Annotated in this window: 56 protein-coding genes (2 of these 56 cut by a window edge); 19 read left to right on the top strand and 37 right to left on the bottom strand. The window is 66.8% G+C overall.

Going from position 1 to position 55,511, the window contains the following annotated elements; all coding sequences use genetic code 11:
* The 4 genes in view from KKR91_RS07135 to KKR91_RS07120 are tightly spaced (at most 22 nt apart) and all read left to right on the top strand, a layout consistent with a single transcriptional unit that may run on beyond the window.
* Positions 1 to 858, top strand: the 3' end of a protein-coding gene (locus KKR91_RS07135) for a V-type ATP synthase subunit A (protein WP_210230999.1). Its footprint begins 963 nt before the window's first position; the window shows 858 of its 1,821 coding nt (coding positions 964-1,821); its start codon lies off the left edge, out of view; the stop codon is at positions 856 to 858.
* Entirely contained in the window at positions 848 to 2,257 is a 1,410-nt protein-coding gene (locus tag KKR91_RS07130) for a V-type ATP synthase subunit B (RefSeq protein ID WP_210230998.1), read from the top strand. The genes KKR91_RS07135 and KKR91_RS07130 overlap by 11 nt, the downstream gene beginning before the upstream one ends.
* Before the next feature lie 13 nt (positions 2,258 to 2,270).
* The gene (locus KKR91_RS07125) at positions 2,271 to 2,870 is read left to right on the top strand and encodes a V-type ATP synthase subunit D (protein ID WP_210230997.1); all 600 of its coding nucleotides are present in this window, start codon (positions 2,271 to 2,273) and stop codon (positions 2,868 to 2,870) included.
* A 22-nt stretch (positions 2,871 to 2,892) separates the two neighbouring features.
* A complete protein-coding gene (locus KKR91_RS07120; protein ID WP_210230996.1) occupies positions 2,893 to 3,339 on the top strand; it encodes a DUF2809 domain-containing protein in 447 nt (148 codons plus the stop codon).
* On the opposite strand, the gene KKR91_RS07115 is transcribed toward KKR91_RS07120, so the two are convergent.
* The 4 genes from KKR91_RS07115 to KKR91_RS07100 form a co-directional block, all read right to left on the bottom strand.
* On the bottom strand, positions 3,242 to 3,970 hold the full coding sequence (locus KKR91_RS07115; protein WP_337925355.1) for a cyclase family protein: 729 nt from the start codon (positions 3,968 to 3,970) through the stop codon (positions 3,242 to 3,244). The two genes, KKR91_RS07120 and KKR91_RS07115, sit on opposite strands and share 98 nt — an antisense overlap.
* Before the next feature lie 65 nt (positions 3,971 to 4,035).
* Positions 4,036 to 5,556 carry a purine-cytosine permease family protein gene (locus tag KKR91_RS07110; RefSeq protein WP_210230995.1) on the bottom strand — a complete coding sequence of 507 codons (1,521 nt, stop codon included), beginning with the start codon at positions 5,554 to 5,556 and terminating at the stop codon, positions 4,036 to 4,038.
* A 16-nt stretch (positions 5,557 to 5,572) separates the two neighbouring features.
* Positions 5,573 to 6,001 (bottom strand): YybH family protein, encoded by a 429-nt coding sequence (locus tag KKR91_RS07105; RefSeq protein WP_210230994.1) that lies wholly within the window; start codon positions 5,999 to 6,001, stop codon positions 5,573 to 5,575.
* A gap of 154 nt (positions 6,002 to 6,155) precedes the next feature.
* A complete protein-coding gene (locus KKR91_RS07100) occupies positions 6,156 to 7,322 on the bottom strand; it encodes an acetyl-CoA C-acetyltransferase (RefSeq protein WP_210230993.1) in 1,167 nt (388 codons plus the stop codon).
* A gap of 481 nt (positions 7,323 to 7,803) precedes the next feature.
* On the opposite strand from KKR91_RS07100, the gene KKR91_RS07095 reads away from it, so the two are divergent.
* Positions 7,804 to 9,384, top strand: a complete 1,581-nt coding sequence (locus tag KKR91_RS07095) for a peptide chain release factor 3 (protein ID WP_210231113.1) — start codon at positions 7,804 to 7,806, stop codon at positions 9,382 to 9,384.
* A gap of 9 nt (positions 9,385 to 9,393) precedes the next feature.
* Here KKR91_RS07095 and KKR91_RS07090 read toward each other — a convergent pair whose 3' ends face one another.
* The 3 genes from KKR91_RS07090 to KKR91_RS07080 all read right to left on the bottom strand — a co-directional run bounded on the left by KKR91_RS07090 (position 9,394) and on the right by KKR91_RS07080 (position 11,446).
* On the bottom strand, positions 9,394 to 9,657 hold the full coding sequence (locus KKR91_RS07090; protein ID WP_237686530.1) for a PLD nuclease N-terminal domain-containing protein: 264 nt from the start codon (positions 9,655 to 9,657) through the stop codon (positions 9,394 to 9,396).
* A gap of 107 nt (positions 9,658 to 9,764) precedes the next feature.
* Positions 9,765 to 10,244 carry a class F sortase gene (locus KKR91_RS07085; protein ID WP_210230992.1) on the bottom strand — a complete coding sequence of 160 codons (480 nt, stop codon included), beginning with the start codon at positions 10,242 to 10,244 and terminating at the stop codon, positions 9,765 to 9,767.
* Between the two features lie 167 nt (positions 10,245 to 10,411).
* Positions 10,412 to 11,446 carry an ice-binding family protein gene (locus KKR91_RS07080; protein WP_237687529.1) on the bottom strand — a complete coding sequence of 345 codons (1,035 nt, stop codon included), beginning with the start codon at positions 11,444 to 11,446 and terminating at the stop codon, positions 10,412 to 10,414.
* A gap of 397 nt (positions 11,447 to 11,843) precedes the next feature.
* Between KKR91_RS07080 and KKR91_RS07075 the strand changes: the two genes are divergently transcribed.
* The 5 genes from KKR91_RS07075 (at position 11,844) to KKR91_RS07055 (ending at position 17,594) form a co-directional block, all read left to right on the top strand.
* A complete protein-coding gene (locus KKR91_RS07075) occupies positions 11,844 to 13,235 on the top strand; it encodes a DUF6421 family protein (protein WP_237687528.1) in 1,392 nt (463 codons plus the stop codon).
* Positions 13,236 to 14,009 carry an SDR family oxidoreductase gene (locus KKR91_RS07070; RefSeq protein WP_210230991.1) on the top strand — a complete coding sequence of 258 codons (774 nt, stop codon included), beginning with the start codon at positions 13,236 to 13,238 and terminating at the stop codon, positions 14,007 to 14,009. It begins immediately after the preceding gene.
* A 100-nt stretch (positions 14,010 to 14,109) separates the two neighbouring features.
* A complete protein-coding gene (locus KKR91_RS07065) occupies positions 14,110 to 15,219 on the top strand; it encodes a threonine aldolase family protein (protein ID WP_237687527.1) in 1,110 nt (369 codons plus the stop codon).
* A gap of 241 nt (positions 15,220 to 15,460) precedes the next feature.
* On the top strand, positions 15,461 to 16,090 hold the full coding sequence (locus tag KKR91_RS07060) for a DUF3000 domain-containing protein (RefSeq protein WP_210231109.1): 630 nt from the start codon (positions 15,461 to 15,463) through the stop codon (positions 16,088 to 16,090).
* 208 nt (positions 16,091 to 16,298) lie between these two features.
* Positions 16,299 to 17,594, top strand: coding sequence for an HRDC domain-containing protein (locus KKR91_RS07055; RefSeq protein ID WP_210230990.1), 1,296 nt, complete (start codon positions 16,299 to 16,301; stop codon positions 17,592 to 17,594).
* Positions 17,595 to 17,685: 91 nt separating this feature from the next.
* Here KKR91_RS07055 and KKR91_RS07050 read toward each other — a convergent pair whose 3' ends face one another.
* The 3 genes from KKR91_RS07050 to KKR91_RS07040 all read right to left on the bottom strand — a co-directional run bounded on the left by KKR91_RS07050 (position 17,686) and on the right by KKR91_RS07040 (position 19,156).
* Positions 17,686 to 18,150, bottom strand: coding sequence for a DUF3592 domain-containing protein (locus KKR91_RS07050; RefSeq protein WP_210230989.1), 465 nt, complete (start codon positions 18,148 to 18,150; stop codon positions 17,686 to 17,688).
* A gap of 156 nt (positions 18,151 to 18,306) precedes the next feature.
* Positions 18,307 to 18,690, bottom strand: coding sequence for a hypothetical protein (locus KKR91_RS07045; RefSeq protein WP_210230988.1), 384 nt, complete (start codon positions 18,688 to 18,690; stop codon positions 18,307 to 18,309).
* The gene (locus KKR91_RS07040; RefSeq protein WP_210230987.1) at positions 18,683 to 19,156 is read right to left on the bottom strand and encodes a DUF2975 domain-containing protein; all 474 of its coding nucleotides are present in this window, start codon (positions 19,154 to 19,156) and stop codon (positions 18,683 to 18,685) included. Before KKR91_RS07040 ends, KKR91_RS07045 begins: the two co-directional genes overlap by 8 nt.
* Positions 19,157 to 19,274: 118 nt before the next feature.
* On the opposite strand from KKR91_RS07040, the gene KKR91_RS07035 reads away from it, so the two are divergent.
* Positions 19,275 to 19,715 carry a GNAT family N-acetyltransferase gene (locus KKR91_RS07035; protein ID WP_210230986.1) on the top strand — a complete coding sequence of 147 codons (441 nt, stop codon included), beginning with the start codon at positions 19,275 to 19,277 and terminating at the stop codon, positions 19,713 to 19,715.
* A gap of 167 nt (positions 19,716 to 19,882) precedes the next feature.
* Complete coding sequence (locus KKR91_RS07030; protein ID WP_210230985.1) at positions 19,883 to 20,320, top strand: SRPBCC domain-containing protein; 438 nt, start codon at positions 19,883 to 19,885, stop codon at positions 20,318 to 20,320.
* Positions 20,321 to 20,349: 29 nt separating this feature from the next.
* Here KKR91_RS07030 and KKR91_RS07025 read toward each other — a convergent pair whose 3' ends face one another.
* From KKR91_RS07025 to KKR91_RS07010, 4 genes are all read right to left on the bottom strand, one after another.
* Complete coding sequence (locus tag KKR91_RS07025) at positions 20,350 to 20,865, bottom strand: DinB family protein (RefSeq protein WP_210230984.1); 516 nt, start codon at positions 20,863 to 20,865, stop codon at positions 20,350 to 20,352.
* 85 nt (positions 20,866 to 20,950) lie between these two features.
* A complete protein-coding gene (gene uvrA / locus KKR91_RS07020; protein WP_210230983.1) occupies positions 20,951 to 23,500 on the bottom strand; it encodes an excinuclease ABC subunit UvrA in 2,550 nt (849 codons plus the stop codon).
* A gap of 121 nt (positions 23,501 to 23,621) precedes the next feature.
* Positions 23,622 to 24,065 (bottom strand): GNAT family N-acetyltransferase, encoded by a 444-nt coding sequence (locus KKR91_RS07015; protein WP_337925354.1) that lies wholly within the window; start codon positions 24,063 to 24,065, stop codon positions 23,622 to 23,624.
* A 51-nt stretch (positions 24,066 to 24,116) separates the two neighbouring features.
* Entirely contained in the window at positions 24,117 to 24,770 is a 654-nt protein-coding gene (locus tag KKR91_RS07010) for a hypothetical protein (RefSeq protein WP_210230982.1), read from the bottom strand.
* Between KKR91_RS07010 and KKR91_RS07005 the strand changes: the two genes are divergently transcribed.
* Positions 24,769 to 24,981 (top strand): hypothetical protein, encoded by a 213-nt coding sequence (locus KKR91_RS07005; protein ID WP_210230981.1) that lies wholly within the window; start codon positions 24,769 to 24,771, stop codon positions 24,979 to 24,981. The genes KKR91_RS07010 and KKR91_RS07005 overlap by 2 nt on opposite strands.
* 3 nt (positions 24,982 to 24,984) lie before the next feature.
* Here KKR91_RS07005 and KKR91_RS07000 read toward each other — a convergent pair whose 3' ends face one another.
* The 7 genes from KKR91_RS07000 to KKR91_RS06970 form a co-directional block, all read right to left on the bottom strand.
* The gene (locus KKR91_RS07000) at positions 24,985 to 25,548 is read right to left on the bottom strand and encodes a dihydrofolate reductase family protein (protein ID WP_210230980.1); all 564 of its coding nucleotides are present in this window, start codon (positions 25,546 to 25,548) and stop codon (positions 24,985 to 24,987) included.
* 136 nt (positions 25,549 to 25,684) lie between these two features.
* Positions 25,685 to 26,269, bottom strand: a complete 585-nt coding sequence (locus KKR91_RS06995; RefSeq protein WP_210230979.1) for a hypothetical protein — start codon at positions 26,267 to 26,269, stop codon at positions 25,685 to 25,687.
* A gap of 165 nt (positions 26,270 to 26,434) precedes the next feature.
* Positions 26,435 to 26,863 (bottom strand): VOC family protein, encoded by a 429-nt coding sequence (locus KKR91_RS06990; RefSeq protein WP_237687526.1) that lies wholly within the window; start codon positions 26,861 to 26,863, stop codon positions 26,435 to 26,437.
* Positions 26,864 to 26,984: 121 nt separating this feature from the next.
* Entirely contained in the window at positions 26,985 to 27,557 is a 573-nt protein-coding gene (locus tag KKR91_RS06985; RefSeq protein WP_210230978.1) for a TetR-like C-terminal domain-containing protein, read from the bottom strand.
* Complete coding sequence (locus tag KKR91_RS06980) at positions 27,550 to 28,386, bottom strand: alpha/beta fold hydrolase (protein WP_210230977.1); 837 nt, start codon at positions 28,384 to 28,386, stop codon at positions 27,550 to 27,552. Before KKR91_RS06980 ends, KKR91_RS06985 begins: the two co-directional genes overlap by 8 nt.
* Before the next feature lie 147 nt (positions 28,387 to 28,533).
* On the bottom strand, positions 28,534 to 29,574 hold the full coding sequence (locus KKR91_RS06975) for a hemolysin family protein (protein WP_210230976.1): 1,041 nt from the start codon (positions 29,572 to 29,574) through the stop codon (positions 28,534 to 28,536).
* Positions 29,571 to 30,920 carry a hemolysin family protein gene (locus KKR91_RS06970; protein WP_210230975.1) on the bottom strand — a complete coding sequence of 450 codons (1,350 nt, stop codon included), beginning with the start codon at positions 30,918 to 30,920 and terminating at the stop codon, positions 29,571 to 29,573. Before KKR91_RS06970 ends, KKR91_RS06975 begins: the two co-directional genes overlap by 4 nt.
* A gap of 295 nt (positions 30,921 to 31,215) precedes the next feature.
* On the opposite strand from KKR91_RS06970, the gene KKR91_RS06965 reads away from it, so the two are divergent.
* Both KKR91_RS06965 and KKR91_RS06960 read left to right on the top strand, forming a co-directional pair.
* The gene (locus KKR91_RS06965; RefSeq protein WP_237687525.1) at positions 31,216 to 32,463 is read left to right on the top strand and encodes a thiolase family protein; all 1,248 of its coding nucleotides are present in this window, start codon (positions 31,216 to 31,218) and stop codon (positions 32,461 to 32,463) included.
* Positions 32,463 to 34,604 carry a 3-hydroxyacyl-CoA dehydrogenase NAD-binding domain-containing protein gene (locus tag KKR91_RS06960; RefSeq protein ID WP_210230973.1) on the top strand — a complete coding sequence of 714 codons (2,142 nt, stop codon included), beginning with the start codon at positions 32,463 to 32,465 and terminating at the stop codon, positions 34,602 to 34,604. Before KKR91_RS06965 ends, KKR91_RS06960 begins: the two co-directional genes overlap by 1 nt.
* Positions 34,605 to 34,703: 99 nt before the next feature.
* Here KKR91_RS06960 and KKR91_RS06955 read toward each other — a convergent pair whose 3' ends face one another.
* The 7 genes from KKR91_RS06955 to KKR91_RS06925 form a co-directional block, all read right to left on the bottom strand.
* Positions 34,704 to 35,450: a class II glutamine amidotransferase gene (locus tag KKR91_RS06955; RefSeq protein ID WP_475558211.1), complete on the bottom strand. Its 747-nt coding sequence runs from the start codon at positions 35,448 to 35,450 to the stop codon at positions 34,704 to 34,706.
* A 511-nt stretch (positions 35,451 to 35,961) separates the two neighbouring features.
* Entirely contained in the window at positions 35,962 to 36,939 is a 978-nt protein-coding gene (locus KKR91_RS06950) for an aldo/keto reductase (RefSeq protein ID WP_210230971.1), read from the bottom strand.
* A gap of 56 nt (positions 36,940 to 36,995) precedes the next feature.
* Positions 36,996 to 37,313, bottom strand: coding sequence for a primase-like DNA-binding domain-containing protein (locus tag KKR91_RS06945; RefSeq protein ID WP_210230970.1), 318 nt, complete (start codon positions 37,311 to 37,313; stop codon positions 36,996 to 36,998).
* A gap of 81 nt (positions 37,314 to 37,394) precedes the next feature.
* The gene (locus KKR91_RS06940; protein WP_210230969.1) at positions 37,395 to 38,243 is read right to left on the bottom strand and encodes an SDR family oxidoreductase; all 849 of its coding nucleotides are present in this window, start codon (positions 38,241 to 38,243) and stop codon (positions 37,395 to 37,397) included.
* A gap of 48 nt (positions 38,244 to 38,291) precedes the next feature.
* Entirely contained in the window at positions 38,292 to 40,265 is a 1,974-nt protein-coding gene (dxs, locus tag KKR91_RS06935) for a 1-deoxy-D-xylulose-5-phosphate synthase (RefSeq protein ID WP_210230968.1), read from the bottom strand.
* Between the two features lie 173 nt (positions 40,266 to 40,438).
* Entirely contained in the window at positions 40,439 to 43,264 is a 2,826-nt protein-coding gene (locus tag KKR91_RS06930; protein ID WP_210230967.1) for an aconitate hydratase, read from the bottom strand.
* Between the two features lie 318 nt (positions 43,265 to 43,582).
* Positions 43,583 to 44,893 carry a class I SAM-dependent RNA methyltransferase gene (locus KKR91_RS06925; protein WP_210230966.1) on the bottom strand — a complete coding sequence of 437 codons (1,311 nt, stop codon included), beginning with the start codon at positions 44,891 to 44,893 and terminating at the stop codon, positions 43,583 to 43,585.
* Positions 44,894 to 45,030: 137 nt separating this feature from the next.
* Between KKR91_RS06925 and KKR91_RS06920 the strand changes: the two genes are divergently transcribed.
* Both KKR91_RS06920 and KKR91_RS06915 read left to right on the top strand, forming a co-directional pair.
* The gene (locus KKR91_RS06920; protein ID WP_210230965.1) at positions 45,031 to 45,705 is read left to right on the top strand and encodes a potassium channel family protein; all 675 of its coding nucleotides are present in this window, start codon (positions 45,031 to 45,033) and stop codon (positions 45,703 to 45,705) included.
* Positions 45,702 to 46,376 carry a potassium channel family protein gene (locus tag KKR91_RS06915; protein ID WP_210230964.1) on the top strand — a complete coding sequence of 225 codons (675 nt, stop codon included), beginning with the start codon at positions 45,702 to 45,704 and terminating at the stop codon, positions 46,374 to 46,376. The genes KKR91_RS06920 and KKR91_RS06915 overlap by 4 nt, the downstream gene beginning before the upstream one ends.
* A 214-nt stretch (positions 46,377 to 46,590) precedes the next feature.
* Here the strand turns inward: KKR91_RS06915 and KKR91_RS06910 are convergent, their stop codons facing one another.
* From KKR91_RS06910 to dut, 4 genes are read right to left on the bottom strand one after another with little or no spacing between them, the layout of a single operon-like run.
* Positions 46,591 to 47,394 carry a DUF3159 domain-containing protein gene (locus KKR91_RS06910; protein WP_210230963.1) on the bottom strand — a complete coding sequence of 268 codons (804 nt, stop codon included), beginning with the start codon at positions 47,392 to 47,394 and terminating at the stop codon, positions 46,591 to 46,593.
* Positions 47,391 to 47,750 (bottom strand): single stranded DNA-binding domain-containing protein, encoded by a 360-nt coding sequence (locus KKR91_RS06905; RefSeq protein ID WP_210230962.1) that lies wholly within the window; start codon positions 47,748 to 47,750, stop codon positions 47,391 to 47,393. The genes KKR91_RS06910 and KKR91_RS06905 overlap by 4 nt, the downstream gene beginning before the upstream one ends.
* A 3-nt stretch (positions 47,751 to 47,753) precedes the next feature.
* Positions 47,754 to 48,464 carry a DUF3710 domain-containing protein gene (locus KKR91_RS06900; protein ID WP_210230961.1) on the bottom strand — a complete coding sequence of 237 codons (711 nt, stop codon included), beginning with the start codon at positions 48,462 to 48,464 and terminating at the stop codon, positions 47,754 to 47,756.
* 60 nt (positions 48,465 to 48,524) lie between these two features.
* Complete coding sequence (gene dut / locus KKR91_RS06895; protein ID WP_210231106.1) at positions 48,525 to 48,974, bottom strand: dUTP diphosphatase; 450 nt, start codon at positions 48,972 to 48,974, stop codon at positions 48,525 to 48,527.
* Positions 48,975 to 49,191: 217 nt separating this feature from the next.
* Between dut and KKR91_RS06890 the strand changes: the two genes are divergently transcribed.
* Positions 49,192 to 49,656, top strand: coding sequence for a DUF3093 domain-containing protein (locus tag KKR91_RS06890; RefSeq protein ID WP_210230960.1), 465 nt, complete (start codon positions 49,192 to 49,194; stop codon positions 49,654 to 49,656).
* 23 nt (positions 49,657 to 49,679) lie between these two features.
* Here the strand turns inward: KKR91_RS06890 and KKR91_RS06885 are convergent, their stop codons facing one another.
* The gene (locus KKR91_RS06885; RefSeq protein ID WP_210230959.1) at positions 49,680 to 49,982 is read right to left on the bottom strand and encodes a DUF4193 domain-containing protein; all 303 of its coding nucleotides are present in this window, start codon (positions 49,980 to 49,982) and stop codon (positions 49,680 to 49,682) included.
* 311 nt (positions 49,983 to 50,293) lie between these two features.
* On the opposite strand from KKR91_RS06885, the gene sepH reads away from it, so the two are divergent.
* Positions 50,294 to 51,706, top strand: coding sequence for a septation protein SepH (sepH, locus tag KKR91_RS06880; RefSeq protein ID WP_210230958.1), 1,413 nt, complete (start codon positions 50,294 to 50,296; stop codon positions 51,704 to 51,706).
* A 77-nt stretch (positions 51,707 to 51,783) separates the two neighbouring features.
* Here sepH and KKR91_RS06875 read toward each other — a convergent pair whose 3' ends face one another.
* The 4 genes in view from KKR91_RS06875 to KKR91_RS06860 are tightly spaced (at most 60 nt apart) and all read right to left on the bottom strand, a layout consistent with a single transcriptional unit that may run on beyond the window.
* A complete protein-coding gene (locus KKR91_RS06875; RefSeq protein ID WP_210230957.1) occupies positions 51,784 to 52,536 on the bottom strand; it encodes a thymidine kinase in 753 nt (250 codons plus the stop codon).
* A gap of 3 nt (positions 52,537 to 52,539) precedes the next feature.
* On the bottom strand, positions 52,540 to 53,781 hold the full coding sequence (locus KKR91_RS06870) for an alkaline phosphatase family protein (RefSeq protein WP_210230956.1): 1,242 nt from the start codon (positions 53,779 to 53,781) through the stop codon (positions 52,540 to 52,542).
* 6 nt (positions 53,782 to 53,787) lie between these two features.
* The gene (locus KKR91_RS06865) at positions 53,788 to 54,459 is read right to left on the bottom strand and encodes a DUF5998 family protein (RefSeq protein WP_210230955.1); all 672 of its coding nucleotides are present in this window, start codon (positions 54,457 to 54,459) and stop codon (positions 53,788 to 53,790) included.
* Positions 54,460 to 54,519: 60 nt separating this feature from the next.
* A protein-coding gene (locus KKR91_RS06860) for a bifunctional acetate--CoA ligase family protein/GNAT family N-acetyltransferase (protein WP_210230954.1) crosses the window boundary here: on the bottom strand, positions 54,520 to 55,511 show its 3' end. Its footprint extends 1,705 nt past the window's final position; 992 of the gene's 2,697 nt are visible here — the last part of the coding sequence; the start codon falls outside the window, past its right edge; its stop codon occupies positions 54,520 to 54,522.

Here is a 55,511-nt window from a genome sequence, read left to right as displayed (position 1 = left end):
TTCCGCGACATGGGGTACGACGCCGTCGTCATTGCCGACTCCACCTCCCGCTGGGCCGAAGCGCTGCGCGAGTTTGCCAACCGCAACGGCGACCTCCCCGCTGAGGAGGGCTATCCGGCGTCCCTGGCCAGTGAGCTGGCGGCTTTCTACGAACGGGCGTCGCTGGTCCGCACCTTGGGCGGGGCGACGGCGTCGGTCACCGTGATCGGGGCTGTCTCCCCTCCCGGCGGCGACATGAGTGAACCGGTCACCACTGACACCCAGCGCTTTGTGCGCACCCTCTGGACGCTGGACCGGGATCTGGCCTATTCCCGGCACTACCCTGCGGTCAGCTGGCGCGGTTCCTTCTCCCGGGACGCCGACGCGCTCGGCCGGTGGCACGCCGGACACGGGGATCCGCTCTGGGCGCAGCGCCGTGCCTCTGCCTCCCTGCTGCTCTCCGAAGCGGACCGGCTCACCGCACTGGCCGAGATCATCGGCACTGCGTCCCTGCCGGGACATGAGCAGATGGTGCTGCTGGGCGGGCGGCTGGTGCGCGACGGCGTGCTGCTGCAGAACGCACTGAGCCCCAATGACGGGTACAGCTCGGCGGAAAAGGGTTCGGCCCTGCTGCAGATCGTGCTCGACGTGGTGGACGTGTGCCAGGCGCTGGTGGCCCGCGGGGTGCCGGCGGCCGACGTCGAACGCGTGGACTTCACCCGGATCCTGCGGCTGCGCGAGGACACCGGGCCCACCGATGCCGACGGCGTCCTGGCCCGCGGCCGCGACTTTATCCGCCAGCTGGAGCAGCTTCACGGGTCAGGGCCCGATGAGAACCACGGGGACGGCCCCGGGAACGGAGACACGCGTGAGCAGTAATGACGGCACCACCCCGGTGGGCCACAGCGGTGTCCGCGAACTGCGCGGGCCCCTGCTGGTCCTGGGCGAGGCCGACGGCGTGGGCTGGGACGAGTTCGCCACCGTCGGTATCGCCGGGCAGCCGGACCGGCACGGACTGGTGCTGGAGGTCGACGGTGACGAAGTCACCCTGCAGGTCCTGGAAGGCACCGAGGGGTTGTCGCTGGGCGGCATCGAGGTCCGGTTCCAAGGCCGGCCACTGGCGGTGCCCACGGGTACGGGCTGGCTCGGGCGGGTCTGCAACGGCCGCGGCGAACCGCTCGACGGCGGCCCTCCCGTCAGCGCCGAGACTGCGGCACCGGTGGGCGGCTGGCCGCTGAATCCCGTGTACCGCGAACCGCCGCAGGATCCGGTCATCACCGGAGTCTCCGCCGTCGACGCCCTGACCACCCTGGTCCGCGGACAGAAGCTGCCCATCTTCTCCGTCCCTGGCCTGCCGCACCTGACCCTGGCCACGCAGATCGCCGCGCAGGCCACCACCACCTCGGGACGGTCCTTCCGGGTGGTCTTCGCCGCCATGGGCATGACCCACGCGGATATTGCCTTTGTCCGGGACCAGCTGGAGGAGCGCTCCGCCGCCGGTGAACTGGTGCTGCTGCTCAATGCCGCCGGGGATCCGGTGATCGAACGCATCCTGACCCCGCGGATTGCCCTGACCGTCGCGGAGTCCCTTGCCTACGACTCAGGCTCGGACGTGCTGGTGGTCATGTCGGACATGACCACCTACGCCGAGGCCGTGCGCGAAGTATCGGCCGCGCGGCGGGAGATACCTGCCCGCCGCGGTTACCCCGGCTACCTCTACAGCGATCTGGCCGAACTGTACGAGCGCTGCGGCCGGGTGCGCGGCCGCGAAGGATCCGTGACGATCGTGCCGGTGCTGACCATGCCCGCCGGGGACATCACCCATCCCGTGCCGGACCTGACCGGATACATCACCGAGGGACAGGTGGTCCTGGATCCCGACGTCGACGCCCGCGGCATCTATCCGCCGGTGGACGTGCTCTCCTCCCTGTCACGGCTGATGCGCAGCGGCGCCGGGAAGGGCCGCACCCGGGAGGACCACCTGGACGTTGCGGCGCAGATCCTCTCCGGGATGGCCCGTGCCCGGTCAGCCGCCGAGCTGGCCGAGCTGGTGGGCACTGCGGCGCTGAGCGAGACGGACAACGCGTATATCGAGTTCCGGACCGTGGTGGAGCGGGATCTGCTCAACCAGGGCCGGGACGAACTGCGGACCTTCGATGAAACCATGGACCGGGCTTGGCAGGCCCTCGCGCTGCTGCCGCGGCGGGAACTGACCATGCTCTCCGAGGAGTTCCTGGACAAGTACCTGCCCGGTCCGATCGGCGGGGCCAGGTTGTGAGCGGGTTTCAGCTGTGAGCGGGTTTCGCAGCGGCGGCAGCCGGGCCGAAAAGGCTGATGTTGAGCGCCGCCTGGCCACCGCCACCCGCGGAGCCGAGCTGCTGGACCGCAAGCAGCGGATCCTGCGGCTGGCCATCGACGGGCTGCAGGAAGAGGCCGACGCCGCCCGGCTGGCCTGGGAGCAGGCCGCCGCCGAGGCGGCAGTGTGGTTGAAACGGGCGGCCGGCCTGGACGGTGAGGACAGGATCGCCCAGTCCGCACCGGCCGAACCGGCAGCGGTGCAGGTGCGGTGGGGTGGCGCCATGGGGATCTCCTACCCCGAGGGGTCCGAATGTCTGTTGCCCGCACAATCCCCGGGCGGCGGAAGCTCAGCCCTGGCTTTCGCGGCGGCCTCACACCGGGCCGCGCTGGAAGCCGCGGTTGCGGCTGCGAGCGCCGGGCGGGCCCTGCAGCTGGTGTCAGCCGAACTGGCATCCACCCGCACCCGGCAGCGGGCCGTCGAAAACCGGTGGATCCCCAACCTGCAGGATCAGCTGGGCAGAATTGAACGCAAGGTGGCCGAGCAGGAACTGGAGGAGAGCCTGCGGCTGCGCTGGTCTGCGGGGATCATTTAAGCGCCTGGGGTAGCCTGCGTTCATGTCTGCCGTGCATCCCCTGAAACCCGTGCCCGCTCCCCGGGAGCTGTTGCCTCACGAGGTGCTGCTCCGCCGCGCCGCCCTGGCCTGCGGTGCCGTGGCCGTCGTGGCCGCAGGACTCTGGGCGCGCACCGGGCTGGCTGGCACAGCCGGCGACGCGGCCGGCGGGATCCTTTACGCCGTCCTGCTCTACCTGCTGCTGGCCTTCGCGGCACCCCGGGCGCGGAGCCTTACGATCGCCGCAGCCGCCGTCGTGCTCTGTGGCGTGATCGAGCTGTTTCAGCTGACGCCGTGGCCGGCCCGGTGGGCCGAACTGTGGCCGCCGCTGCGGCTGGTCTTGGGCACCACCTTCAATCCCTGGGACCTGCCCGCCTATGCGGCAGGCGGCTTCGCGGCGGGGCTCGCGGACCATCTGCTGCGGCGGGTCGGCGCGAGCCGGCGCCGGTGACGAAACGTCCGTGAGTCCATGAGTCCGTGGGCTCGTCAGAGCTGAATGCGGCAGCGCGGACCGGCGAACCGTCCACTCCCGACAGGCGCAGCGGCAGGGCGGAGAACAGCGGGTCCGGCCAGGTCACGGCGCCCAGGTTGGTCAGGTTTTCGACGATCCCGCCGCCGGCTCCCAGGAACACGTCGTGGAACCGAAGCTGCGGAATCCCGCTGGACCCGGGCAGCGGCGTCGGATCCGGATTAAGCGTGTCCACCCCGACCAGCCGGACTCCGGCCGCGACCAGGCGTTCGGCGATCTCGGGATGGAACGAGGGGTGCCGCAGGTAGCGGGGCGTGTTGAAGTACCTCGACCAGCCGGTGGAGAACAGCACAATCGTGCCGGGCATCAGCCCGTCCAATCCTGGTGCAACGTCCTGCCAGCGGATGACCGTCAGGTCGGCCAGATCCCCACCGGCTGACACACATGCAGGCCCCACGATCCGGGCCGGACCCGCCAGCTGCTCCAGCGGCAGTTCATCCACCGCCGCCCCGCCCGGAACCGTGTGCAGCGGTGCATCCAGGTGGGTTCCGGTGTGGCTGCCCAAATGCAGTTCGGCTACTTTTTGAGCCGTCCGCCTCAACCGTGGCGGCATTGCTGATGGCCACCTCCGGATCCCCCGGGAACACCTGCATGCCGGTTGCCACGGGATGGCTGAGGTCAACTGCCCGAATGCGCACCCGTTGCCGGCTCACCGGGGTTCGGCTCTGCCTTCCGGGCGTCGTTCTGGTCATCGTTCTGGGTATCGCTCAGGTGCCGGGACACGGGCCGGCCGGACACGGTCTTCCCTGCCGCGGCGCACCAGCCGGCATACACGGCGAAGCTGACCACGAAGGTCGGGATAGTGGCCCCCACTGGGCTGGTCACCGCGTAGGTCAGCAGCAGCGACACCGCCGCACCCAGCAGCCAGGTCACCAGCGCCGGAATGTTGAAGCCGGACCGGAACCAGTAGCGGCCGCCGCGGGCCCTCAGGATGTCGGAGTCGTAGGAGGCTTTGTTCACCAGGTAGTAGTCGGCGATCATCACGGCGAACACCGGGATGAACAGGGAGCCGATCACGGTGAGGAAGGAGGTGAAACTGTCCAGCAGCCCCAGCCAGGTGGAGCCGAGAATCGAGACGGCACCGAGGATCAGGGCGGTGGGCAGGAACCGGATCTTCCGGGACGGGACCATGTTCACCACGGAGGAAACCATGCCGTAAACGACCATGGTGTTGGTGGCCATCACGGAGAGGAAAATGACGACGGCCAGCGGTGCGCCGAAGATCCCCACGATGACCGCCGGCTCGAACCCGACTGCTTCGCCGCCGTCGAGCACTACATAGCCGATGGCAGTGGCGCCGAGCACCATCGCCAGCACGGTGGAGAGCAGGTAGCCGGTGGCCGAGCCGACCACGCCGGCGGTCTGCGTGCGGGCGAGCCGGTTGAACTCGGCCGAGAGCACGGTCCAGGAAATCGCGGTGGCAATAACGACGTCGAGCACGGTGATCGCCGACCAGCCGGCGCTGGGATCGGCCGGGATGGCGGTGAAGTCGGCCAGTGGGAAGGTGGAGAAGGAGACCGTGAAGATGTAGCCCATGATGGCCAGGATCACCAGGGCCAGCCAGGGCTCCACCCGGGCGATACCCTTGTGGCCGAAGATGGCCAGTGCGACGACGAGCAGCTGGCAGAGCACCGAGAACAGGATCGGGTTGGAGAACCCGGTGGCGCGTTGAACCAGGAAGTCGACCGTGACACCGGCGAGCATGGCCTGCACCCAGCTCCAGCCCATCAGGATGACCACGTTTGCTGCCACGGCAACGAACGAGCCGCGCAGCCCGAACGCGCCCTTGGTCAGCGACATGGTGGGCAGCCCGGTCCGGGTGCCGATGTTGCCGATGAGTACCAGGACGGTTCCGCCGATGACGGTGCCCAGGATGATCATGCCCACTGCGGTCAACCAGGTGACGCCGGGAACGAAGAGCGTGCCGGTGAGCAGGGTGGTGACCACCAGGTTGGCGGCGAGCCAGATCATGCCGATCCGGCCGGTGCCCAGGGTCCCCCGGAGCGGGCCGTAGCCTTCGGAGTTCCCGTCCAGCCGGTGGTTCAGGCGGGTCCACGCGGAACCGCGGGCTCCCGTATCTGAAGCTGTTCCCGGAGCGGAAGCAGTGAGCCGGCCGGTGCCGGATGCTGATGACGTCATGGTGGTTCCCCGGACTCTAGGCGGTGCTGCCGGCGGCAGCCGGGCTGGGTGAAAGGTGCTCGTGGACGGCCAGGATGCGGCCGTCGATGCGGGCAAACACGATGGTTTCCCGCTCAACAGTGGTTTCCTCGGTGCCGCCGGTGCTCGTGGTGGTGTGCACGGTATGGCTGAACACGGCGGTGCTGCCGAGCAGCTGAACGCGGGCCTCGCTGCGTTCGCAGGCCGTGACGGACCAATCCCCGGCGAGCCAGGTCTTCCACAGGGCCTCGTACTCGGCCCGGGATTCCAGGCGCCGGTCTTCGGGATGGAAGACAAAGGTGGCCTCCGGGGCGAAGGCCGCGAAGTAGGCGTCCGTGTCAGTACGGGAGAAGGCGAGCACGAGGTCCCGCGCTGCGGCGGTGACCTCGTGCTCGGCCAGCGGTTGGGGCTGGTACTGCGCTGTCATGGGAGTCTCCTCAATCTGTTTCCTGTGGTTCCGGAAATACGGACGACACATGGAGGAAACAAATGATGCTTATTGGAAAACATGCAACTGAAGACACCAGTGTTGAGTGACTGCAGTCACTTGTCAATCGAGAGGAGTTCACATGACGCGGCCGTTACAGGCGGAACCCCTCATCCAGCCGTTCGATGATGGTGACGTTGGCCTGCCCGCCGCCCTCGCACATGGTCTGCAGGCCGTAGCGGCCGCCGGTGCGCTCGAGTTCGTGCAGCAGCGTGGTCATGATGCGGGCCCCGGTGGCACCGATGGGGTGCCCAAGTGAGATGCCGCCGCCGTTGACGTTCACCTTGGCCAGGTCGACGTCGAGCTCCCGCTGCCAGGCCAGCACCACGGAGGCGAACGCCTCGTTGATTTCCAGCAGGTCGATGTCCTTCAGGCTCATGCCGGTACGGCCCAGGGCATGCCGGGTCGCCTCGATGGGCGCACTGAGCATCATGATCGGATCGTCCCCCCGGGCGGAGACGGAATGGATCCGGGCCCGCGGCTTCAGCCCGTAACGCCGCACTGCGTCCTCGGAGGCCAGCAGCAGCACAGCCGCAGCATCGGAAATCTGCGAGGACGTGGCAGCAGTGAGCCGGCCGCCCTCGGACAGCGGGGCCAGGGACTCGATCTTGGCACGGTTTGGCTCGCGGGGCCCTTCATCGGCGCTGAGGCCGTTCAGCGGCAGGATTTCCCGGTCAAAGCGCCCTTCGGCCTGGGCGGCGAGCGCCCGGACATGGGATTCGACGGCGAAATCCTCCAGTTCGCTGCGGGTGAGCCCCCACTTGTCCACCATCATTTCGGCCCCGAGGAACTGGGAGACTTTTTGGTCCCCGTAGCGCTCGGCCCAGCCCTTTGATCCGGTGAAAGGGTCCGGGAAGCCCAATTCCCGAGCCGCGGTGTTCGCATATCCAATGGGGATTGAGGACATGCTCTGCACTCCCCCGGCGAGGACCAGGTCACTGGTGCCGCTCATCACTGCCTGCGCCGCGTAGGAAACGGCCTGCTGGCCGGAGCCGCACTGGCGCTCCACGGTGGTTCCGGGCACCCGTTCGGACAGGCCGGCCGCCAGCCAGGCGGTGCGGGCGATATCCATGGCCTGCGGTCCCACCTGGTCGATGGCTCCGAGAATGACCTCGTCGAATTCCGCCGAGTCGATGCCGGTGCGTCCGACGACGTCGGCGATCACGTGAGCGGCCATGTCAGCGGGATGGACGCTGCTCAGCCCGCCGTTCCTGCGGCCAACCGGAGTACGGACTGCGTCAATAATGAATGCTTCAGCCATGGGAGCGGCCTTTCGTCGTCGTAAGGCGTTAAGTCGGTGCCGGGTCCATTCAGGGGGCCGGAGCCGGAGGGTGTCGAAAACCACACTAGGCGAAGATAACGACGACGGCACCAGACCGCTGGTATGCCCGGACACGCCGATTTCCGGCTCAGGGCCCTCCTTCGGACCTAGATTCCCTCCGGTTTGTCCGAGCCGCTCCGGTTTGTGGCAATCGCTCCACTGCGCGGCGGAGGAATTGCCACAAACCGGAGCCTTTCGCCTTGAAAGTTCCAGCCGGGCGGGCGTCCACCGTCGAGACCGCACCGTCCGGGCACCCGGCGGGCAGCGGCTAGAATAAAAAGGCTGTCATCGCTGGCAGCGTTGCCGCGAGTGTTTCGCCCTGCGGCCACCACCCACCACATGTGAAAGCAGCGGAGTGTCCTTACAGGTTCAGCCCACCGTCAGCGCCACCACCAGTCCGGCCGGTAAAGCGACTGCGGCAATTGCCCGCGAGTCCTCCCGCCGCCGTACGTTCGCGGTGATCTCGCACCCCGACGCCGGTAAGTCCACGCTGACCGAGGCCCTGGCCCTGCACGCCCGGGTGATCGGCACGGCCGGCGCGACCAACGGCAAGGAAAACCGCCGCGAGACGGTCTCGGACTGGATGCAGATGGAAAAGGACCGCGGCATCTCGATCAGCTCCACGGCCCTGCAGTTCGCGTACCGCGACACGGTCATCAACCTGCTGGACACCCCGGGCCACGCCGACTTCTCCGAGGACACCTACCGCGTCCTTGCCGCCGTCGACTGCGCCGTGATGCTCGTCGACGCCGCCAAGGGCCTGGAAACCCAGACCATGAAGCTGTTCGAGGTCTGCCGCTCCCGGAACCTGCCCATCATCACCGTAATCAACAAATGGGACCGCCCGGGCCTGGACCCGCTGGCGCTCATGGACGAGATCACCGAGCGCACCGGCCTCGCCCCCATGCCGCTGACCTGGGCCGTTGGCATCGCCGGCGACTTCCGCGGCGTCTGGGACCTGAAGAAGGACGAATACGTAAAGTTCGAACGGCAGAACTCCGGCGCCTCGCTGGCCAAGGAAGACCACTTCACCCCGGAGGAAGCCCTCGCCGCCGAAGGAGAGGTCTGGGAAGACTCCCTGGGCGAAGCCGAGCTGGTCATCGACGGCCGCGAGTTTGACCGCGACGCGTTCCTGGCCGCCAAGGCCACCCCCATCCTGTTCTCTTCCGCAGCGTTGAACTTCGGCGTGAAGCAGATCCTCGACGCCCTGGTGGACCTGGCGCCGTCGGCCGGGCCGCGCGAGGACAAGGAGGGCGAGCTTCGTCCCGTGGATGCACCATTCTCCGGCTTTGTGTTCAAGGTCCAGGCCGGCATGAACAAGGCCCACCGCGACCACGTGGCCTTCATCCGGGTCTGCTCCGGCATCTTTGAGCGCGGCATGGTGGTGACGCACTCGAACACCGGCAAGACCTTCGCCACGAAGTACGCCCAGCACCTGTTCGGCCGCGAACGCGAGGTCATCGACCAGGCCTGGCCGGGCGACGTCGTCGGGCTCGTGAATGCCTCGGCCCTGCGCGTGGGCGACAGCCTGTATGTGGAGGAGCCGGTGGAGTTCCCGCCGATTCCGTTCTTCAGCCCCGAGCACTTCCGCGTGGCACGCTCCAAGGACCCCAGCCGCTACAAGCAGTTCCGCCGCGGCATCGACCAGCTCGAACACGAGGGCATCATCCAGGTGCTGCGTTCTGACCGGCGAGGTGACCAGGCGCCGGTGCTGGCCGCCGTCGGGCCGATGCAGTTCGAGGTGGTGGAGGACCGCATGACGCAGGACTTCAATGCCCCCATGCGCTACGAACCGCTGAACTACTCGCTGGCTCGGCTCACGACGCCGGATGCCGCTGAGATCCTGGCCAACGTACATGGTGCCGAGGTGCTGCAGCGCACCGACGGTGCGTTCCTGGCCCTGTTCAACGACATCTGGGCGCTCAAGCGCGTCGAGAAGAACCACCCCGAGGTTTCGCTGACGGTCATCGGTACGGAATCGCCCAACAGCCGCGGCTACTGAGTTCGGCCGCTATCGGCCGGTCGGCTGAGTGGGAGCCTTGCGCCTGCCGAACGCAAACCATACGAGCGACCCCAAAAAGGGAGCCACCACGACGACGAGGAACCAAAGCACTTTTACCGTCGGCGTGGGGTGGGTACTTTTAGCGATGCTGACCAGAGCGGCGATGACCAGGACCAGATAAAGGGCGCCGAATAGTGAAAGCGTCCACCCTGCCGGCCCGGGGGTGACGGGATTGATGGATTCTGGAGCTGTAGAGATATCAGCGAATAGCAACAATGGCGTCTCCTAAATCTCGGATGCCCTTTCCCGGTAGAGCGTGAAAGGGAGTGTCGCCCACTGTACCCGGGCGGGAAATTCCGGCATTACGCGGCGTTCCCCAGTTAAGGCTTGGGTGCAGCCGTGACAATGACGTTCTTGCCCCACAGGTCCTCGGTGTAGCAGCTGATGATCACCAACCGGTTCGGAACGATGCTCCAGATGTCACTGTCCTTGAGCGTTTCCTTATCGTGCGTGGTGATTGACTCCACCACGTAGTCCAGAGAGCCGGCCTCGGTGTCCAGCGTGATGGTGTTGCCCACCTCGGCATGCGTGCTGAGCCGGTTAAACGGAGACTCGCTGCCCTCCCAGCTGTGACCCGTCAGGTACGTGGTGTTGGTTGAACCCCGGCCCGGCTGCCCGTACGAGGCAAGCCAATATCCATCCTCCGTCAGAGGAGGCACGATAGCCTGCTCGGCCAGCGCTTCCTCGGACGGCAAGAGCGGGAGGACCTCGACGTCGATACCGGCGTCCTCAATAGCGAGCCTCGTCGGCGGGGACGCTTCAACGGCTGCATCGTTCCCGACGGCGGTGGCCGAAGGCATAACCGTTCCGTCAGCCGCCGGCGGGGGCGCGGCAATGCTGGTCCCGGCTTCTTGGCGGCTGTCGATCAGAGACACCGCTCCCCACGCAAAGATGAAGACCAACACGGCAGCAGCACACACTGCCAGGAACCTGCGCGACGGCGACCGCGAGGTCTTCCTGCGGCCGATCAGCGCCTCCTGGACGTCTGACGCATGAGGACAGTTGCTCCGGCGAAAACAGCCAAAATTGCCGCTACGATTGCGGCTGCGACAGAAACTGCTGACGTTGATCCAGCGGATGCCGCCGAGTCAATATTGATGCCCCGGTTGGTTCCTTCGGATGTTTCTTCAGCAGCGTCAACCGCCGGACCCACGGGCGTTTCCGACGACGGCGCGGTCTCCGTCGGAAGCGGCGCCGGTGCGGTCGGAACTACAGCAGGCGCAGTCGCGGCCGGAGCCGGGGCGGCCGGAGCCGGGGCGCAATTGGGTGCGGTGAAGGTGTTGTTCTCCAGGGTGACTGCGCCGTTCCGCGCCAGTGCCCTGCCCTCGACGACGGTATTGGTGGTGGCCGAGATTGAGGTCAGCGCGAGGATGGTGCCCGTGAAGGATGACTGCGTGCCCAGGGTTGCCGAACTGCCGACCTGCCAGTAGACGTTGCAGGCCTCGGCGCCGCCAATGAGGTTAACGTTGCTGGCGCTGGCTGTGATCAGCGAAGACGCGGCCTGGAAGATAAAGACGGCGTTGGGGTCGCCCTGAGCATCGAGGGTCAAGGTGCCGCTGAGAGCGAGTGGCCCTGCCGAGTTATACACGCCGGGACCCAGAGTGCGGCCCACGAGGTCTCCGGTAACACTTTCCGTGGGAGTTCGGCTTGCCGCGTCGTCGTAGGCAACGACGACGTCTGCCTGGGCCTGGGCTGCCTGGGCGTTGCCGGCATAAACCGACCCTCCGTGGACACCCGGCGGGAAACCCTCGATAGCGGCGCCCGGGCTGACCCCGAGATCAGCATTCAGCTGGCTTGGGCCGATGTTGGTGACCGTTTGCCCGCCGAGCACTGAATAGCTGCCTGCGGTACCCAAACCAACTGGCGCCTCGGCGGCAAATGCCGGTGACGGTCCAGCCACGACGCAAAGGGCGGTGAGCAGAGCGGCCCCGGTTCCGGCGACGACGCCGGCAACCCGCGTCCGTGACGGCAGGGATGTTGGATGTGCGCTGGCGGTACTCACAATGAGGCCTTTCAACTGGGAAAGCGCCCAAAGTGAGGTCCCCCTGCTGCAAGCAGCAGAAATGGTCCCGGGTCACATCGCAGAAAATGATAAAAAAAGAAGTTTGGTTTGCTGTGACAGCAATGCCACAGCGTTCGAGTCTACTCCTGAGGAACGTGCCGAAGGAGCAAAGGGGCCCGCACCCTGCCGCCCCGAACGATGTCCCACTAGGACAACAGCTAACGGGAACAGCTAAAGCCGACCTTTTGGGTCGCCATCAGGGACAGCCCCCGACCCTAAGAGCTTCTTACCAGTGGATACATTTGCAGTAAGAATAAGTATTTACTACTAGGCTGGCCGCAACAGTCCTCGAGTCCCCCGCATCCCTGACCGGCTCCCGCTCCTGAAAGTTGCATCCATGTCTCTTCACGCGTTCCCCTCGCTCTCCCGCCCCGGCTTCGCAGCAGTCAGCACAGGCAGCAACCCTGTGGACTCCGAGGCCTGGCAGGCGCTGAAACAGGCGGCCACCGATCTGCAGCAGCTGCAGAACAAGAACGGCTCTGTTGACGCCGAGAACCACACTGCAGCCGAAGAACTGATCGGCACCCTGGCCGCCGCCGTCGTCGCACTGGCCCCGGCCTTTGAACACGACGCCGAATACCTCCGCCTGGTGGTCCAGGACCTGCAGCGCTGGGTCGCCGACGGCCTGGGAGAACCGGACTTCCTGGATTCCCTGCTGGCCTTCTCGCCGCAGCTGGACCGCACCGACGGACTGCAGCACCTGGTGCTCTTCCCCATGTACACGCAGAACGGCTCCACCAACCGCTTCGTGGAGGCAGTGCTGATCGAGGTTGTCTGGCCGGAGTTCATCGGCGAGCTGGAGGCCGGCGAGTACTCCAACAAGCTCTTCGTGCCGATCCGCTTCCTGGACTTCACCCCCGGCTACGACACGAACTCCGCGGTGCTCTTCCCCGAATCCGTGGCCGTCCGTGAAACCCCCACGTTCACCTGGGGTGCCATCTTCGCCGACCGTGAGGCCGCCCGTTTCCGCCGGGTCCTGCGCGCCGCAGCGGAGATCACCTCGCTGCAGCTGCCCGCCGATGCCGCAGCCCTGCTCGATGACCAGAAGCTGGCACAGGACACCTTCGTCATGTGGGACCTGATCCACGACCGCACGCACATGCGCGGGGACCTGCCCTTCGATCCGTTCATGATCAAGCAGCGCATGCCGTACTTCCTCTACTCCCTGGAGGAACTGCGCTGCGACCTGACCGCCTTCCGCGAAGCCGTGAAGATCGAAAAAGACGAGGATGCTTCCCCGGAAGCGCGCAAGCATGCCACGCTGGTGCAGTACGCGGTGATCTTTGACCGGATCTTCCGGTTCGCCATTACGGGCAGCCGGGTGCGCAACTACGACGGCCTCGGCGGGCAGCTGCTGTTCGCCTGGATGCACCAGAACCACGTCCTGCACTGGACCGACGGCAAGCTGAGCATCGATTGGGAAGACGTGGCCGACGTCGTTGTCCGCCTGGGTGCGAACATCGAGGACCTGTACTGGCGCTCCATCGACCGGCCGAAGACCGCCCACTGGTTCGCTGCCTACGACCTCGTGTCCGCCACACTGACCCCCAACCCGGCCTCCGTCTGGGCCAAGGGTCCGGACGCACTGCCGCTGGACGGCCCGCCGCGCGGGCTCACGGACCAGGTGCTGGACGACGAGTTCCCGCTGTCCATGTTCTACGAAGCGCTGTCCAAGAAGATGGGCCCGGTCATCGAGTCCACCTCCGGAATCACAGGGAGTTCCAAGTAAATGAGCACTGAGCCGGCCGCAGGACCATCCACCGAATCCCTGACTGTCCGGGGCCGGACGGTCCTTGTGGCCGGCGCCGGCTCCCCGTCCGGGGCGGCGGTCTGCAAGGCGCTGGAGGCCGCCGGGGCGAAGGTCGTGGCCGTGGGCCGCGACGCCGCCCGGCTCGAGAACACCCTGTTTAGCCTGTTCGACGCCGATCTGCGCACCTGCGACCTGTCCGATCCCGAAGAGGTTTCAGCCCTGGCCTCCGACCTGCAGGAGACCTACGGCGGGATCGACGGGCTGATCCACCTGGTGGGCGGCTGGCGCGGCGGCGGCGGGATCACCGGGCAGAGCGATGACGACTGGGACTTCCTGGAAACCAACATCCTGCGCACCCTGCGCAATGTCAGCCGCAGCTTCTATGACCAGCTGGCAGCGTCCGACGACGGCCGGCTCGCCATTGTGTCCTCCACCGCCGTGGACTCCCCCACCGCCGGCGGCGCCGGCTATGCGGCAGCCAAGGCCGGGGCCGAGGCCTGGGTCCAAGCCATCGCGCAGGGCTTCCGCCGGGCCCAGTCCGGTGCGAAGGAAAACCCGCAGCCCCAGCATTCGGCCGCCGTCGTCCTCGTGGTGAAGGCCCTGGTGGACGATGCCATGCGGACCGCCGAACCGGACCGGAATTTCAGCACCTACACCGATGTGCAGGCCCTGGCGGACGCCGTCGTCGGGCTGTTCAGCGAGGATGCCGCGCAGCTGAACGGCCGCCGCATTTCCCTCGTGCCGGGCGCCTGACCGCTGCACCTGCAGGCGGCTTTGCCGCCTGCGACCGGCCGGCTGTGCCCCACCGGCAGCCCGTCGAAAACCGATCGAACCGTAAGAGATACTGGACACTGTGACCAACATTTCCCCCCTGCATGACATTTCCATCCGCGCCTTTGCCTCGGACAACTATTCCGGTGTGCATCCCGAGATTCTCGACGCGCTGACCGCCGCCAACCAGGGCCACCAGGTGGCCTACGGCGAAGACGTCTACACCGCGAAGCTCCGCGAGGTCCTGACCACGCACTTCGGCTCGCAGATGCGCGCCTTCCCGGTGTTCAACGGCACCGGTGCCAACGTGACCGCGCTGCAGTCGCTGCTGCCTCGCTGGGGCGCCGTCATCTGCGCCTCCACAGCCCACATCAATGTGGACGAAAACGGTGCACCGGAGCGGATCGGCGGCATGAAGCTGCTGCAGATCCCCGCCCCGGACGGCAAGCTCACCCCCGCACTGATCGACCAGGAGGCCTGGGGCTGGGGCGACGAGCACCGCGCGCAGCCGCTGGCCGTTTCCATCACCCAGTCCACCGAGCTGGGCACCCTCTACACGGTGGAGGAAATCACCGCCATCGCCGAGCACTGCCACAAGCACGGCATGACCCTGCACATGGACGGCGCCCGGCTGGGCAATGCCGCCGCGGCGCTGGGCGTGACCCTGGGCGCGATGACCTCCGAGGCCGGCGTCGACATCCTTTCCCTCGGCGGCACCAAGAACGGCATGATGTACGGCGAGTGCATCGTCTCGCTGAACCCGGAGGCCTCCCCCGGCCTGGATTACCTGCGCAAGATGAACATGCAGCTGGCCTCGAAGATGCGCTTTGTCTCCGCCCAGTTCATCACCCTGTACGAGGGCGATCTGTGGCTGCGTTCGGCCTCGCACGCCAATGCCATGGCACAGCGGTTGCGCGCCGCGGTGGAAAAGATCGACGGTGTTGAACTCACCCAGGCCACCGAGTCCAATGCCGTGTTCGCCAAGCTGCCGGCCGGTGTGGCCGACCGGCTGCGCTCCTCGTTCCGGTTCTATGACTGGGACCAGGCCACCGGCGAGGTGCGCTGGATGTGCACCTTCGACACGGCTGAGTCCGACGTCGACGCCTTCGCTGAAGCCATTGCGCGTGAGGTTGCCGCCGGTCCGCAGGCTCCCCGGGGCCCGCAGGATCCGGAAGCGCTGCCGATCAGCTAGCTTCCGGGCTTTGCCGGACGGGCGGCCCCGGGCTCTCTTTTGAGTCCCGGGGCCGCCTGTGGTTAAGGTGGTGCAACGCTCCTTCTCTCGCGGGTTCGATGAGTGTCGCGCTCTGACCCGCAGCCACACCTTCCCGCAGGACGCAACCCCTTCTACGCTGGGAGAGGTAACGAATGGGACACTTCGGCGAGCCTGCGCATCGGTCCGAGAGCTGCCACCGTAGTCTGCGGAGGTGAGTGCAATTGGTGACTTAGCACAAGTACCCCCCGAATTCCTGAACGCCCTCGGTTCCCTGCGCCGGGCGCAGTGCCGACCTGAGCTGCACCTGAATGAGATTCCGGCGCCCGCACGGCTGGCCCCCTTCGCGGTTTCTCTCGGTGCGGAGGTCCTGGCCGCCGGGCCGCTTGCCCGCGACGAAGGCCTCGGCCACGGGCCCTCCGGAATCGTGGTGCCGGAACAGACCGAACTGGCAGCAGGCCGGTTTATCCTGCTGCACGACCCCGACGGGTCAGCCGTCTGGAACGGAAACTTCCGGATCGTCACCTACATCCGTGCCGAGCTGGAACCGGATATGGGCAACGACGAGCTGCTGGGCTCGGTGGCCTGGACCTGGCTCGTGGAGGCCCTGCAAGAGCACAACGCCGGATACTCCTCGGCCGGCGGCACCGCCACCCGGATCCTCTCCGAGAGCTACGGGACCCTGGCCGGCCGCGGCGACGCCATCGACATCGAGTTGCGCGCCTCCTGGACCCCGGACACCTCGGACATCCAGGCCCATCTGGAAGCCTGGTCCGACATGGTCTGCACCTTCGCCGGGCTGCCGCCGCTGCCCGACGGCGTCACTCCCCTGCCGCGCGTGCGCCTCACCTGACACCGGCATCGTCCGCGAACGTCTCGATCCGGTCCTGAGAATCCCTCCGGGCTGTGGCAATCCCTCCGCCGCGCAGCGGAGGGATTGCCACAAAGCGGAGGGATTCCCCGCAGGGACAACCACCCCGCACCCAAACCGAGCAGCTCCGCCGTCGTCGCGCCCGCGCCTGTCACACCGGCACCGGCAGACTCGATAGACTGAAGTCCTTATGACCGCGCAAATACCCGGCACCGCCTCGAACACCACATCCGCTGACCCACAGGTAGAGCCTCCCGAACTCCCGTTGCTGGCGGCGCCAAAAGACGGAGTGCCGCTGATCATCGACTCCATGCGGGGCCTGGAGCGAGCAGCCAAGGCGCTGGCCGCCGGAACCGGACCTGCGGGCGTCGACGCCGAACGTGCCTCCGGATTCCGCTACGGACAGCGCGCCTTCCTGGTCCAGATCCGCCGCGAGGGCTCGGGCACCTGGCTGATCGACCCGGAACCGTTCGACAACCTGGACATCATCAACGATGCCCTGCAGGGTGTGGAATGGATCCTGCACGCGGCCACCCAGGACCTTCCCTGCCTGTCCGAACTGGGCATGTGGCCGGACAAGCTCTTCGACACCGAGCTCGCGGCGCGCCTGGCCGGACTGCCGCGCGTGGGTCTGGCCGCCGTCATCGAAAACCTGCTCGGCTTCACCCTGGCCAAGGAACACTCCGCAGCCGACTGGTCCACCCGCCCGCTGCCCGAGCCCTGGCTGCGCTACGCCGCACTGGACGTGGAAGTCCTCGCGGAGCTGCGCATTGAACTGATCAAAGTGCTCGACGACGCCGGCAAGCTCGCCTTCGCGGAGCAGGAGTTTGAAGCCATCCGCACGGCACCGCCGACACCGCCCCGCGTCGACCCGTGGCGCCGGACCAACGGCATCCACCAGCTGCGCGACCGCCGGCAGCTCGCCGTCGTGCGTGAACTGTGGACCGAACGCGAGCACCTGGCCGAGAACCGCGACACCGCTCCCGGCCGGCTGATTCCGGACTCGGCCATCGTTGCCGCTGCCCGGGCCATGCCCACCACCGTGCCGCAGCTGCTGGGCACGCCCGGCTTCCACGGCCGGGCCGCGCAGAAGGAAGCCCCGCGCTGGATGCGCTGCATCTCAGCCGGCCGGTCCACCACTGAGCTGCCGCCCCTGCATATCCCTACACATGCCCCGCCGCCCCCGCGCGTCTGGCCCAAGAACGATCCCGCCGCTGCAGCGCGCCTGCAGACCGCAAAGCCGCGCCTGGCTGCCGTCGCGGAGAAACTGAACCTGCCGATCGAGAACCTGCTGACACCGGACCACCTGCGCCGGGTGGCCTGGCGCCCGCCGGCAGACATCAACCTGGACAGCATCAGCGCCGCGCTGCGGGACCTGGGTGCACGGGAATGGCAGATCGAGCAGACGGCAGCGGTCCTCACGGTCGCCTTCCTGGATCCCGATCCGCTGGTGGAGAAGGAAAAGGACACCGCGGCTTCCCGCTGACGGCAGCTTTATCGGCCGGGCGGAGGCTTCGGGGAGCTGTGGCCGGGGCGGTTTCCGGGCTCTGTCACTACTGGGCGGTTCCCGGGCCCCGTCACGCTTGCCTTCTCCGCAGCCCAACCCAGCCCGACCGGATAAACGCAGCTCCGAAGCCGGCGGCGAGCAGAATCACCAGATAAGCCACGGTGAACGATTGAGTCGCGCCCTCTATGACTGAATTGCCCGGATCAGAGCGATCATAGAAAACTACCCTTTTTTCGCCATGCATCTGGTCTGCAACTGTCGATTCTGGCCCTTCAACGTGATCGTAATACCGTTCAAGGGTGCGCTTGCCGTAAACGCGTCTATCTTCAGTGAGAAAGTAAACCGTCAGATCCTTGTATGAGTGGCGCCTCCGATCGGTATAAAACTCGACTTTAGTGATGACGCCGGTGGTTCGGACGCCTTCGGCCAGCACTCTGCGGTCATCCTGAGCCTCCAGGACCATTCCCACACCCAGTGTGCTTCCCCCGACAAAGATCACCAGCCCGGCAAGCAGAAATGCTAAGGCTTTGGCCATTCGGGTGTATTTATCCTTTGCTAGGCGCCCGCTCTTAGAACGCCTAGCCATTGTGATCCCCTCGCTGCCTGCATTTACTTTTCGGAATCGTATCACCGGACGAACACAGCACGGCCTGCCGCGGTTCGGGATAAGACCGAAATTAAATGAACGTGGCTAGAACATCTCCGAATACCGTTTGGCACTCTCAACGGCATCAAGTCCCAGCACCCAGCAGATCCACAAATCCAGCATTGCCAGCACAAAAAGCACTGCTGCAGCGCAAGTCTTCTGCCAGCGCCGGGGCTGCCGGACCGCCCCGAACGCTGCCGCAAGGGCAGAGACAGCCGGAACCGCCATGGTTATGGCCATCACAGTCTGCCGCCGGGGAATCTGCTCCAGATAGTACGAGCCCGGATAGTCATCCGGATCAAAATCGAAACCGGAACCGAAGGCGAACAGCGTAGTGATCGGAGCCAGGCATAGGAACCCGATGGCGATGCCCAGCCACACCTCGTCACCCCTGCGTACACGTTCCGTTATCCCGAAGGGCTCAGGCACGACGGGTCTCCCGTTCAGCTGCAACGGTAAGCTGGCGCCGCTTCGCTAAGACAATGAGTGCCGCAACAGTGCACCCGCCTATTCCCGTCAGCAGCACCAGCGGGGGTATCGGGCCGCCGGTTCCCTGGTCCGCTTCCGTGATCATGGCAAGCATTGAGCCCATCAGTATGGCGCCAGCCAGCAGCGACACCACCAGCGCGTCCAGGCAGCGGAGGAACTGGCGCCCGGAGGTCCGCTTCAACCCCGCCAGGGTCAGCAGTCTCCATAGACAGAGCAGCGCCGCCTCGATGCAGGCCACGGCGAGCACGGACAGCACCAGGATGGGCTGCCGCAGGCTTTGGACTTCCGGAAAGTGGGCGACTATGTCGGCAGCCATCCACGGCAGGATGACGGTCTGGGCCACCACCGCCGCGGCGAACAGGATGGCAAGGATCAGCTTCAGCTCAGCGATGGCGTCTCTGGTCACGTGGATCCCCCGGTGATTGATTGTCGGCAACTATCTATCGTAAATCGATAGTGCCAGCCGAACCTCCCGCGCACAAGGGATCCCCGGAACCCACCCCGCCGCCGCGTAGGCTGTCGGCATGCCATCCCTCGAATACGCCGCCGGCGCCGACCTGCCCCTTGCCGCCGTCGTCCGCCTTTACGACGCCGTGGGCTGGAGTGCCTATACCGACAGCCCGCAGACCCTGGCCGCCGCCCTCGCCGGGTCGACGCGTGTGGCAGTGGCCTGGGAGGACGCGGAGCTGGTGGGCCTGGCCCGCGTCGTCTCGGACGGGCACTCCATCTGCTATCTGCAGGACATCCTGGTGGACCCGCGGCATCAGCGCACCGGCTTGGGCCGGCAGCTCGCCGAGCTGGTCCTGGCCCCGTTTGCGCACGTGCGGCAGAAGGTGCTGCTCACCGACACCGAACCCGGACAGAAGGCGTTTTACGAGGCCTTGGGCTACCGGCAGGCCGGCGGAGAAGCGGCCGACGACGACGGCGGGCTGCCGCTGCGAGCGTTTGTCCGGTTCGACGCCTGACCCACAGGCCACTTGGGCACCTCCTGTTTCACGGCCAGAGGGGCAAATAGCAGGTTCGACACTGTTGCCCCGTGGGAAGCTGCACTAGTCTCGGCCCATCGGTCCGGATCGCCGTGGTTGCCTGCCGCGCTCCGCATCCCGCTCCCAAGACTGGAAAGGTCACCACCATGCCCAACGCTGCCTCCATCGAAACCATCTACTCCACAACGCTGGCCTGTCCGGCCGAAGACGTCTGGCGCGCTCTGACGTCTTCCAACGTTCAGCGCAGCTGGATGTGGGATTCACGGCTCCGTGGAAGCATGGAACCGGGCAGTGACTACGCCCTGTACGACGACGGCGGCAACAACCTCATCGTAGGAACCGTCCAGGAGGCGGAGGCACCGTACCGGCTTGTCCTCACCTTCGACGCCCGCTGGGACGAGCGGGTGGCCGAGGAACCAGCCGGCACGCTGGAGTATCTGATCACCCCCACCGGTGACCGGGACTGCGTCTTCAGCGTGCGGCTCTACGGACTGAGCGGAGCCACCGCCGACGCCGTCGAGCGCGACACCGTGGAGATCTACGACGGTCTCAAGGCCTGGCTGGAAGAGAACGACGGCGCCTGACCGGCCTCCGGGGCTTCCGGTACTCCGCGCTACTCCCCCGTAGCGCCGTCGAGCAGTTCGCGGAGAATATCCAGATGCCCGCAGTGCCGTCCGGTTTCCTCGATCATGTGGGTCAGGACCCAGCGCACGTTGTGCCCGGCGGGTGTGCCGGCACACGGATCGTCGAGATCGTAGCGGGAGAGCACGGCGCGCGATTCGGCGCAGGCGTCTTCGTAGTCCTTGATGATCGCGGCCAGGCTGTCGCCGGGGCCGACGAGGAATTCGCCGTCGGGCTCTGCATCGGACCACCGCGTGGGGACTCCGGCCTGTCCGTCAAGCCGCTCACGGAACCAGACCCGCTCGACGTCGGCCAGATGCCGCAGCAGCCCCGAGACGGTGGTGAGCGAGGGCAGCAGCCGGCGGGAGGCGTCCTCGTCGCTGAGCCCGCGGGCCTTGAAGACCGCGGTGGCGCGCAGGAAGTCCAGGAAGCCGCAGAGGATCTCACGTTCGCCCCCGGCGTCCGGCGGTTCGGGACGGTCATCAACCGTCAGGTCGTCAGCGGTCATAGCGGGGTTCCGTCCTCTGCGGTTGGGTCCTGAATAAGATCAGGACCCAACCTACCGGCCCAATCCCCCGAGAGACGTAACGCCGCTATCGGCCCAGGGCCGCGGCCAGGTACGTCGAGGTGCGGCTCGCCGAGCAGTCTGCCACCTCGGCGGGAGTTCCGGCGCAGATGATCCGGCCGCCGGCATCTCCACCGGAGGGGCCCATGTCGATCACCCAGTCCGCCGCGGCCACCACGTTCATGGAGTGCTCCACGACCACCACGGTGTTCCCGGCGTCCACGAGCCGGTTCAGCTGCGCCAGCAGGAGGCGGACATCCTGGGGATGCAGCCCGGTGGTCGGCTCGTCGAGCAGGTACAGGGTGTGGCCCCGGCGGGCCCGCTGCAGCTCGGTGGCGAGCTTGATGCGCTGCGCCTCGCCGCCGGAAAGCTCGGTGGCGGGCTGGCCCAGGCGCAGGTAGCCGAGGCCGACGTCGAGCAGGGTACGCAGGCTGCGCGCTGGACCCGGCACGTCGGCGAGGAACTCCGCCGCGGTTTCCACCCGCATGGCCAGCACATCGGCGATGCTCTTGCCGCGGTAGGTGACCTCGAGGGTTTCCTCGTTGTAGCGGGCGCCGTGGCACTGCGGGCAGGGTCCGTAGGTGCCGGGCAGGAAGAGCAGTTCCACGGCGAGGAAGCCCTCGCCCTGGCAGGTTTCGCAGCGTCCGCCGGCCATGTTGAAGGAGAAGCGGCCGGCGTTGTAGCCGCGGGCCCGGGCCTCGTCGGTGCCGGCGTAAAGCTTGCGGACGGCGTCGAACAGGCCGGTGTAGGTGGCCAGGTTCGAGCGCGGCGTGCGGCCGATGGGCCGCTGGTCCACCTTCACCAGGCGGTCCAGATGCTCCAGGCCGGCGATGTCGCGCACGGAGGCGCCGGGATCGACGTCGTCGTCCGCTTCGCCCTCGCTGTCTTCAGCCGAAGCAGCGGCAGCGGCAGCCGAGCCGTTGACGTGCTCCCCCACGGTTTCGGCCAGCACCTGGCTGACCAGCGTGGACTTGCCGGAGCCGGAGACACCGGTGACGGCGGTGAGCACGCCCAGCGGAACCTCGGCGTCGAGCTCGCGCAGGTTGTGCCGGGTGATGCCCTTGAGGTTCAGCCACCGGTCGGGAGTCCGCCGGGTCGGCGCGATATCCTCGGCCTCGCCGAAGAGGAACGGCCGGGTGGCGCTTTCAGCCACGTCGGCCAGCCCCGCAACGGGGCCACTGTAGAGCACTGTGCCGCCGCCGTCGCCGGCCTGCGGACCCACATCCACGATCCACTCGGCACTGCGCACCACGTCCATGTTGTGCTCGACGACGAACACCGAGTTTCCGGCGTCCTTCAGCTCCTGCAGGACCGCCAGCAGCGGTTCGGCGTCGGCCGGATGCAGGCCGGCGGAGGGCTCGTCGAGCACATAGATGACCCCGAACAGGCCCGAGCGCAGCTGGGTGGCGATCCGCAGCCGCTGCATTTCCCCGGGCGAGAGGGTGGGGGTGGACCTGGACAGGCTGAGGTAGCCCAGCCCCAGGTCGATGAGCACCTGCAGCCGGGAGAGCAGGTCGCGGGTCACCGTGACGGCCACTTCGGTGTCCTCGTTGGAGGCCTTGGCGCGGGAGGCGGTGCCGGCGGACTTGAGCTCCGCCGTCGGCCGGATGATCTCGGCCAGTTCGGCCAGGGTGGCGCCGTTGAGTTCGGCGATGTTCCGGCCGGCGAAGGTGACGGCCAGGGCCTCGGGGCGCAGGCCGGCGCCGCCGCAGACCGGGCAGGGACCGGAGACCATGTACTCGAGCACGCGCTTGCGCATCTGCTCACTGCCGGAATCGGCCAGCGTGTGCAGCACGTAGGACTTCGCGCTCCAGAACTTTCCCTTGTACGGTTTGGCCACGCGGTCGCGCTGCGGGGTGATCATCACGACGGGCTGTTCCTCGGTGAACAGGATCCAGTCGCGGTCCTTTTTGGGCAGCTTTTTCCACGGCACGTCGACGTCGTAGCCGAGCTGGATGAGGATGTCGCGCAGGTTCTTGCCCTGCCAGGCGCCGGGCCAGGCCGCAATCGCGCCGTCGCGGATCGACAGGGTGGGATCCGGCACCAGCGAGTCCTCGGTGACGGTATGCGCGATGCCCAGACCGGAGCATTCGCGGCAGGCGCCGGCGGCGGTGTTGGGCGAGAACGCGTCGGAGTCCAGGCTGCCGGGTTCGGCATCGGCCGGATAGGTGCCGCCGCGGGAGAAGAGCATCCGCATGGAGTTCGAGAGCGTGGTGAGCGTCCCCACGGTGGAGCGGGAACTGGGGGTGCCGCGGCGCTGCTGGAGTGCGACGGCGGGAGGCAGCCCGGTGATTTCCTCCACCTTGGGCGTGTGCCCCTGGGCGAGCAGGCGCCGCGCATAGGGGGCCACTGACTCGAAGTAGCGGCGCTGGGCTTCCGCGTAGATGGTGCCGAAGGCCAGCGAGGACTTTCCCGATCCGGAGACGCCGGTGAAGGCGACGATCGCGTCGCGCGGAATGTCGACGTCGACGTTGCGCAGGTTGTTCTCCTGCGCGCCGCGCACGCGGACCATGCCGTTGGTGCTTGGATCGGTGCTCTTATTGCGGGCGGTTTTCGGGGAGATTTCTGCGGTACTCATCCCTTTTAGCTTAACGAAACCGTGCACAGGCACCTAAATGGTAAGCATGCTTACGCCTAGAGCGTGACGGGCCGTTTGGCCTGCAGTGGAGCTACGGCTAGCAGATTGGGGCGTGGTCGGACTACAGGCCGTCGCCTGTGAGGGCCATCCCGATGGAATCCGGGGCGGTTTCCCGGAATCCATGCCGCTCGTAGAGCCTCCGCCCGGGAACATCCGCCAGCAGGTTCACATAGGCATTCTCCGGGGCTTGTTCCCGGATGGCCGCCAGGAGGGAGCCCAACACCGCGTCACCCAAGCCCCGCCGCTGGTGGGCCGGCAGGACAGCCATATCCACCACGTGGAAATACCAACCACCGTCACCGATGACCCTTCCCATCGCAACCGTCTCGCCGGTTGCCACATGCCGGATGTGGACAGCCTTCCAGCTGCCGGCCAATGCCGGAACTGCCTGATCCAACCGCCGGGGTGTCAGCCCAGCGGCCGCGCGCAGGTGCACGTAGTCAGCGGCCGCGGGCGCGCGCTCCACCAGAAGGTATTCGTTTGAGATTTTGATGCTCCTGATCACCGGCTGAGTCTTTCACACTGCGGGGACCACGGCGGCGGTGGGAGTACCCGCCTAGAGCGTGACGCCGTCGGGCAGTTCCGGGGCGTCGAACTTCTGCCGCTCACACTCGGTGCGCAGCGGAGGATAGGTCTCGGCAATGAGGTCCAGGATCCGGTTGCGGACCACCAGGTACGCCTCCCCCACGCCCACCACGCCCTTGAACTCCTTCAGCTCCTCCTCGTAGGAGGTCTGCTTGTGCCGCAGGTAGTTCACCGTGAGCCGGTCCAGCCGGGCGGTCGAGGTTTTCCGGCTGGCCGGTGACTGGCTGCGGCGCAGCCTGCTGTTGAAGTGCTCAATTGCCTTGTCCTGCATCTGCTGCCACGGTTCGGGCTCGATCCGCAACTCCAGGGCCTCGGCGGCGGCCACCGCTTCCTTCTTCTTGGCCAGGGCCCTCCCCCGGGCGGCCAGCTGCCGGGTCCGGGATGCCTCCCGCGCCTTCTGGTACTCCGGCGTTGCTTCGATGGCCTCCACCCGGTCCAGGGCATAGAGCTTCATCGGCGCCGCCTTGCGGGAAAACGGATTCCGGGCCGTCTGGTCCGGTTCCGGCAGGAAGGTCTTGATCTGCGTTTCGGTCCAGCCGCGGTCCTTTTTCAGGTCATTGGCAATCAGCATCCCTTCGCTGTTGGCCGGTTTCGGCCGCGGCGGATGGTGTTTACCTCGGGACATGACTGACTCCACGGTTTCTGGCAGGCGGCGGGGGAACCCATCCATTCTAGGCGCCGAGGGCACCCCGGCTGCCGGGGTGCTCACGGCACTGGGCGTCATCGCCTGGCTGGGCGCCGTGTGCTGGCAGGCACTGCTGTGGTGCGCGGTGCTGACCGGATTGGGCATGGTGGTCTCACTGCAGAAGTATGAGGCCAGCCAGGTCCGCTCCTGAACCCTAGGGTCGGTCCACCTCATAGCTGACCTGCACCATCCCGTTGTCGAAGCGCCGTTCCCGGACGAGCCGGAACCCCAGTTTCAGCCCGTCCGGGAACACTTTTGTGCCCGCTCCCACGGTGACAGGGCAGATCAGCAGTTCGACGACGTCGACCGCCCCCAGCAGCAGCGCGGTCCCGGCCAGCGTCGGCCCCTCGATGGTGAGGTCTCCGGAGGCTTCGGCCTTTGCCCGTTCAAGCGTATTCAGGGTGAAGGAAGGCTCCAGCCGGGTCCGCTCGGTCCAGACATCCTCAAGGGTGGAGGAGAAGACCACCTTGTCGGCGCCTTTCCAGACCTCCGCGAAATTCGCTGATTCCGGCGAGCCCTCCGCGGCGGTCGGGTCGGTTTCCCACACGGCCATGGTTTCGTACATCCGCCGGCCGTACAGATAGGTGCTCACGGATGCCAGGTCCGCGGTCAGTGCCGCCACAACGGTGTCGTCCGGAAAGGCCCAGGAGAAGTCCCTCTCGGCATCGGTGTTGTAGCCGTCCAGGCTGGAGAACACGGAGTAGATGACTTTTCCCATGCGCCCAGCCAACCCGCGGCGGCGCGGCGGCACAAGCACCGCTGGCATTTTGCAGCTGAGGAACCATGGCTTCCGGCAGATGGACGGGATAACCCGTTGCTGATCGGGTCAGCTCCGGCGCTGACGGATCCATGGCCTATCCGGCGGCCTTGGTTTCATCCTCCACCGGTTTCCCGGTAGGCCGGGCGTAGTACGCCCACGGGAACCAGAGAGTTCCGATTTTCTGCCAGCCCGCCTTCTCCAGGCCCCGCCTACCGGAACCAAAAGCCGGAACCCGCAGATGCTCCCACTGCTCGGACGAGCGGACCAGATCGTGGAAGTACGCGCCATAGCCCACCGAATGCCACCCCTGGCGTCCGGCCTCGGCCAGGGCCTCCATCTCATCAAAGGCCGTCACCGGTGTCAGCCTGCGCCGCTGCAATGTGTCACCGGTGCCCTCTTCTGCCGGCACGCGGCCAAATCGCTGCTGTGCCGCCTGCCGGCTCATGCCGAGCCGCTGCCCGATGCGTTCCCAGCTGGCACCGGCAAGACGCGCCGAGGTGACGGAGGATTGCAGCAGCTGCTCCATTTCCCGTGCCCCGCGGTTGGTCAGGGCGATGAGTTCCAGGTGGGATTCGACGTCGTGTTCCAAGCGCTCGGCCAGCGTGGGGTCCAGTCCGGCGATCATCTCAGCGAGTGCGGCCCTGACTTTTTCGTCCGACGGCTGTGGTGCATCAGTCATGAGTGGAAACCAATCGCTGGGAAGAGCGGCGTTCTGACTGGGATGGGAATGCCGTAGTGCCCGTGGGCACCGAAGTGATATGGGTCATTCGTCAATGATTCATTGACATGAGCCAACTGTCAACTGCTAGTTGACGGCTCAGGGGGGCGGGGTGCCGCTGAGGGCCTAGGAGGCCGGGGAGAGGAACTCCAGCCGGTTCCCGTTGTTGTCCCGCAGATAAAACCGGCGCATGCCCGGAAAGGCGTCATCCCATTCCGGCACCAGCCCATGCCCGCCAACATGGACGGCGAGCGCGTCCAGATCGGCAACGAGGATGCCCGGATGGGACTTCTTCGCCGCACGAAAGTCCTCTTCGACGCCGAGGTGGATTTCCAGCTTGTCCGCCCGCAGCCAAAGGCCGCCGCGGGCCGCGAGCACCGGCGGCTTCTGCACCTCCGTGAAGCCGAGAATGCCGACATAGAAGCGGCGGCAGTCATCTTCCGTGCCCGCTGGAATCGACAGCTGGACGTGATGGATGCCCAGGCCAAAAGGTGTAGGCGCCTCGGCTGTGTAGTCGGCGCCCTGCTCGGCACCCTGATACATCTGCTTTTCCATGCGTTCCCCCTGCCGCAACGACCGCTGCGATTTCCTGCTGCTTGGCCTTCAAACTACACGCACCCGGCGCCGGCCCGGCCTGGGGACACGGCCGCCGGGTTCATGGACGTTCCGGTGGCGGTCAGGCTGCCGGCCTCCAGCTGTTCAGGGCGGCGATGATGCTGTCGACCAGCCGTTCATAGCTGGTATCGATGTCGACGGGCATCTGGAATCCGCCGGCGGTTTCCAGCGCGAGGAACCCGTGAAAGGAGCTGCGGAGAAAACGGATGGCATGCGCGACGTCGTCTCCGGTCAGTTCATAGCCGGAGAGCACCCCTTGGGTCACGTTGAAAATGGCTGCAGATGCCGAGGCGTCATCCGCATCACCGGCCACGGGCGGGAGCTGGGTGGCAGGGTATTGGCCAGGGTGGGCAAGTGCCCATTGCCGGTAAGCGTTGGCAACCGCACGGACGGCCGCGTCACCGGATCGGCCGACAGCGGCCTGCACCAAAACGCCGGCCAGATCCCGTTTGCTGTGGAGCATGATGCTGCGCCGCAGGCCGGCCAGCCCGTCGGTGTGTTTGTAGAGCGACGGCGGACGGACGCCCAATCGCTCGGCAAGGACAGCCAGGCTGAAGTCGGCCGGCCCCACTTCATCCAGCAACTGTGCACCGGCCGCCACAACCGCCGAGGCGCTGAGCGCTGCCCTAGGCACGGTAGACCGCACTGGCCAGGAACTGCACCACGGCGTCGCCTACTATTGCGGGGTCCTGGGACTGCGGATAGTGGCCGGTGTCCGGGACCATCACCACCGAGCCGTCCAGGGCTGCGGCAACCCACTGCGCCTCCGACGCCGGATCCTTAAAGTCGGGGTCCTTCTCCCCCATGATCACCAGGGTGGGGGCGCTCACCCGCGCAAGGGCCGCCTCCGCGGGGGCGTGGGTGGTGCGGGTGGTCAGGCTAAAGGACTTCCCGTATCCGGGGCGGCGGATGGCAGCCACCACTTCCCTGCGGTAGTCGCTGAAGTCCGCAGGCTGCCGGCCGGCATAGAGCATTGGAAGGTACATTCCCCAGACGCGGGCCGCCCAGGGCTTCGCCATCAGCATGCGGAAAGCCAGCCCGACGGCGGCACTCTGGTTGGGCGGGTTCCGCACGAAGGGTCCAATCAGGACCAGTCCGGCCACCAGGTCGGGCCGGTCGGCGGCGGCTATGACGGCTGCTCCGGCAGCCATGGAGTTCCCTGCCACCACGGCCGGCTCCCCCAGATGCTCCAGGAGTGCCGAAATGTCGCCGGCGGTGTCGGCGTCGCCATAGGAGGTGAACGAAGCACTGCTCTCGCCGTGGCCGCGCAGGTCGCAGGTCACGACAGTGAAACCGGCCTTGACGAGCCGGGGACCAAGGAAGCGGTAGCTGGCCCGCAGTTCCCCCATTCCGGGGACGAGGAGGACCATGGGGCCGGACCCTGTGCGGTCATAGGCGATCCGGCCTTCGTTGAGCTGGAGGAACTGGGTGACTGGGCGGGGTGCATCTGGTGAAGTGGTCATATAGCTACTCTAGTTAGCCAAATGGCTAATAGCAATAGCCACTCGTGTGCAATAAGGCTGGCGTGCTCATTAAACGTCGACGCCGGCCACCCCAAGGGAGCGGCCGGCGTCGACGGCTGGGTTGGACCAGCCAGGACGGCAGGACCGCTACACGGTGGTGGCGTCCTGCACTTCGCCGACCAGTTCCTCGATGATGTCCTCCAGGAACAGCACGCCGGTGGTGTTGCCGTCGGCGTCGAACACCCGGGCCACGTGGGCGCCGGTGCGGCGCATGGTGGCCAGGGCGTCCTCGAGCTCGCTGCCACGGAAGGCCGAGGCCAGGCGGCGGATCCGCTTGGTGGGCACGGAGGCGTTGAACTTCTCCGGCTCCGTCAGGTCCATGACGTCCTTGAGGTGCAGGTAGCCGCTGGGGACGCCGTCGTCATCGGTCAGGATGTACCGGGAGTAGCCGTGGCGGCCCACGGCCTGCTGGATGTCGGCCGGAGTGGCAGACTCGGGCAGCAGCACCATTCCGGAGATCGGAACCTCGACGTCGGCGACTGTCTTGGAGGTGAACTCGAAGGCGGCGCTCAGGGTGCCGCTGGCGTCGGCCAGCACGCCCTCACGGGTGGACTGCTCCACGATGTTGGCCACTTCATCCATGGTGTAGGCGCTGGTGGCCTCATCCTTGGGCTCCACCTTGAACAGCCGCAGGACACTGTTGGCAATGCCGTTCAGCGACCAGATCACCGGCTTGAAAATCCGGGCCACCATCACCAGCGGCGGCGCCAGCAGCAGGGCGGCACGGGTGGGCACTGAGAAGGAGATGTTCTTGGGAACCATTTCCCCGATCACCACGTGCAGGAAGGTCACCAGCAGCAGGGCCACCACGAAGGCGACAATGCCGATGGCCTCGGCGGAGAGTGAGGTCAGGCCCAGCGGGATTTCCAGCAGGTGGTGGATGGCCGGCTCGGAGACGTTCAGGATCACCAGCGAGCAGACCGTGATGCCCAGCTGGCTGGTGGCCAGCATCAAAGTGGCGTGCTCCATCGCCCAGAGCGTGGTCTTCGCGGCCTTGGAGCCGGCTTCGGCCTTGGGCTCGATCTGTGACCGGCGGGCTGAAATGACGGCGAACTCGGCGCCCACGAAGAAGGCGTTGACGACCAGCAGGACTACGAGCCAGATGATGCCGGGAAGATATTCACTCATGCCAGGTCCTTCGTGAGCTCGTCAATGATTTGGTCGTGGGCACTGGGCAGCGCACCCTCTGTGGGGGTGTAGCGCAACCGTTCGACATGCGTGCCGACCACGCGTTCCACGCGAAGGGTTCCGTTGGTGAGTGCCACTTCGTCGCCGAGTTCCGGAATGCGGTCCAGCTGGTCGGTGACGAAACCGGCGAGCGTGTCGTACTCCTCGCCGTCGGGCACCGACACGCCGGTGCGCTCGCGCAGCTCATCCGGGCGCAGCGAGGCATCGAAGGTCAGCGACCGGCCGCTGCGGACCACGCCCACGCGGGCCCGGTCGTGCTCATCCTCCAGCTCGCCGACGATTTCCTCCACCAGGTCCTCCAGCGTCACGATGCCGGCGGTACCGCCGTGCTCATCGGCAACGATGGCTACCTGCAGGCCCTGCTGACGCAGCAGCCCCAACAGCGAATCAACACCCATGGACTCCGGGACGCGCAGTGGCTCCACCATGAGCTCGGTGGCACTGACCGCGGCACGCTCCGCGAGGGGAACGGCGAAGGCCTGCTTGACGTGCAGCACGCCCAGGATGTCGTCGGAGTCCCGGCCCAGGACCGGGAAGCGCGAGTAGCCGGTGGTGATCGCCAGGTCGATGACCTGTTCGGCGCTGGCGCCGGCTGCGACCGAGCACATCCGGACGCGGGGCGTCATGACGTCGTCGGCCGTGTGGTCCGAGAACCGCAGGGTGCGGCTGAGCAGCTGCGCGTGATCTTGGTCCAGCACTCCTTCCAGTGCGGAGCGCCGGACCAGCGAGCTGAGTTCCTCGGCGCTGCGCGCACCGGAGAGTTCTTCCTTGGGCTCGATGCCGAAGGAGCGGATGATCGCGTTGGCGGTGTTGTTGAACAGCACGATGACAGGCTTGAACACCGTGGTGAACAGGGTCTGGAAGGGGATGACCAGCTTGGCCGTGGCCAGCGGCAGTGCCAGGGCAAAGTTCTTCGGCACCAGTTCGCCAATGATCATCGAGAATACGGTGGCCAGGAAAATACCGATGACGGCGCCGGCGCCGCCCACGAAGGCCTCCGGAAGACCGAGGGCAAGCATCGGTTCACGCAGCAGGGAACTGATGGCCGGTTCAAACGTGTAACCCGTCAACAGCGTGGTGAGCGTAATGCCCAGCTGCGCGCTGGAGAGGTGCGTCGAGGTGATCTTGAGGGCCTTGATGGTGGGGCCCAGGCGCTTTTCCCCCTGGGCCTGCCGCGCCTCGAGGTCATTGCGGTCCAGATTGACCAGCGAAAACTCGGAGGCAACAAAAAGCCCGGTGCCGACCGTGAGCAGAAGCCCAACACCGAGCATGATCAATTCATACATTCGGGCGCCCCTCTCTGGTTGCAACCGGAGATCCGGTCAGAGCGTGGAGGGGCAAGGGTTTATGTGAGGGAGGGTCATCCATAGTCCGACAATAATACGAGCGCGTCCTTGGAGGATCCTGAAAACGGTCCGTTCGCTCTCAGGTGAGGGGCAACTCCGATAGGGTCCATGTCAGTCGTGCGCTCCCGCACCGCGCCCGACGCCGATGCGCACCAACGCTTGCAGCCTAAGTTACCGGCGAGTAACATCGGTGGCCGGACAGTGTTCCGTTTCATATCTCAAAGAGGAGTTGTACGTGAGCCCACAAAGCCGAGCACGGCAGATCAGGGACGTAGTTTTCGTTGACGGAGTCCGCACTCCGTTCGGCAAGGCGGGCGAGAAAGGCATGTACGCCGGCATGCGTGCCGATGACCTGGTGGTCAAGTGCATCCGCGAGCTGATGCGCCGCAACCCCTCCCTCCCCGCGGAACGCATTGATGAAGTGGCCATTGCCGCCACCACGCAGACCGGCGACCAGGGCCTGACCATCGGCCGCACCGCCGCGCTGCTGGCCGGCCTGCCGCAGTCCGTGCCCGGGTTCGCAATCGACCGCATGTGCGCCGGCGCGCTGACCGCCGTCACCACCACCGCCTCAGGCATCGGCTTCGGCGCGTACGACGTCGTCATTGCCGGCGGCGTGGAGCACATGGGCAACCACCCGATGGGCAAGGACGCCGACCCGAACCCGCGCTTCGTCACAGAACGCATTGTGGACCCGGCCGCCCTGAACATGGGCAACACCGCCGAGAACCTGCACGACCGCTTCCCGGAAATCACCAAGGAACGCACCGACGCGTACGCCGCGGCCAGCCAGGAACGGCTCGCCAAGGCCTACGCCAACAACCAGATCCAGCCGGACCTGGTCCCCGTTGCCTCCAAGAAGCCCGGCAAGGGCTGGACCCTGAACTCGGTCGATGAAGGTCCCCGCCCCGGGACCACAGTCGAGGACCTCGCCGAACTGCGCACCCCGTTCCGCGCCCACGGCCGCGTCACCGCCGGCAACGCGTCGGGCCTGAACGACGGCGCCACCACGGCTCTGCTCGCCTCCGCCGACGCCGCCGAGGAACTGGGCCTGCCCGTCAAGATGCGCCTGGTCAGCTACGCCTTCGCCGGCGTCGAGCCCGAGGTCATGGGTTACGGACCGGTTCCCGCCACGGAAAAGGCCCTGAAGCAGGCCGGCCTGTCCATCGAGGACATCGGCCTGTTTGAAATCAACGAGGCCTTCGCCGTGCAGGTGCTCTCCTTCCTGGACTTCTACGGGATCGCCGATGACGACCCCCGGGTGAACCGCTACGGCGGCGCGATCGCCGTCGGGCACCCGCTGGCCTCCTCGGGCGTGCGCCTGATGAACCAGCTCGCCCGCCAGTTCGAGGAAGACCCGACCGTGCGTTACGGCATGACCACCATGTGCATCGGCCTGGGCATGGGCGGCACCATCATCTGGGAAAACCCGAACCACCCCGACTACAACACCGACACCGAGTCCACGGAGGCCACAAAGTAATGACTGCAAGCGATTACCAGCGGCTGGCCGGCCTCTTCCCCACCGAGGTCGTTACGCACTCCTACGTCTCGGACATCGCCCTGCCCGGCGGCGCCGGCACCTTTGCGCTGATCACCCTGGACAACGACGTCGACCACACCCGCCCCACCACGCTGGGCCCGAACACCCTGCTGGAACTGGGCGCAGCGCTTGATGCCCTGCAGGCGCGGGCCGCGGCCGGCGAGATTGTCGGCGTCGGCGTCACCGGCAAGCCGCACTACCTGGTGGCCGGCGCCGACCTGTCCGCCACGCAGAAGCTCGCCTCCTACGAGGACGGGCTGGCCATGGCCCGCCTGGGCCACGAGGTGTACGGCAAGCTGCACACCCTGGGCGTACCCAGCTTCGCGTTCATCAACGGCGTGGCCCTGGGCGGCGGGCTCGAAGTAGCCCTCCAGTCCGACTACCGCACCGTTTCCACCGGCGCCGGAGCCCTGGCCCTGCCCGAAGCCTTCATCGGCCTGGTGCCGGGCTGGGGCGGCGTCTACCTGCTGCCGCGCCTGATCGGCCCCGAAAACGCCGTCAAGGTCATGATCGAGAACCCGCTGAGCAACAACCGCACCCTCTCCGGTCCGGCAGCGTTCAAGCTGGGCATTGCCGACGCGATGTTCGAACCGGCCGACTTCGTGGAGCAGTCCCTCGCCTGGGCCGCCCGTGTCATCACCGGTGAGGAAACCGTGTCCCGGCCTCACTCCGCAGACCCGGCCACCGCCCCTGAAGCCTGGGACGCCGCCGTCGCCCGCGGCCGCGCCGTCGTCGAGGCCCGCACCTCCAACGCTGCTCCCGCCCCCGCCAAGGTGCTGGACCTGCTGGAGGCCGGCAAGAACTGGACCGCCGAGCAGTCCCGCGACGCCGAGTGCGAAGCGCTGGCGGAACTGATGCAGACCCCGCAGTTCCACTCCACCGTCTACGCGTTCCTGGACCTGGTGCAGAAGCGCGGCAAGCGTCCGGCCGGCGCTCCGGACAAGAAGCTGGCCCGTCCGGTATCCAAGGTGGGTGTGGTCGGTGCCGGCCTGATGGCCAGCCAGCTCGCGCTGCTGTTCGCCCGCCAGCTCAAGGTCCCGGTCGTTATGACGGACATCGACCAGGCCCGCGTGGACAAGGGCGTGGGCTACGTGCACGCCGAGGTGGACAAACTGCTCGCCAAGAAGCGCATCTCCCCCGACGCCGCCAACCGCACCAAGGCACTGGTCTCGGGCTCTGTCTCCAAGGAAGCGTTCTCGGATGCAGACTTCGTGATCGAGGCCGTCTTCGAGGAACTCTCCGTCAAGAAGCAGGTGTTCGCAGAGGTGGAGGCCGTAGTCTCCCCCGAGTGCATCCTTGCCACCAACACTTCGTCACTGTCCGTGACGGAGATGGCCGCTGACCTGGCGCACCCGGAGCGCGTGGTGGGCTTCCACTTCTTCAACCCGGTGGCCGTCATGCCGCTGCTGGAAATCGTGCGCGCCCCCAAGACCGACGACGCCGTGCTGGCCACTGCGTTTGTGCTGGCCAAGGCGCTGAAGAAGACCGCAGTGCTGGTCAAGGATGACGCCGCGTTTGTGGTCAACCGCATCCTGGGCCGCATGTTCGGCGAGATCACCGCCGTCTTCGACGAGGGCACCGACGCCGCGACGGCGGACAACGCGCTGCGCCCCATGGGCCTGCCGATGTCCCCGTTCACCCTGCTGGCCCTGGTGGGTCTGCCGGTGGGCCAGCATGTGCAGGAATCCCTGCATGCTGCCTTCGGCGAGCGGTTCTGGCTGTCGAAGAACTCTCAGAAGATCATCGACGCCGGCATCAAGTCGCTCTGGCAGAAGGACGAGGACGGAAAGCCGTACATTCCGGCCGAAACCCTGGCCATGCTGGACTTCGGCAACACGCCGTCCACCTCAGAGGAAGTCCTGCGGCGCACGCAGGATGCCCTCGCCGAGGAAATCGGCCTGATGCTGGGCGAAGGCGTTGTGGCAGGTCCCGAGGACATCGACCTGTGCATGATCCTCGGCGCCGGATGGCCGATGCACCTGGGCGGCATCACGCCGTACCTGGACCGCGTCGGTGCGTCCGAACGCGTGAACGGCAAGAAGTTCCATGCGGAGAAGGAGCCGGCTGCGGCCGCTTCCTAGTCTGTTGGAAGGAGGGCTCCCGCCGGTTTCGGTGGGAGCCCTCCTTATGTCCTTCGCCGCCTACTCCGGTCCGTCCGGCGCTTTCGGTTTAACCAGGGCTCAGACCGCCGCAGCGACCGGAGCCGAGGGCGTAAACGGATACAGGTCCTTTTCGCCTCCGTGGACGACGAGGCATGTGCCGTCCGGAACCTCCTGCCACGCGCCCTGAAGATCCCCGAGCGGTTCGGAGACGACCAACCGAGTGTCGTCCGAGCGTCCGTGGAGCAGCGGGTGGTCCGGGTACTGGGCTTGGAGAGTCGTGATGTCGCTGCTGACGAAGAGTGATCGGGAGCTGCCCTCGCTGGAGTAGCGAAAGGCCCAGGTCGTGTCGCCGTCGGTGGTTGCGACCGTCATCTGCACCGGATGTTCGATGCCGCGGCGCCGTCCGGCGTCCTCGATAAAGCCCACCGCCTCGGCCACCGCCGCGCGGGGGTCCCGCTCCAGCCCGAAAGTCAGCGCGAGGTAGAAGAACAGCTCGGAGTCCGTTGATCCTTCGATCTGCGGATAGAGGCTGGGCTCAACCGCCATGGCCAGATCACGCTTCACCTTCGGGAAGTCCGTGAGCGCCCCGTTGTGCATCCAGAGCCACTGGCCGTGGCGGAACGGGTGGCAGTTCGTTTCTTGGATGGCGGTGCCGGTTGTGGCGCGGATATGCGCGAAGACGCGGCCCGCGGACGCCTGCGCTGCCAGCTCGCGCAGGTTGCGGTCGTGCCAGGCAGGCATGGTGCTGTGGAAGAGCCCGGGAAGCGGTTCGGTGCCGTACCAGCCAAGACCGAACCCGTCCCCGTTGGTGGTCTCGGCTCCCATGCGCGCGTGTTTGCTTTGAATGACGAGGGAGTTGCTGGGTTTGTAGAGAAGGTCGTCCAAACGGACGGGGGAACCTGAATACGCTAGCCAACGACACATGTCGTCTCCTTCGGATCGGGCCGGATTTCCACACCGGCGGTCCGAGGGGGCGGGCTTACACGAATCGTCGCAACGCTCGGGCCACAACGCCAGTGGACCACAGGATGAGGGGAAGTTCCACCGGCACCAGCTACCTTTTCGTAACCCGTTCCTCATGCCACCGGCACCTGTTCTGCGGCCGCCGAGTGTCGGGGCGATGCTGGAATGGTGCGGCAAAAGCGGCATGTACCCGACACTCGACGGCTGGGAGGTCCCCGGGTAGGCGAGCGACCGCGGAGGCCGGAGGGTCCGGGTTAGGCGGCTTTAATAATCCCGGCGAGCTCTGCGAGACGGGATTTTCGTTGCCGCCGTTCCGGACCCTCCACCCGCCAAAGGTTCCGGACCCTCCACCCGCCCAGGTGACGGGAAGAACCTAGAACAAAGCAACCTTCGGCACCCGCGGGAAGATCCGGTCCAGCTCCTCCAGGTCCTTCCCGGACGGCTCCCAGGACGCAGCTTCGGCGTTCTGCTGCACCTGCTCCACAGTCGTGGCTCCGGCAATGACCGAGGAGACGGCAGGCTGGGCGGCAAGCCAGGAGAACGCCACCTGCACCTCGGTCAGCCCACGGTCCTTCGCGAAGGCACCGAATTCGGCCAGCTGGTCAAAGTCGGCCTTCTCCAGCAGGTTCTGCCGGGAGTGGGTCAGGCGGCTGCCCTCGGGAGCCTTGCCGGAGCTGTACTTGCCGGTGAGCAGGCCGTTGGCGAGCGGGAAGTACGGCAGCAGGCCCAGCCCGTACGCCTCGGCGGCGGGGACAACTTCGAGTTCGGCACGCCGGTCCAGCAGGTTGTAGTGGTTCTGCGCGGAAATGAACGGCGTGTAGCCGCCCATCCGTGCGGTGAATTCAGCTTCGGCGATCTGCCAGCCGGCGCGGTTGGAGTGGCCGATGTAGCGGACCTTGCCGCTGCGGACCAGATCGTCGAGCGCGGCGAGGGTTTCCTCGATCGGGGTCAGCGGATCCGGAGTATGGAACTGGTACAGGTCGATCCAGTCCGTGCCCAGCCGGCGCAGCGACGCCTCGGCGGCTTTGACGATGTACCGCCGGGAACCCCGCGCGTCGAAATCCCGCCCGTTGGCGCCCTGCATGTCCATGCCGAACTTGGTGGCCAGCACCACGTCGTCGCGCCGCGCACCCAGGGCCTTGCCGAGCCGTTCCTCGCTCAGGCCCGGCACCGCCCCGTAGGTGTCAGCCGTATCGAACAAAGTGATGCCGGCATCGATCGCTGCGTTCACGACGGCGTCGGTTCCGGCCTGGTCTTCGGTCCGGGTTCCGGAGCGGCCAAGGTTGTTGCAGCCCAGCCCGACGGTGGAAACGGTCAGGCCTGAGGTGCCGAGTCTGTTGTAAGAAGTCATGGTGCTTACGCTACCGAATCGCCGCCACGGATGTGGCCCGCGCCACCGTCCGGCGCTCAGCCGGTGAAGGGGAAGGGATTGCTGTTGGGTCCTGGGGGCTTGTCCGTTTCCAGGATGTACTGGACGGGAATCGGGCCGGTCGGCAGCACACCCTCGTAGACCCGTTCCGAGCGGCGCACAGTCTCCGGCAGGCCGGCGTCCCGGACGGCGCCGTAGAAGGTGTTGACCGAGGCCGGCTCCCGGCCGGCGTTCTCGCACCAGACGATATACATGCCGTACAGGTCGGCAGCGGGGACGGCTTCGGATTCATCCAGGCCGCCCAGCGTGCACTCGTCAAGGAACAGGCGGACGTGTTCGAGGCTTGGTTCGGGCATGTCTTGAGCCTAGACACTCCCCATCGGAAGGGGAACGCCTGCAACCGCAACCTGTCATCTAAGTTCTTACGGCTCGGGCAGTTACCTGTGCCTCAGGTAGTCTTCCAGGCCCACCGGCGGGATGCCGGTGATGCGTTCGACGTCGCCGCTGACCTCCGCCATCTGGCCGGCCGCAATGGCCGTGTAGGTACTCACCCAGGCATCGATCTGCCATTGGCCCACCCCGCTCAGGCTCCGCGATTCCCGGGCTTCTTCGAGTGTTTCATTCCGGTAGCTGACCTTGCTGCCGCCCACCCGGGTCAGGATGCCGGCGATCTCCTCGAAGCTCAGTGCCTGCGGGCCGGTAAGCGTATAGACGGCACCCGTGTGTTCCTGCGGCGCGGTCAGGATCCTCGCCGCACAGCGCGCGACGTCGGCCCGGGCCACCGCGGCCAGGCGCCCGTCCCCGGCGGGGCCGCGAAGCACACCGTCGCGCCCCACAAAGGTGGGCAGGACGTCCTGGTACAGGCAGTCCCGCAGGAAGGTAAACGCCAGCCCCCGGGAGCGGATGTATTCCTCGGTGTCCGCGTGGTCCCGGGCCAGGGTGAACACCGCGTCGGGCGCGGCACCCATGAACGAGGTGTAGACAATGTGCTGCACCCCGGCCTCCACCGCGGCGTCCACAAAGGTGCGCTGGTCCTGGCGGCGGTAGGTGCTCTCGGCGGCAGAGACCATGAACAGGGTCTTGACCCCCCGGAGCGCCCGGGCAGCATGCTCCCGGTCCGAGTAGGCCGCCGCATACACGGGGGTCCCGGGCAGTTCCGGAAGCCGGGCCGTGTGGCGGGCCAGGAGCCGTTGGTTGACGCCGGCTCCTACCAGCAGCCGGGCGACAGCACCCCCGAGGGCACCGGTGGCGCCGGTGACAGCCACGTCCGGTTGTTCCTGTGCCATGGCTCTTCCTCCTTGGGACTGCCGCCGCGCGGGCCGCGCGGAGCCGGCTTACTGGATTTTCGGGATCTGCCCGGTAGGCATGTCCTGCCCGGGCAGGGGCCGGGCAAACGGAACCTTCGTGCCCAGGACCTGGGCGACGACGTCGTTGGCCACCTGGCGGGCGGTCAGGCCCACCCGCTCCAGGACCTCGGCGCGTGTTCCGTGGTCCAGGAACTCCACCGGCAGGCCCACTTCATTGAGCGCTGTGTCCACGCCCGCGGCACGCATCTCCTGCCGGATCCTGGATCCCACACCGCCGGCGCGCACGCCGTCTTCGATGACGATCACGATCCGGTGTTCCGCGGCCATGCGGATGATGGAACCGGGCACGGGCAGGACCCAGCGCGGATCCACCACGGTGGAGCTGATGCCCTGGGCGCCGAGCCGGTTGGCCACCTGCAGCGCCATTTCGGCCATCGCGCCGACGCTGACAATCAGAACGTCGTTGGACTGCTCATCAACCGGGCGGCGGGCCAGGATATCCACGCCGTCCTTGGTCCGTTCCACGGCCTCAACGTCGGGTCCAACGGTTCCCTTGGAGAACCGGACCACGCTGGGCGCATCGGAAATGGCGACCGCCTCGCGCAGTTCCTCCTTCAACCGGGTGGCGTCCCGCGGCGCGGCCAGGTGCAGCCCGGGCACGATCTGGAGCATGGACATGTCCCACATGCCGTGGTGGCTGGCGCCGTCGGGTCCGGTAACGCCGGCACGGTCCAGGACGATGGTGACGCCGGCCTTATGCAGCGCCACGTCCATCAACAGCTGATCGAAGGCGCGGTTCAGGAAGGTGGCATAGAGCGCGACGACGGGGTGCAGCCCGCCGAACGCCATGCCGGCCGCGGAGGTCAGGGCATGCTGTTCGGCGATGCCGACGTCGAACACCCGCTCCGGATGCCGTTCCGCGAACCGGTGCAGGCCCACGGGGATGAGCATGGCTCCGGTGATGCCCACGATGTCTTCGCGTTCATCGGCAATGTCGGCAATTTCGGTGGCGAACACGGACGTCCAGGACTGCTTGCCGCCCGGTTCCACCGCCTTGCCGGTTTCCGGGTCGATGATGCCGACGGCGTGGAACTGGTCCGCCTCGTGGGCGCGGGCCGGCGCGTAGCCGCGGCCCTTTTCCGTCATGGCATGGACCAGCACCGGGCCGTTGTAGTTCCTGGCCTTGAGCAGGGCGCGCTCCACGGCTGCCATGTCATGGCCGTCAATGGGGCCGATGTATTTCATGCCGAGGTCTTCGAACAGGCCCTGCGGAGCCCACCAGTCCTTGATGCCGCGCTTGGCCGCGTGGAGGCTGTGATAGGTGAACCGGCCCACCGGTCCCCCGTTCTGCAGCCGCTGCTTCCACCAGCCGAGGGTGTTTTCATACACATGGTGGGTGCGTACGGCGTCCAGGGTGGGGCGCAGCGAGGCAAGGTAGTCGGCAAGGCCGCCGATCGTGGGGGCGTAGGAACGGCCGTTGTCGTTGACGACGATCACGACGCGGCGCCGCTGGTCTGCGGCAATGTTGTTCAGGGCTTCCCAGGCCATGCCGCCGGTCAAGGCGCCGTCGCCAACCATCACCACGGTGTAGCGGTCCCCTTCGCCGGTCAGCTGCCGGGCGCGGGAAATGCCGTCGGCCCAGGACAGGGAGGAGGAGGCGTGGGAGGATTCCACGATGTCGTGCACTGACTCGGCGCGGGAGGGATAGCCGGAGAGCCCGCCCTGCTGGCGGAGGGTGGAAAAGTCCTGGCGTCCGGTGAGCATCTTGTGGACGTAGGACTGGTGCCCGGTGTCAAAAACGATGCTGTCCCGCGGCGAATCGAAGACCCGGTGGATACCCATGGTCAGCTCCACCACCCCAAGGTTGGGGCCCAGGTGTCCGCCGGTCTGGGCGACATTGCTGATGAGGAAGGACCGGATCTCCGCTGCCAGCCGTTCCATCTGCTCGACGGACAACCTGTTCAGGTCCCGCGGATCACGGATGGTTTCCAGAAGTCCCAACGGGCGTCTCCCTTGCGTCTCGGGCAACGGCACTGCACACCGTCACAACCGTTTAACTCTAACGCTTGCGGACAGGCGCCCGGTTCCGCGACGGCAAAGAGCCCCGCCTTCCGAGGATGAAACTCAGCTGGCGGGGCTCTGGACCTTGCTCGGCAGCTGTGCTGCCGACGGGGTTACTTAGCGGTGATCTGGCGCAGGACGTACTGCAGGATGCCGCCGTTACGGTAGTAATCGGCTTCACCCGGGGTGTCGATGCGCAGAACGGCTTCGAAGGTGATGGCTTCACCGTTCTCCGGCGTCGCCGTGACCGTGACGGTCTTGGGCGTGGTGCCGTTGTTCAGTTCGGTCACACCGGAGACCGAGAAGGTCTCGGTACCGGTCAGGCCCAGGGACTCGGCGTTGACGCCGGCCGGGTACTGCAGGGGAAGGACGCCCATGCCGATGAGGTTGGAGCGGTGGATCCGCTCGTAGCTCTCGGCTACAACAGCCTTCACGCCCAGCAGCGCGGTGCCCTTGGCAGCCCAGTCACGCGAGGAACCGGAACCGTATTCCTTGCCCGCCAGGACAACCAGCGGAATGCCGGCGGCCTGGTAGTTGACGGAAGCATCGTAGACAGCTGCCTGCGGTGCATCAGCCTGGCTGAAGTCGCGGGTAAAGCCGCCTTCAACGCCGTCGAGCAGCTGGTTCTTGATGCGGATGTTCGCGAAGGTGCCGCGGATCATCACTTCGTGGTTGCCTCGGCGTGAGCCGTAGGAGTTGAAGTCCTTGCGCTCGACACCGTGCTCCAGCAGGTAGCGGCCTGCCGGGGTGTCGGACTTGAAGGAACCGGCCGGGGAGATGTGGTCGGTGGTGACGGAATCGCCGAGCTTCAGCAGGACGCGGGCGCCCTCGATGTCGGAGACGGGCTCCGGCTGGGCCTTCATGCCCTCGAAGTACGGGGGCTTCCGCACGTACGTGGACTCCATATCCCACTCGAAGGTTGCACCTTCGGGGGTGGGCAGGGACTTCCAGCGGTCGTCGCCTTCGAAGATGGTGTCGTAGCTGTTGCTGAACATCTCCTTGTTGATGGAGGCGTCGATGATCTCCTGGACCTCGACCGGGTTCGGCCAGATGTCCTTCAGGAAGATGTCGTTGCCGGCCTCGTCCTGGCCCAGCGGGTCAGCATCGAAGTCGAAGTCCATGGTGCCGGCCAGTGCGTAGGCGACTACCAGCGGCGGGGAGGCCAGGTAGTTCATCTTCACGTCCGGGTTGATGCGGCCTTCGAAGTTGCGGTTACCGGAGAGCACTGCGGTGACTGCCAGGTCGGCCTCGTTGATGGCCGTGGAGATTTCCTCTTCCAGGGGGCCGGAGTTACCGATGCAGGTGGCGCAGCCGTAGCCGACCACGAAGAAGCCGAGCTTCTCCAGGTACGGGATCAGGCCGGACTTCTCGTAGTAGTCGGTGACTACCTTGGAACCCGGAGCCACGGAGGTCTTGACCCACGGCTTGGAGGCGAGGCCCTTTTCCACGGCGTTGCGGGCCAGCACTGCTGCTGCCATCATCACCGACGGGTTGGACGTGTTGGTGCAGGAGGTGATCGAAGCGATCGACACGGCGCCGTGGTCCAGCTCGAAGCTGCGGCCGTCTGCCATGGTGACCGGAACGGAGTTCCTGGAGCGGTCCGCCGGGGCGTCCCGCTTGGAGACCAGGTCGTGTTCCTTGTCTTCGATCTGCGTGGCGTTGGCGTTGAACGACGGCGCATCCGAGGCCGGGAAGGTTTCTTCCAGAGCCTCGTCGACGGTGCCGCTCTCGGCTTCAACCGTCTCGTGGACGTAGTTCTTCAGATCCTTGCGGAACTGTTCCTTGGCGTTGGTCAGTTCCACGCGGTCCTGCGGGCGCTTCGGGCCGGCGATGGAGGAAACAACGGTGGACAGGTCCAGCTCGAGGTACTCGGAGTACTGGATCTCGATGGACGGGTCGTGCCAGAGGCCCTGTTCCTTGGCGTAGGCCTCGACGAGGTCCACGCTTTCGGTGGAGCGGCCGGTCAGGCGCAGGTATTCCAGCGTCACGTCGTCGATCGGGAAGATCGCCGCAGTGGAACCGAATTCCGGGCTCATGTTGCCGATGGTGGCGCGGTTGGCCAGGGGAACGGCTCCGACGCCTTCTCCGTAGAACTCCACGAACTTGCCGACAACACCGTGCTTGCGCAGCATTTCGGTGATGGTCAGCACGACGTCGGTGGCAGTGGCGCCCGCCGGGATCTCACCGGTGAGCTTGAAGCCGACAACGCGCGGGATAAGCATGGAGACGGGCTGGCCGAGCATGGCAGCCTCGGCTTCGATGCCGCCGACGCCCCAGCCGAGCACGCCCAGGCCGTTGACCATGGTGGTGTGGGAGTCGGTGCCGACGCAGGTGTCCGGGTAGGCGCGCAGGACGCCGTCGACCTCGCGGGTCATGACCGTGCGGGCCAGGTACTCAATGTTGACCTGGTGGACAATGCCCATGCCCGGGGGAACAACCTTGAAGTCGTCAAACGCCGTCTGGCCCCAGCGAAGGAACTGGTACCGCTCGCCGTTGCGCTGGTATTCGATTTCCATGTTGCGCTCGAGGGCGCCGGCATTGCCGAAGGCGTCGATCTGGACCGAGTGGTCAATGACCATTTCGGCCGGAGCCAGCGGATTGACCCGCTTGGGATCTCCACCGAGTTCTGCAACGGCTTCACGCATGGTTGCCAGGTCAACGATGCAGGGCACACCGGTGAAGTCCTGCATGATGACCCGAGCGGGGGTGAACTGGATTTCAGTGCTGGGCTCTGCGTTGGCATCCCACTGCGCCAGGGCGCGTACGTGGTCTGCGGTGATGTTGGCACCGTCTTCGGTGCGCAGCAGGTTCTCCAGCAGGACCTTAAGGCTGAACGGAAGGCTCTTTGCGCCTTCGACGGAATTCAACCGGAAAATTTCATATTCGTTTCCACCGACGTTTAGTACGCCCTTGGATCCGAAGCTGTCCACATTAGTCATAATAGGACTCCTCTCGCCACCGTATTATCTTTGTCCAGCGGTCCGCGGCGTGCCAGTTAGGACTCCCTAACCGGTGCCACGGGGGACGGCTGAGAAAATGGTGGACTATTTTCGCTGCCGGGAAATCCCCCTGCCGACCGAAAAGGCCTGCCCGCCAAAGCAGGCGAAGACTCCCCAAAAAACGGCGCGGATCTGCACAACTGCTCTTATACTATCCGTTACACGGCCCTGTGACCTTGAAGATACGCGCGGGGCGCCGGACTCCGGGCCCGACGCCCCTGGTGCAACACCTGCCGCGCCTGTTACGCGGCGGCCCGGTTAGGCCGGGGTCAGCACCGCGAAGGACTCCATGTGGTGCGTGTGCGGGTAGAGGTCAAAGACCCGCAGCGACTCAAGCTTCCAGCCCAGATCCTGGAAGTAGCCCAGGTCGCGGGCAAAGGAGGCCGGATCGCAGGAGACGTAGCCGACGGCGCGCGGCGCGGCGGCCACGATCTGGCCCACCACGTCCTTGCCGGCACCCACGCGCGGCGGATCCAGCAGGACGACGTCGAGCCGGCCTTCGTACGCGGCCAGCGCCTTGTCCACGCGTCCCTGCAGGATTTCGACCTGCGGGGCGGCAAACAGGTTCTTGCGGGCGTCACGGCTCGCAGCGGCGGAAGCCTCGACGGACAGCACGCGCCCGCTTTCCCCGGCAGCATCGGCCAGCGGTGCAGTGAACAGGCCGGCGCCGGCGTACAGGTCGGCGATCTGCTCCCCCGGCTGGATCTGCAGTCCGTCCAGTACCGCACCGATCAGGGTCTGCGGGGCGTTGCGGTGGATCTGCCAGAAGCCGGCACCGGTGACGCGGTAATCGTGGCCCAGTACGGTTTCCTGCACCCAGGTGCGGCCGCGCAGGCGGTTCAGGGTGGAGGTTTCGGGGTCCCAGGAGGCAATGGAGGTGCCGGTGGGAAGGGCGGATGCGATGCGCCCCAGCGACTTGGGATGGGCACCGGCTGCCGGAATCAGCAGGACCAGGGGCGCACCGGTTGTCGGTACGGCCACTTCAACGCGGGATACTCCGCTGAAGTCGACGTCCCAGAGCTGCAGGTTGTTGACGGCCTCCACGGCCAGCGGCATGCGCTGGACGGGGATGAGCTCGTCGGAGCGGTGGGCATGCATGGCCAGGCGGCCGCCCGGGGCCACGGAGAAGCTGGCCCGGGTCCGCCAGTGCAGGCCGTCGGCGCGTTCGTCCAGGGCCGGTTCGACCGTTACCTTCTGGTCCACCTTGGCCAGGCGCAGCAGCTGCTCGGCGAAGATGTCGGCCTTAAGGGCGCGCTGGGTCGCAAGGTCGATGTGGCCGAACTCGGCTCCGCCCACCGGCAGCCGGCCGCGGGAGGCGGCGCGCAGCGCATCTGCCTCGGGCCAGAAATGCTCGACCCGGCCCGGAGCCGCTTCCAGGACTTCGGTGACGTCGGCACGCCAGAAGCTGGCGCCGTCGGCCGCGTCTGTCAGGCGGGCACGGACGCGCTCTCCGGGGAGGGCATGACGGACAAAGACCACACGCCCTTCGTGGCGGGCCACAAAATGGCCGCCGTGGGCGGGGGCGCCGATGGTGAGTTCAATCTCGGATGTGGTGGTGTCGGTAGTCATAGTGCCGGATACTTCCTGAAGGAGCCTAAAAGACCATCACACCATGTGGCGGCGCCCGTGCATATTCGCGGTACGGCCCGGTCTATGCTGGCCGTTTGGGTTTTGTCGAAGTCAACCATCAGGAACCGAGGTAGCAGTTGGCGCATTACGTCATCATGGGGTGCGGGCGCGTAGGCGTGTCCCTTGCCCACACACTGGACAATGCCGGCCATACGGTGGCCGTGATCGACCAGGATGAAAGGGCGTTCCGGCGCCTGCGGCATACCTTTACCGGACGGAAAGTGACCGGCGTCGGCTTCGACCGCGGCACGCTCAAGGAGGCCGGCATCGAGGACGCCTATGCCTTCGCGGCCGTCTCCTCGGGTGATAATTCCAACATCCTGGCAACCCGGGTGGCGCGTGAGACTTTTCACGTTCCACATGTGGTGGCACGGATCTACGATCCGGGCCGCGCCGAGATCTACCAGCGCCTGGGCATTCCCACGGTGGCAGCTGTCCGCTGGAGCGCCGACCAGGTTCTGCGCCGGATCCTGCCGGAGCAGAGCATCAACGGCGATTTCCGTGAATCCTCCGGCCGGCTCATCCTGGGCGAACTGTCCCTGCATGAAGGCTGGCTCGGGACGACGCTGAGCGGGATCGAGCAGGCCGCGCGGGTGCGGATTGCCTACCTCACGCGGTTCGGCGAAGGAGTGCTCCCCCGCCCCGACACCAGCTACCAGCAGGGCGACGTCCTGCACGCCATGATGAACGTGGACCGCACCAGTGAAATCAGCCGCATCCTCGCGGTGCCGCCGGTCAAGGAGACGCAGTGAAAGTTGTAATTGCCGGCGCCGGGAGCGTTGGATCCTCAATTGCCAGGGAGCTGCTCTCCCATCACCACGATGTGCTGCTCATCGATGAGAAGCCCGAGGTGGTGGGGCGCAGCGGGCTGATCGGTGCCCGCTGGCTGATCGGCGACGCGTGCGAGCTGACCACGCTCAAGGACGCCATGCTGGACGAAGCCGATGTGATGGTGTCCGCGACCGGCGACGACAAGGTCAATCTGGTGGTCTCGCTGCTGGCCAAAAGCGAGTTCGGCGTGGCCCGGACCGTGGGACGGGTGAACAACCCGAAGAACGACTGGATGTTCGACGACTCCTGGGGTGTCGACGTCGCAGTCAACACGCCGCGCCTGATGACGGCGCTGGTGGAGGAAGCGGTGGAGGTGGGCGACCTGGTGCGGCTGCTGACGCTGCAGACCGGTGTGGCCTCGATGGTGGAGTTCACCGTTCCCGCCGATTCCCCGCTGAGCGGCAAGACCCTGGGTTCGATCGACTGGCCCGCGGACACGACGGTTACGGCCATCCTGCGCGACGACGCCCCGATCACGCCCAGCAACGACGACGTGATCGAGCCGGGCGACGAGCTGTTCTTCATCTGCACGATCAGCGCCGAGGACGACCTGCGTGCGGTGCTGCTTCCCGGGCTGCCGGCGAAGGATTAGAGCTCCCGCCTCCGTGCCGGGCTGCACTCGCCCACACCCTTATCCGCCATCCACTCTCGGGATCACGCCCTTCGCGCCATCCACTGTCGGGATCACGCCCTTTCGCAGCGTCGACTGTCGGGATCACGCTGGAAAAAGTCGGCTATTTCGGCATGAGCCCCACACTCGGCGCGGCGGTGCGGGCGCGGCCAAGGGATCGGCTAACCGAATTTGGTTAGCCCCGGGATTCCGCCGGGACGTCCGGCACGGCCAGCGGCCGGGAGACCATCCAGGCCAGCCAGAGTCCGAGCGCATACAACGGCACGCCCATGGCCAGGCGCATGGTGCCCAGGGCTGCGACATTGTCGGCCAGATAGAGCGGCAGCTGGACACCGAGGCGCAGCGCGAACACGGCGATGATGATCCACGTCGCCAACGCATAGACGCGGATCCGCTTCCGGTCGGAGCGCCACTCGAGGTTCTCGCCGCGGATGAAGCCGAACAGCAGACCGGCCACGGGCCAGCGAACCAGGATCGACACAATGAACGCCAGGATGTAGGCGGCGTTGAGGAAGAAACCGGGCAGGAAGAACTCGGTGCCGCTGCCGCTGCGCAGGGCAACCACGGCACAGATGACGACGCCGATGACACCCGTGAGGGACTGCATCAGCGGGCGCTTCTGGACCAGGTTCGCCGCCGAGAAGACGGCAGCAGAGGCCACGGCGGCACCGAGCGAAACATACAGCCCCGATGTGATCGTGAAGATCAGGGTAAACAGCAGGCCCGGCACGATCGCCTCGGCGAGCCCCCGGACCCCGCCCACGGATTTCAGCACATCGATCTGGCCGTCATCCCCGCGCTCCACTCCGGCCTTGGCCGCATAAGCGCCGGCGACGTCGCCCAGGCTGGGCTGGCCGGCAGAACCGGCAGCACCGGTCTCCGGCTCCCCCGCCGTGGCATTTACTGCCCGCGGAGCTTCCGGTCGGTCGGCACCCTGGGGCACGGCGCCGTGGGGCACGTTGCCCTGGGGATCAGTCATGATTCGTCCTCCGGACGCCCGATGATTTCGTAACGGGGGTTGTAGATCGTGGGATAGCTGTCCACCGTGCTGACCATGCCTTCGAATGCCAGCCGGGTGCCGGCCTCGACACCCGGGACCCGCCTCTGGCCTACCCAGACCAGGCGGACCCTGGCCACGGGCTTGCGGGAGAGCGGATCGCGGTAGGCGGCACCGGGGTCTTCCACCATGGCCGTGAACCGCGGCGGCTCAGTTGCCGGAACCACGGTGATCGACTGCACGTATCCGCCGCTGTACACCCTGCCCCGTGCGGGCATGGCGCTGACAGGCACCGGGGTGTCCGGGCCCGATGGCGTGGCAGCTCGCTTCGGGGCCATTGGCTAGCCGATGGTCGAAATCTCGGGGCCGCGCTCGGGAGGAGCAGGCCGGTCCGAGGTGGCGCCGCCGGGGCGCGGCAGCGGCGAGGAGTCGCGGGGCAGGCGCAGCTGCAGCAGGTCCCGCGGCGGCAGCGGCTGTTCACCGCGGACGACGACGACGTTGCGGAAGACCTCTTCCAGCGGGCCCGCGGCGGCGGGATCCATGGCGGCCGGACCGCCGAAGACACCGCGCAGGAACCAGCGCGGACCGTCCACGCCGACAAAGCGCGCAACACGGAAGCCCTTGGAACCGTCCTGCGCCTGGGCCGGAACCTTGGCCAGAAGCTCGGTGCCGAAGACACCTTCAAGTTCATCGACGGTGCCGCCCTGGGAACCCACGGATTTGCCGATCTGCCCGCGGATATCGTCCCAGAGGGTGTCGGACCGGGGCGCGGCGAACGCCTGCAGCTGCAGGCTGGAACCGTTCAGGTCCAGGGTGACAGCCACTACGCGCTGGGTCTTCTCCTCGACCTCCAGGCGCAGCTGCAGCCCCTCGGCGGCGGCAATGCGCAGTGCCCCAAGGTCTACATAGCCTTCCTCGGAGGGCTTGTCGGCGACGTCGTACGGGCCCGACGCCGGTGCCTCGGCGATGGCGCCGGCATCCTCTTCGTCGCTCCGCGCGTCGTCGTTCGTGTCTTGTTCCTGCTTGTTTTTCCTCAGTCGCCCAAATGCCATGACCGGGTTCCTCTCTTGTATAGGGAGGGCCGCTTGCTGCCGGCCCCCCGGACAGCCGCTCTAGGCAGGCAGTGCAGTAAATCCGCCGGTGGACCCGAAGCCGCCGGTTCCGCGGACGGACTCGGAGAGCTCCTCCACAACATCAAAGGAAGCGGTTTCGACCTTCTGGATCACCATCTGGGCAATCCGGTCGCCGCGGCTCAGCCGAATGGGCTGGGACCGGTCGGTGTTCAGGAGCGTGACGCTGATTTCGCCGCGGTAGCCGGCGTCGACAGTGCCGGGCGCGTTGACCACGGTCAGCCCGTGCTTGGTCGCCAGACCGGAACGGGGATGGATAAACGCCGCGTACCCGAACGGAAGGGCAATGGCCACGCCGGTGGGAACCAGCATCCGCTCCCCCGGCTCCAGCACAAGGTCGATCCGCGTTCGCAGGTCGGCACCGGCGTCCCCGGGATGCGCGTACGACGGCGGTTCCAGCCCGTCGTCGAGCATCTTCAGCTGGACGGTCATGGTGGGGCCTGCTTCAAGCACCGGTGTCTCCGACTTCCTCGTTCTGGATCTTAGGTCCGCGCCGCGCGGGGGTCCGCGTGCGAGCCCCGGGCGTGCCCGGGAATACCGCACCTCACTTTAGCGCGTTTTCCTGGCGCTTCCCGGTACGCCGTGCGGCGGATATCCCGGCACAGGGGGCCAAGATGAAATGCCGGGGCAAAGGTGCCAAGCTAAAGACATGTCATCCCCTTCTGCCCAGACTCCTGCGAACACTGTCCTGTACTCCGAACGACTGAGTCCGTCGTTCTGGATCTGGGTCCTGACTGTCGGCGCCGCCTGCTCCTGCATTCTCATTTTCCTGCCGATCAGTCTGGAGGCAGGACTCATCGCGGCCGGTGTCGCCCTGGTCATCCTGATCGCCGTCCTGCTGGTCAACACTCCGGTCATCCGGGTAACTGCCGACACCCTCCAGGTGGGACGCGCCGAAATCGAACGGCGCTACATCGGCACGGTTGAGGGCTTCCGTGGCGACGACGCCGTATTCCAGCGCGGCCGCGGCCTGAACGGCACCGCCTTCATGTGCTTCCGCGGCTGGATCTCTCCGGTCGTCAGGATCGAAATCACTGATCCCGCGGACCGGACGCCGTACTGGCTGACGTCCACCCGCCATCCCGAAGAACTGGTCCGCGCGCTCAGCAGCTAGGCCCGGCGGGTCCTCCCCGCCAGTCAGCCCTCACAGTCGGTGCAGTAGTACAGTCCGTCGCGCTCAGCTGCGATCTGGGTTCGGTGCCGCACCAGGAAACAGGAGGCGCAGGTGAACTCGTCCGCTTGGGCGGGCATCACCCGGACCAGCAGCTCCTCTCCCGAGAGGTCCGCCCCGGGCAGCTCAAAGCTGTCCGCGGCCTCGGCCTCGTCTTCGTCCACCACCGCCGATTGCGTGGCGGCGGTGCGGCGGGTCTTCAGTGCTTCAAGGGATTCTTCGTTGACGTCTTCTTCGGTCTTGCGCGGCGCATCATAATCTGTCGCCATGATCTCTATTCTCACCATCCGGTCGAGTTGTCATGAGGTGTTCCTCAGAACCGCCCCGTTGCTTCACGGGCATGCTACTGCGGCTCGGAGGTATCAACGCCGCGGCGTTCCGTTTTGTGCCCGTTGTCCAAACATTTTTACGGGGCCGGGAGAAAAACACAGCAGGTGAAGCCGAAAGCCGCCCGCCCTGGCCCTGATCAGGCCCATCGGAGACCGCGAATCCGCGCCACACCCCCGTAAACAGTAGGCTTTCGCGCCTTCGGGTGGCATTGTTTCAAGAAGGAAATTGCTATCGGGTGGAGGATTGGTTCATGCAGGATCTACGTCTCGTGGGTGTCCATGAGGGTGGCGAGCATCTGCTGCTCAGCGGCAAAGGGGGAGAAACCTTCCGGCTTCGAATGGATGAGGCACTGAGGGTTTCGGTATCCCGATCCGTGCACCGCTCCACGGCAGCGCCGGATCGCCCCGAGGGCCCGGCCATGACTCCGCGCGATATTCAGGCCCGCATCCGGTCCGGTGCCAGCGCCGAAGACGTTGCACAGGTCTCCGGCCTCGATCTGGCCCACATCCGCCGCTACGAAGGTCCGGTCCAGGCCGAACGCGAATACGTGGCCCGGCAGGCCCAGGCCGTGGAAGTCGCGGCTCCTCTTTCCGCCACCCATGACGGCTACCGCAGCACCTTCGGGGACAGCCCGGTCAACCTGGGCGACATGGTCAACCACCGGCTCAAGGCCTTCGGCGTGGACCCTGACAGTGTTGAGTGGGATGCCTGGCGCCGCCCGGATTCCACCTGGGATGTCGTGGCGCGCTTTGATCTCGGCGAAGAGGCACAGGTGTCGGTTGGTGAAGAGCCGCCGGCCCGGTGGACCTTCAGCCCCCTGCGCAAGAGCATCTCCAACGCCAACCGCTGGGCCCAGCTGCTCAGCGAGCTTGAGCCGCTTGACTCCCCGGTGCCCTCGCGCCGCCTCACGGCAGTTGCCGACCGCGTTTTTGATTTCGAGGCAGTTGCTGTTCCCGAAGCCGACGGCGACGCCGGTGACGGCAGCGAAGACACCGACAACCTGCTGGAGGTGCTGCGCTCCCGGCGCGGCCAGCGGCTGGGATCCGACGAAGACGGCGACGACGCCCTGGCCGCCCTGCTGGCCAAGGGCAGCATTCCGGCAGCGCACCCCCGTGACGGACGCTCCGACCTGGAGGACGCCGAGTCCCCCCGGCCCCGCACCGGACGCCTGAGCCTTGCTCCGGGAACCGGCGATCCGGTCCCGCAGTCACCCGATGCACCGGACTCCCTCCGGCTTTCCGAGGGCATCAGCCCCGGCACCCGCGAGATCAGTGTCCTGGCCCGGCCTTTCCGCCGCCGCACGGAAATCACACCCCCCGACACCGGCATGGATACCAGCGCCGCAGGCGGCAACGGCCAGGCCGACGACGGCGCTGCAGGAATCGGCGGTGCCGCCCAGCCCGGCCACACAGCTGACGCAGACTCACCCGCGGATTCCGTGGTTCCCGCAGCGGCCCGCAGCAAGGCCAAGCCCGCCGGCCGGAAGGCTGGCCGGACCGATTTCCCGTGGGACCGGGTCACCGAGGTCCGGCGGACCGAGACACCGGAAGCCACCGACGAGGCAGCTGCCAAGGACGACGCCGCCGAGCGCCGACCGATCAAGCCCAAGCGTTCGTCAGTGCCCAGCTGGGACGAAATCGTCTTCGGCACCAAGGGCGACTGAAACAGGTGATCCCGGGCCCAAAGCCCGGGATCACGTGTTCAGGACGTCTGCGTTTCAGAGTGTGAGGCTGTAGGCGTTCAGAGCGTGCGCGGATGCACTGCACACACATCGAGGTCAGTGGCCGAGCCCGGCATCTGTCCGTCGATCGTTTCGGCCTTGTGAGCGGTAACCCTGCGCATGTAATGGCGCCGGCACAGGGTTTCATACCCCACCACGGGAGCCACTGCCTCGGCGGCAAAGAGCGGTTCCTCAGCAGGTGCGGCAGCAGCAGAGTCGGCAGTCCCGACAGCCGGCGCGTGCTTGCCGACGTCGCCCACCACCACCTGGTCGCCCTCCACCACCATGACACCGTTGACGGTCCGCGCATTGTGCGTGGCGCGGCGGCCGCACCAGCACAGTGCCCGCACCTGGAGCACCTCCATGCGGTCGGCCAGTTCGATCAGCCGCGCGGATCCCGGAAACAGCCGGGTGCGGAAGTCGGAGGTGATGCCGAACGCGAAAACATCGACGCACAGTTCGTCCACGACCCGCGCCAGCTGTTCCACCTGGTCGGCGGAATAGAACTGCGCTTCGTCACAGATCAGGTAGTCCACGGCAGCCCCGGCACGGCGGCGGTCGGTGACTTCGTCCCAGAAGTCCGTGCTGTCGGTGACCTCCACGGCAGGTGTGCGCAGGCCCAGGCGGGAGGAGATCATGGAGTCCCCCGCACGGTCGTTGCGGCTGAACAGGATGCCGCCGCGCCCGCGGGCACTGTGGTTGTAGTCCATCTGCAGTGCGAGTGTGGATTTCCCGCAGTCCATGGTGCCGGAAAAGAAAACGAGTTCTGCCATGGCTTATTTCTTTCCGCGGCCGGCGTGTGCTCCGGCAGCCTTCTTCGCGGCGGGGGCCGCCAGCGTCAACAGCGGCACTTCCCGTTCCGCCTTGGTCAGGGACCCGTGCTGTCCCACCACTGCAAGCGATGAGGGATTCATGCGCCGGGTGTCGTACAGGGCGATCGGCTCCCGCGCCAGGACCAGTACGTCGCCGATCCGCGGCAGCACCGCGTCGGTGACTACGGGTCCGAAGTAGCCGGCAGCGACGGCCTCTTCCCGGGTGGTGATCCAGGCCTTGCGGCCATAGGCTGCCCGCCACGCAGCGATCAGCTTCTCGCGGTGGCCGGTACCGGCGTCGGGCTCCAGGTACAGGTGCACCATCCGCGGCTCGCCGGCGGTGTGCCGTACACCGGCAACCAGCGCGGGATCTGCGGAGAAGTCGTAGCGGTGTTCGGGGGCGACGTCCACCATGCCGTGGTCGGCGGTGAGCAGCAGCAGGGTGTCTGCCGGCAGCCGGCCGGCCAGCAGCTTCAGGGCGCTGTCCAGCTCCTCGAGCTGGTAGCCCCACTGCGCCGACTGGGCGCCGTGTTTGTGCCCGGCCTTGTCCAGCTCGTTCCAGTACAGGTACATGAGCATGCGCGGAGAGGCGGCCAGGGCTTCCGCCGCCGCGCCAACCCGGGCGTGGACGCCGGTGGCACCGATGAAGCGGCCGCCGCGCAGTGCTGCCTCGGTCATCGCCGAGTGCTCGAACCGGGGCAGGCTCACCGAGGCGACCGGAACATGCTCGGCGGCCTGTTCCAGGATGGTGGGGCAGGGCTGCCAGGTTTGCGGATCAACGCCCGGGTCCCAGTTGCCCAGCAGGTTCACAACCTTGTCCTGCTCGGGGTCGAGCACGTCGTACCCGACCATGCCGTGTTCACCCGGCGGACGTCCGGTGCCCAGCGAGGCCAGGGACGCCGCCGTCGTGGTGGGAAAAGCTGCGGTCAGCACCCGCCCTGCGGGCAGGAAGCCGCGCAGGAACGGGGCATGGCCGCTGCGCTGTTTCAGCAGCGACCAGCCCAGGCCGTCCACCATGACCACGCAGACGCGCTTGGCGGCGGGCAGTTTCAGGGTGTTGGTGAATCCCGGCACGCCGAGGACGGCTGCCGAACTGGCCAGCACCTCCGCAACGCTGCTGCGTCCGTACCCGGGAGCCGGAGGCAACGGCTCACCGGCCGCCGGAGAAGGGCTCGAGCTGGTGCCGGCGTCTGTTCCTACGTCCATGACCCCTTACCGCTGGTGGTGGCTGCGGTTGAACCGGCTGCCGATGCCCGCTGCACGCTGGCGGGTGTCCCCGGGTTCCAGCGGCCGCAGATTCAGGGTGTCGGTGTTGACCTTGCGCAGCGCGCGGGCAAAGTCCTTGGCGTTCTGCACTGCCTGCGCGCCGTCGGCCTCGGCACTGACCCGGAGCACGATGTCCTCCTGGGCGATGGTGCCGGTGTAGCCGTGGTCGGCGTCGCACTGCGGGTCCGAGCAGCCCGCCGGGCCCATGTCCAGGCGCTGGCCGCCGGACCAGGCGATGGCCAGGGTCAGCTCGCGGGCCTGGTCCGAGGGCTTGTAGTCCTGCGGCTGGGCGTACATGTAGCCCAGGATCACGGAGCGGATCTGGGTAACCGGAACGGACTCGGTGGAGACCTGGGCCATCATCTGCTCCCCGGCGTCATCGAGCTGCTGGTCATCCACGTGGGTGATGACCAGCATGTCCTCGGTCAGCACCAGCACGGTGATGTGGCGGTGCACCTCGGTGCGCTCGAAATGGGTTTCGAGATGGATCAGGTGGGACAGCGGTTCACGGCCGTCCAGGGCGTCGTGGACCACGTCCGCCAGAAGGGTGGGGTAAAAGCCGGCGCGCTCCATGGAAGCGTCAAGGCTGCGGCGTTCAGCGGAAAGTAACGGCGACATGCTTCCAGTTTCCCTCAGAGAACGCCCCAGCACCTAAATGGCGCGCGGGTGGAGCCCGACTTAGTCCCGCATCGCCCGCCGGGCGCTGTCGGTCCGCCGCTGCGGGTTGCCCATCCGGATGTCGGCGCTGAGCACCGTCACCCCGGCAGTGGACACCAGCACGGGGTTGATTTCCAGCAGCGCAATCTCCGGATGCTCGTCCTTGAGCAGCGCCAGCCGGGAGATCAGGTCCTCCAGCGCCGGCACGTCGGCCTTCGGCAGGCCCTGGTAGCCGAAGAGCTTGCCGGCCGCCCGCGGGGCGCGCACCAGCTCGGCGACGTCGGTGTCGGTCAGCGGCGGAATGCCGTGCGCCCAGTCATCCAGCAGGTTCACGGCGTCACCGGCGAGGCCGAAGGAGAGCACCGGGCCCAGCAGCGGATCTTCGATGGCCCGCACGGTGCAGCCCTGGCCGGCCGGCGCCATGGACTGGACCTCCATTTCGAAGCTGCCGTAGGGCTCCAGTGCCTGCTTCATCTGGGCAATGTTGCTCCGCAGCTCCTCCGGGGTGGAGATGTTCAGGCGCACTCCGCCCAGGTCCAGGCGGTGCCGCAGGTGTTCGTCCATGGTTTTGATGACCACGGGCCAGCCAAGTTCGTCTGCAGCGGCCACTGCCTCGTCCGCGGTGGCGAAGGCGATGGAGCGCAGCAGGGGCACGCCGTAGAAGCCCAGCAGCCTTTCGGTTTCGGCCGGGGACAGCCGCAGCAGGCTGTCCCCTTGAACCCGGGGGTGCAGTTCCTCCAGGAACTTCCGGGCGCCGTCGGGATCCGCCCCCGCCGGTTCGGTGAAGTGCCCATGGTCGCGGGCGGCCCACTCGGTGTACCGGACCACGGAGGCCAGCGCTGTAACGGCGGCTCCCGGGCTGGCAAAACAGGGCAGGCCCGACTGGCGGCCGTCATCCTCCCGGCCACCGCTGGTGAGCAGTCCCTCGACGTGCGCGCCGGGATCCATGATGCCGGTAAAGGCGGCCACGATCGGCTTGCCGGTTTCGGCTACGCATTCCTGCAGGCAAGCCG

The sequence above is a fragment of the Arthrobacter jiangjiafuii genome (genome assembly GCF_018622995.1).
In the GTDB taxonomy this organism is placed as follows: domain Bacteria; phylum Actinomycetota; class Actinomycetes; order Actinomycetales; family Micrococcaceae; genus Arthrobacter_B; species Arthrobacter_B jiangjiafuii.
This window is presented reverse-complemented; position numbering and strand designations above follow the sequence as displayed.

Excerpts from the sequence above, each read along its gene's own strand:
- KKR91_RS07120 (WP_210230996.1), top strand. The coding sequence starts at position 2,893 with ATGTCTGCCGTGCATCCCCTGAAACCCGTGCCCGCTCCCCGGGAGCTG.
- KKR91_RS07115 (WP_337925355.1), bottom strand. The coding sequence starts at position 3,970 with ATGCCGCCACGGTTGAGGCGGACGGCTCAAAAAGTAGCCGAACTGCAT.
- KKR91_RS07110 (WP_210230995.1), bottom strand. The coding sequence starts at position 5,556 with ATGACGTCATCAGCATCCGGCACCGGCCGGCTCACTGCTTCCGCTCCG.
- KKR91_RS07105 (WP_210230994.1), bottom strand. The coding sequence starts at position 6,001 with ATGACAGCGCAGTACCAGCCCCAACCGCTGGCCGAGCACGAGGTCACC.
- KKR91_RS07100 (WP_210230993.1), bottom strand. The coding sequence starts at position 7,322 with ATGGCTGAAGCATTCATTATTGACGCAGTCCGTACTCCGGTTGGCCGC.
- KKR91_RS07085 (WP_210230992.1), bottom strand. The coding sequence starts at position 10,244 with ATGCCTTCGGCCACCGCCGTCGGGAACGATGCAGCCGTTGAAGCGTCC.
- KKR91_RS07075 (WP_237687528.1), top strand. The coding sequence starts at position 11,844 with ATGTCTCTTCACGCGTTCCCCTCGCTCTCCCGCCCCGGCTTCGCAGCA.
- KKR91_RS07070 (WP_210230991.1), top strand. The coding sequence starts at position 13,236 with ATGAGCACTGAGCCGGCCGCAGGACCATCCACCGAATCCCTGACTGTC.
- KKR91_RS07055 (WP_210230990.1), top strand. The coding sequence starts at position 16,299 with ATGACCGCGCAAATACCCGGCACCGCCTCGAACACCACATCCGCTGAC.
- KKR91_RS07050 (WP_210230989.1), bottom strand. The coding sequence starts at position 18,150 with ATGGCCAAAGCCTTAGCATTTCTGCTTGCCGGGCTGGTGATCTTTGTC.
- KKR91_RS07035 (WP_210230986.1), top strand. The coding sequence starts at position 19,275 with ATGCCATCCCTCGAATACGCCGCCGGCGCCGACCTGCCCCTTGCCGCC.
- KKR91_RS07030 (WP_210230985.1), top strand. The coding sequence starts at position 19,883 with ATGCCCAACGCTGCCTCCATCGAAACCATCTACTCCACAACGCTGGCC.
- KKR91_RS07025 (WP_210230984.1), bottom strand. The coding sequence starts at position 20,865 with ATGACCGCTGACGACCTGACGGTTGATGACCGTCCCGAACCGCCGGAC.
- uvrA (WP_210230983.1), bottom strand. The coding sequence starts at position 23,500 with ATGAGTACCGCAGAAATCTCCCCGAAAACCGCCCGCAATAAGAGCACC.
- KKR91_RS07005 (WP_210230981.1), top strand. The coding sequence starts at position 24,769 with ATGACTGACTCCACGGTTTCTGGCAGGCGGCGGGGGAACCCATCCATT.
- KKR91_RS07010 (WP_210230982.1), bottom strand. The coding sequence starts at position 24,770 with ATGTCCCGAGGTAAACACCATCCGCCGCGGCCGAAACCGGCCAACAGC.
- KKR91_RS07000 (WP_210230980.1), bottom strand. The coding sequence starts at position 25,548 with ATGGGAAAAGTCATCTACTCCGTGTTCTCCAGCCTGGACGGCTACAAC.
- KKR91_RS06995 (WP_210230979.1), bottom strand. The coding sequence starts at position 26,269 with ATGACTGATGCACCACAGCCGTCGGACGAAAAAGTCAGGGCCGCACTC.
- KKR91_RS06990 (WP_237687526.1), bottom strand. The coding sequence starts at position 26,863 with ATGGAAAAGCAGATGTATCAGGGTGCCGAGCAGGGCGCCGACTACACA.
- KKR91_RS06980 (WP_210230977.1), bottom strand. The coding sequence starts at position 28,386 with ATGACCACTTCACCAGATGCACCCCGCCCAGTCACCCAGTTCCTCCAG.
- KKR91_RS06975 (WP_210230976.1), bottom strand. The coding sequence starts at position 29,574 with ATGAGTGAATATCTTCCCGGCATCATCTGGCTCGTAGTCCTGCTGGTC.
- KKR91_RS06970 (WP_210230975.1), bottom strand. The coding sequence starts at position 30,920 with ATGTATGAATTGATCATGCTCGGTGTTGGGCTTCTGCTCACGGTCGGC.
- KKR91_RS06960 (WP_210230973.1), top strand. The coding sequence starts at position 32,463 with ATGACTGCAAGCGATTACCAGCGGCTGGCCGGCCTCTTCCCCACCGAG.
- KKR91_RS06955 (WP_475558211.1), bottom strand. The coding sequence starts at position 35,450 with ATGGGAGCCGAGACCACCAACGGGGACGGGTTCGGTCTTGGCTGGTAC.
- KKR91_RS06950 (WP_210230971.1), bottom strand. The coding sequence starts at position 36,939 with ATGACTTCTTACAACAGACTCGGCACCTCAGGCCTGACCGTTTCCACC.
- KKR91_RS06945 (WP_210230970.1), bottom strand. The coding sequence starts at position 37,313 with ATGCCCGAACCAAGCCTCGAACACGTCCGCCTGTTCCTTGACGAGTGC.
- KKR91_RS06940 (WP_210230969.1), bottom strand. The coding sequence starts at position 38,243 with ATGGCACAGGAACAACCGGACGTGGCTGTCACCGGCGCCACCGGTGCC.
- KKR91_RS06930 (WP_210230967.1), bottom strand. The coding sequence starts at position 43,264 with ATGACTAATGTGGACAGCTTCGGATCCAAGGGCGTACTAAACGTCGGT.
- KKR91_RS06925 (WP_210230966.1), bottom strand. The coding sequence starts at position 44,893 with ATGACTACCGACACCACCACATCCGAGATTGAACTCACCATCGGCGCC.
- KKR91_RS06910 (WP_210230963.1), bottom strand. The coding sequence starts at position 47,394 with ATGACTGATCCCCAGGGCAACGTGCCCCACGGCGCCGTGCCCCAGGGT.
- KKR91_RS06905 (WP_210230962.1), bottom strand. The coding sequence starts at position 47,750 with ATGGCCCCGAAGCGAGCTGCCACGCCATCGGGCCCGGACACCCCGGTG.
- KKR91_RS06900 (WP_210230961.1), bottom strand. The coding sequence starts at position 48,464 with ATGGCATTTGGGCGACTGAGGAAAAACAAGCAGGAACAAGACACGAAC.
- dut (WP_210231106.1), bottom strand. The coding sequence starts at position 48,974 with ATGACCGTCCAGCTGAAGATGCTCGACGACGGGCTGGAACCGCCGTCG.
- KKR91_RS06890 (WP_210230960.1), top strand. The coding sequence starts at position 49,192 with ATGTCATCCCCTTCTGCCCAGACTCCTGCGAACACTGTCCTGTACTCC.
- KKR91_RS06885 (WP_210230959.1), bottom strand. The coding sequence starts at position 49,982 with ATGGCGACAGATTATGATGCGCCGCGCAAGACCGAAGAAGACGTCAAC.
- sepH (WP_210230958.1), top strand. The coding sequence starts at position 50,294 with ATGCAGGATCTACGTCTCGTGGGTGTCCATGAGGGTGGCGAGCATCTG.
- KKR91_RS06875 (WP_210230957.1), bottom strand. The coding sequence starts at position 52,536 with ATGGCAGAACTCGTTTTCTTTTCCGGCACCATGGACTGCGGGAAATCC.
- KKR91_RS06870 (WP_210230956.1), bottom strand. The coding sequence starts at position 53,781 with ATGGACGTAGGAACAGACGCCGGCACCAGCTCGAGCCCTTCTCCGGCG.
- KKR91_RS06865 (WP_210230955.1), bottom strand. The coding sequence starts at position 54,459 with ATGTCGCCGTTACTTTCCGCTGAACGCCGCAGCCTTGACGCTTCCATG.